Here is a 57,671-nt window from a genome sequence, read left to right on the forward strand (position 1 = left end):
TACAGATAAATAAGCTACGTAATTATATCAAACATCAATGCTCTCGGGGTGACTAAAAGCAACGCTAATTGAAATTAAGATCATTGACGCATTCTGACACCGGTGTCATAATGATGACACAATAGTTTTGTATAAAATAGTGGCAAACCTTTGAAGTTTGCACATAATTAAAATATTTTAATCTAATATAGATGTTTTAATTCAACAAAATAACGTCAACATGCTTTCACCAAGCAAACAGGAGAAATTGATGCTAAGACGCACGAAAATAGTCGCTACCCTTGGACCTGCTACCGATAGAGATAACAACTTAGAAAAAATTATTATCGCTGGGGCTAATGTAGTACGTTTAAACTTCTCACATGGTGTTGCCCAAGATCATAAAGACCGTGCGCAAGCTGTACGCGATATTGCAAAAAAATTAGGCAAGCATATTGCTATCCTCGCTGACCTTCAAGGCCCTAAAATCCGCGTTTCTACTTTTAAAGAAGGTAAAGTAACGCTTGCTGTGGGTGCAAAGTTCACTCTTGATGCAAAAATGGAAAAAGGCGAAGGCGATGTTAACTCTGTAGGTATTGATTATAAAGAACTACCTAACGATGTTAGCCCTAACGACTTACTGCTCCTAAATGACGGCCTTATTCAACTAAGTGTTGATGAAGTAGCTGGCCACTTAGTACATTGTACTGTAACTGTTGGCGGTGTTTTATCTAACAATAAAGGTATTAACCGTTTAGGTGGTGGCTTAACTGCTCCAGCATTTACTGAAAAAGATAAAGAAGATTTAATAACTGCCGCTGAAATTGACGTAGATTACATTGCCGTATCATTCCCACGTAGTGGCGACGATATGCGCTACGTACGCTCACTTGCTGAAGCTGCTGGTTCAAAAGCACAACTACTTGCAAAAATTGAACGTGCTGAAGCCGTTGAAACACAAGAAGCTGTTGATGACATCATTCTAGCGTCTGACGCTGTAATGGTTGCTCGTGGTGATTTAGGTGTTGAAATTGGTGATGCAGCTCTTATGGGCAAGCAAAAACTAATTATTCGTCGTGCTCGTTCATTAAACCGTACTGTAGTTACAGCAACACAAATGATGGAATCGATGATCGATAACCCTATGCCTACACGTGCAGAAGTTATGGATGTTGCAAATGCTGTTCTTGATGGAACAGATGCTGTAATGCTTTCAGCTGAAACAGCTGCAGGTGATTACCCTGAAGAAACTGTTGCAACTATGGCACGTGTTTGTTTAGGTGCTGAATCTCAAAAAGAAACGCATGTTTCTAAGCATCGTTTAGATAGTCGTTTTTCTAACAATGCAGAATCTATCGCACTTTCTGCTATGTATGCAGCTAATCACTTAGATTCTGTTAAAGCTATCATCACGCTTACTGAATCTGGTAGCACGGCTAAATTAATGTCACGTATCAGCTCTGGCTTACCAATCTACTCGCTTTCACGCCATGCGAGTACATTAGGTCAAACAGCACTTTATCGTGGTGTTTACCCAGTATTTTTTGATTCTACAAAAACTGAAAAAGACGGTATGGTAAAAGCGGCACTTGATACTTTAGTTTCTCAAGGTTCTTTACAGTCTGGCGATACAGTAATTATTACTCACGGTGACTCAATGGAAACTGTGGGCGCAACTAACACTATGAAAATTGTAACTGTTGCATAATTACTAAATATAAAAAATGCGAGCTTAGCTCGCATTTTTTGTGCCTGTAATAAAAGCGTTGGCTTTAACTTGCTAATGCCGCTTTAACCTTATCTCGGTAGCTACGGCTCACTTTTAATTCTTGTCCGTTTTCAAGTACTAATAAATACTCGCCACTTACTTGAGTGACCAGCTTACTAATTTGTTTTGTATTTACTATTGCACTGCGGTGTACACGCACAAATAACTGAGGGTCTAGCTCTTGCTCAAGCTCTTTCATTGTTTTACGAAGTATATGCGTTTGTCCATCTTCACAGTGTAAACACATATAGTCACCTGCAGCATCAACCCATTGGATAGTCGCTACAGGTACCCGTATAATTTCACCCTGCTCTTTTACTGCAAGCGATTCTGGGTAACGTCTATCTGTTAAGGTATCGCCAGTCGCTAATTTTTTTAATATTTCTTCGCAATTATTACCAGTAATACCGGCTACAAAACTCGCTAGTTTTTTCTTATGGGCGTTGTCTTGCTGCGTTTTTAAATAAGTATGCACTTTTTCTACCGCCTGTTTTAATCTGTTATCATCAACGGGTTTTAAAATGTAATCGAGAGCATGAATTTCAAATGCTTTTACAGCAAACTGATCAAAAGCAGTTACAAATACAATTGCAGGTAATACTTTTGTACTTTCGCTGAGCGCTCTTGCCACCTCAAAGCCATTCATACCTGGCATCTGAATATCTAAAAAAACCAAATCGATTTTCTCTCTTTGGCACATTTCAATTGCATCAGCGCCTGAACTACATAATTTAATTACTTCAATATCAGAATATTCTTCAAGTCTTACCGCTAAACCTTTTCGCGCTAACGGTTCATCATCAACAATGAGTGTTTTTATTTTAGTCATTTTTCACAGCCTTCTCAAAAGGTACTCGCAGATTAACTTTTAATCCACTTGGCGTATTATGTGATAATACAAACGAATAATTATTTTCATACAACGTTTTTAATCTATCTTTGGTGTTAGCAACACCTACACCTTGAGCGTTAACTAATTGGCCATCAAGTATTTCAGTGCCTGGACCGTTGTCACCCACTTCTAGTAATAATTCATTCGCAAATACTTGTGCTTTAATATCAATTACACCACCTTCTGTCAGATGGGCAATGGCATATTTAATCGCGTTTTCTATAATTGGTTGCAAAATTAAGCTCGGTACTAAAGCCTCTTTTGCTTGCTCGCTAATATCTACATTTACTTTCAATCGCTCATCAAAACGGACGCGCTCTATTTCTAAGTAAAGCATGAGAGCATGTAGCTCTTGCTCAAGCGGTACTTTTTTAATTGGATCGGTATTAAGTGTGTAACGTAAAAAGTCACTTAACCTTGCTACCATTAAGTTAGCATCTTTGTTTTCTTTAACCAAAATTAAAGTAGAAATAGCGTTAAGTGTATTGAATAAAAAATGGGGATTTAACTGATACCTTAGCATTTTTAGTTGCGCTTCGTGTGCCATCGTTGTGGCCTTTAACGCTTTTTGTCGCTCACTTTGTAATAACTGATAATATTTAACGCCAAAGTACAAACCACTCCAACATAAAATAATATAAACCGAATCTAAACCTTGCTGCAGGTAATAAAACCACTCCTCTGGTCTATAACCATGGCGGTATATTTCCCATAGATTGAATTTTTGAACGACAGCCCATAGAGTGCCCGTTATATAAGAGGCACCAAATACTACAATCATTAATACCCAAGGCGAGGCATTCCAAATTTTACGATAAATATACCTAAGCGGCACTGTCATCAAACAACCAGCGTAAGCATTCAATAAAATAACAAATACGTATATATCACGCATTTCAAATACTTTAGAGCCGATATAATTTACTAACGCGTAACCAATCCAGCCCGCGATTTGCAAAAGCCAAAAAAAACGTTGCCTGTTATCGACTAAAGATTGCCAATTCAAAATAGATGTTTACTCCGTATGGTTAAAACTAATTCCATAAAATAGGCGTTTGTTATTTTTATTATTTTTACCAATGTAGGGCTAATTTTCACAAAATTAGATTGCCTTATTATATAGATTTATGAGTTTGCATAGCACTACAGCTTGCCTTGCTTTTTAAGAGTCTTACCGCAAACAAATAGTCGAGACACTAAAAAAGCGAAAGGTTATCCACCTTCCGCTTTTTAAATATCAATAGCTTTGTGTAAATTAAGCTAGTTTATCTGATGCTACTTTGTAGGTTGGATCTTCAATCACATTCACTTCAACTAAATCTCGTGCTTTATGAAGCAACTGCGTACAGTCTTTACTTAAGTGACGTAAATGAAGTTGTTTACCTGCTTTTGTGTATTTGTCAGCAAGTGTATCAATTGCTTCTATTGCACTGTGGTCAGATACGCGGCTGTGTTTAAATTCAACAATCACATTTTTAGGATCATTTTTCACATCGAATAACTCAGAAAAGTTTTTAACAGAGCCAAAGAATAACGGACCATGTAGTTCGTACACCTTAGCGCCTTCCTGATCAATGTAGTTAGTTGTATATATCTGCTTCGCATGCTGCCAAGCAAATACTAGAGCCGATACAATAACACCCACACATACAGCAATCGCTAAATCAGTAATAACCGTCACGCCCGACACAAGAACAATTACAAATGCATCAGATAATGGTACGCGCTTCATCATTTTAAAGCTTGCCCATTCAAATGTACCAAGTACTACCATAAACATAACACCAACAAGTGCAGCTAATGGGATCATTTCAATTAAGCTAGAGGCAAAAATAATAAAACCAAGTAGCATAAGTGCAGCGCTTATACCTGATAAACGAGAGCGACCACCTGAATTTATATTGATCATTGATTGACCAATCATTGCACAACCACCCATTGCACCAAACATACCGCAGGTAATATTTGCAGCACCTTGACCAATACATTCTTTATTACTATGACCACGGGTTTCTGTAATCTCATCAATTAAGCTAAGCGTTAATAATGATTCAATTAAACCAATAGCCGCTAAAACAAGTGCATAAGGAAAAATAATTTGTAGCGTTTCGAAAGTAAACGGTACCATAGGAATATGAAATTCAGGTAAGCCGCCAGCGATTGTTGCTGTTTCGTCGCCTGTCATTCCTTTTAAGAAATCTAATACTGTATGCGCTTCTAAATCAAACCCAATCACTAATCCAGTTACAGTTACAATAGCAACTAGAGATGAAGGCACTGCTGTAGTCAATTTTGGCAAAAAGTGGATTATTGCCATGGTTAATGCAACTAAGCCAAGCATGATAAATAATGGATTTCCTGTCATCCATTCTTGTCCGCCCATACCGTCTGGCACTTTAAACTGCCCTAGCTGAGCTAAAAATATAACAATTGCTAACCCGTTTACAAAACCAAGCATTACCGGATGAGGAACCATACGGATAAACTTACCGAGCTTAAATACACCCGCGAGAATTTGCAGTATTCCCATCAGCAACACTGTTGCAAATAGATACTCAACACCGTGATCAAGCACTAAACTTACCATGACAACAGCTAGTGCACCGGTTGCACCTGAAATCATACCAGGGCGACCACCAAAAATAGCCGTAATTAAACCAACGATAAACGCGGCATATAGACCAACCAAAGGTTCTACATTTGCAACAAAGGCAAACGCAACTGCTTCTGGCACTAAGGCTAACGCCACAGTTAATCCAGATAGAATATCGTTTTTAGCAGAGCTAGGCGCCCTACTGAGTAAGTTAAACATTGAGGTCCTCAAATGATGTAATGGGTATCAAAAAAAGCGCTAAATTCTACCAAATTAGCGCTCAGTTAACAATTGTCATTATGTGGTTAAGCTAAACTAAAAATGGTTTAGCTTTTAAAAGAAGTGCTTTTACAAAGGAAGGGAAGTACTGCGTTTTACACATGTCATTGTTACATTAGAATGTACTTCTTGGACGTATTCTAAACTTAGTAAATTATCACGCACAAAATGCTCATACCCTTCTATGCCTTGTGAAATTATGCGTAGCATAAAGTCCATGGTACCAGCCATAGTGTAACACTCTGTTACCTCGTCGTAGCTCATGATCAGCTTTTCAAACTCAGCAAGATTCTTTTTACCGTGATTTGATAAACGCACATGTGCATATACAAGCATATCAAAGCCAAGTTTTTTCTCATCTAAAAGAGCCACTTTGCTTTTTATATAACCATCTTGCTCTAGCTTAGCGATTCGACGCCAGCATGGAGATTGAGACAAGCCTACTTTATCTGCAATTTCTGCGGTTGATAAACTAGCATCTTGTTGTAAAAGTGCCAATATTTGGCGATCTACGTGATTTAGAGACATTTTATTTCTTATTTATCAAATAAACTGGTTAAATTATACAACCATTTTAAAACTCAGTCTGCTTATTTTTAATGTTTATGCAGTTTGTAAACTTAAAATAAGCAACTTAACCAAACTTACCACTCACAAAAGGATTTGTTTTCTTTTCAAATCCCACCGTAGTGTCGCTACCATGTCCTGCCAATATTTTAGTATTATCAGGTAAGGTTAAAATATGCGCGTTAATCGACTCAATAAGTTGTTCACTGTTCCCCTTAGGGAAGTCAGTACGCCCTACTGAGCCTTTAAAAATAACGTCACCGACAATAACGCACTCATAGTCTGGTTGGTAAAACACTATATGACCGGGTGTATGCCCCGGGCAATGTTTAACTAAAAAGCTAAGTTTTCCTACGCTCACTGTGTCGTTATGGTTTAGCCAAATATCCGGATAAAACGGTTCAATGGGTTTAAATCCAAACATCTGTGCTTGCATAGGTAAGTTTTCAAACCAAAAGTACTCATCTTTTTGTGGACCAATAATTTGTACGTTAAATTGATTTCGTAAAATATCAGCCCCACCCACATGATCTAAATGCCCGTGCGTTAACCAAATAGCACTTAACGCTAGTTTATGCTCATTAAGGACCGTTATTATTTTATCAATGTCGCCACCTGGGTCGATAACCACAGCGTGTTTAGTTTCGCTACACCAAATAATACGGCTGTTTTGTGCAAAGGCAGTGACAGGTATAGTAATGATTTCCATATTAAATTTCTTTACTTTTTTGATCTGGAATAACAACTTCTTCTTCGAATGACATAAGTATTGGATACTTTAAGTACGCTTGATCATAAAATGGACTTTGCTCATATAACCAGTTTAATCGTGCTTCTGCGTCACTCGCGAATGATTTATCTTTAAGTTTTTCATCAAACTTAAGCGCAAGCTTTGGGTTATCTTTTAGCATTTGGCGTGCATACGGAATTAGCGCATAGTTTTCCATGTACTCGGTACGCTGAAAAATAGTATTAAATTCACCCCACGCAAAAAATGAATCAGGGGCTTCCGGGTGCAATAAATGAACTGCTAATTCACCTGCTTTTTGTTGAGTATTGACTTGATACCAACCATCTAAATCTACATTTATAGCAGGGACGTAATCAAAAGTTGCTGATACTCTAAAACGCCCTTCAAATGGTGCTTTATCAAACGTGTAGTCTGCCACCTTTGCAACTTTCAAAGGCTGTGTGTTTGCCCCTTCAAGTTTATTAATAGAGACACCATGTAACTTTAGTTTCTCAATAATGTTGCTATATACAGGCGGAATAAAAAAAGCTTTAGGTACTTCAACTGTATGTTGTACATCTTTTTGCCAATAAATAGGTAAGTCAGTATATGTATGTGCTTTACCCAAATACTTCACTTCATTTTGACCCGAAAGTGAATTCATGCTTGATGAATATTCAATACCTTTAAACTGCGCAATCGTATCAGCTTGCTTGGCATAGCCACGCTTTACTATTAACTGTTTAGGAACAAATTCTTGTTCTTTTTTTACTGCATTAGCTAATTCATGACTGTGCTTTGATAGCGCAGTAATAGCACCATCTAAAAATACATAAGTTCCCAATACACGTTGCTTGTAAGGCTTCAATGAATGATTTTCGACTAAAATAGTCGGCAATGACTTTAAATCCCCCCAACCATTTGAAAAACGTGGCGTAGCAACCCAGCCCGCTAACCCTTTTTTAAAGTCGCGCTTGTCCATAACAAAAACAAGTGGTCCTGGGATGTGTCCTTGCTTCGCTAGCGTATCGTCAATGAGAGGTTTAAAAAACTGGTTTAATGTATCTGATACCGCAGGCGATTCGCTCGAAAATACCGGATTGTAACCATAAGTCACATCGTATTGGTAATCTGCGCCGTCGGTAACGTGTACATCAATGTATAAATTTGGGTTGTAGTCGTTAATAACCTTTAAAACACTTCTAACTTCTGGGGTATCTAATTTAGTAAAATCACGATTTAAATTAAGGTTATTAGCATTTGTTCTAAAGCCCATTTTTGCAGGGCCCCGTTGATTAATGCGATTGAATGCACTGCTACGTTCGTGGCCATCTACATTTAAAATAGGAATAAATAATATGTTTACCTTTTTTAAAATGTCACGGCGCTTACCCGTCGCTATATCTCTGAGTAACATGAACATGGCATCTTTACCGTCTATTTCCCCAGAATGTATTCCTGCCTGGATAAAAATAGTTGGCTTAGTGCTATTAGCCATTTGCCTTGCTTCAAAAAAACCTTGCTCACTGGCAATTAGCATTTTTATTGCACGCTTACTATTACTATAGCCTATGGTTTGAGATTGAAACTGAGTAGGGTTTGCAGCAACTAACCTATCTACAAATGCCATTGTATTTGCATAATCGGGCGACGCTTCACCTGCAGATAACTCAAAGTCAGTAGTTAACGGCCCTTGTTTTTGTAAAAGCTCTACGCTTTTCCCCTGCCACTCAATGAGTGGAGGTAAGTGTGCGTCATACGCCACACTTGCAGATAAAATGAGTAAACTTGCAAACATAAAATTCTCTAACAAACGCCTTAATTATATAAATTATATCAACTAAATTTTTTATAATGAGGAAACTGCGGTGATTCAACAAAAAAATGCAGCCAAATACATTTCACTCATTAAGGCCTGTGTTTTTAGGCTTTATAACCTTATTAAGTATTATACCAATGTGCAATAATACTTAATCATTTTGCGGGGCTAAACATGTCGCTACCTGCGTTAAAAAACTCTCATTTACGACTGCATGGATGCAGAAGGTAGAGCAATGCAGGAGCAATTGCCGAGAACAACTAAATAGCGAATTTTTTGCCTAGCTATCAATACGTTTTTACGCTCTCAAAATAGATCCTTTAATTAAGCGAATTGGTATTACTCATTGGTTTAAGTTACTAAATTACAGGCACAAAAAAAGGAGCCATAGGCTCCTTTTTAATACTTATATAAAAAAGCTTAAGCGGCTAGGCCTTCTTTTGCTTTTTCTACAAGCGCTGCGAATGCAACTTGGTCGTAAACAGCGATATCTGCAAGGATCTTACGATCGATTTCTACAGAAGTCTTTTTAAGACCATTGATAAAACGGCTGTAAGACAGACCATTTTGACGTGAAGCAGCATTGATACGTGCAATCCATAATTGACGGAAAGTACGTTTCTTCGCACGACGGTCACGGTAAGCGTATTGACCCGCTTTAGTAACAGCCTGGAAAGCTACGCGGTAAACACGTGAACGTGCTCCGTAGTAACCTTTTGCTTGTTTTAAAACTTTTTTGTGACGTGCACGTGCGACAACGCCGCGTTTAACTCTTGCCATTTCTAAAAACCCCTATTAAGCGAACGGTAACATACGTGAAACTAGACCATGGTCATTTTTATGAACCATCATCTTAGGACGTAGGTGTAACTTACGCTTAGAAGTTTTCTTAGTCAGAATATGACGAAGATGCGCTTGTTTACGCTTGAAACCGCCAGAAGCAGTCTTTTTGAAACGCTTAGCAGCGCCACTGTGACTTTTTAGCTTATAAGCCATTGCAATAACTCCAATTGTATTGCTTTTAAATTAGTAAGCAGGCGTGAGATATATTTCTATAGCTCCACTTTTAGGCCTAACTTACTGCCATGTTCCGGTGAAGACCCAACATAAATGCCGCAATCTTGCTTTAAGACCGGTTAACTCAGGTGAATATTCGCATATTGCTTGCAGACCTGAGCTAATTTCGGTGCGTATTATCGCTTAAAAATTATTTTTTAGCAACAGGCGCCATCATCATAACCATTTGGCGGCCTTCAACACGATTTGGGAAAGACTCAACTACTGCAAGCTCTTCTAAATCGGCTTTGATACGGTTTAATAATTCTATACCAATTTCTTGGTGAGCCATTTCACGACCACGGAAGCGGATAGTAATCTTAGCTTTATCACCAGCTTCTAAGAACTTACGTAAGTTGCGAAGCTTAACCTGATAATCACCTTCATCCGTACCAGGACGGAATTTGATTTCTTTTATCTGGATTTGCTTTTGCTTCTTCTTCTGCTCTTTTAGTTCTTTGCTTTTTTCAAAGATGAACTTACCGTAATCCATGATTCTACAAACAGGCGGCTCAGCGTTTGGACTGATCTCAACAAGATCAACACCCGCTGCATCGGCCATAGTTTGCGCGTCTTGTAATGACTGAATTCCAGCTTGTTCGCCTTCAATGTCAATTAAACGAACTTCTTGCGCTGTAATTTCTTCGTTAATACGATTTTTTTGAGCTGTTTGTTGCCCTTTCTTGCCGCCTCTAATAGTACGTTCCTCCAAGAATATCAATAATATAAGCGTGTAAATGGCTGTTTGTTAATGCCTTACACGCTCGATTTTTACTGTCGATTTTTAATTTCTTCACTAATTTTAGCTACAAAATCATCAACATTAAATTTGCCAAGGTCTTCACCTGTGCGAGTACGCACTGCTACTTCTTGTTGTTCAACTTCTTTATCGCCAACAACAAGCAAGTATGGAATACGCTTCAGTGTATGCTCACGGATTTTAAAGCCAATCTTCTCATTTCTCAAGTCAGCAGCGGCTCTAATTCCAAGTTTATTTAATTTTTGTACAACTTCTTTAACATAAGGAGCCTGTTTATCGGTAATATTCATAATTACCACTTGCTTTGGTGCAAGCCACGTCGGGAATAAACCAGCGTACTCTTCAGTTAAAATGCCAATAAAGCGTTCAATAGAACCTAAAATAGCACGATGTATCATTACAGGTGTACGACGCTCGTTATTTTCTGCTACATAAGTAGCGCCTAAACGACCCGGTAATGCAAAGTCTAATTGCACTGTACCACACTGCCACGCTCTGTCTAAACAATCGTACAAAGTAAATTCAATCTTCGGACCGTAAAACGCGCCTTCGCCCGGAAGATAATCAAATTCAATATCATTTAGCTTAAGTGCATCAGCTAAAGCAAGCTCTGCTTTATCCCACATATGGTCTTCACCAATGCGTTGTTCTGGGCGAGTAGATAGCTTAACTACAATCTTCTCAAATCCGAATGTTTCATATGTATCATAAACCATCTTAATACACGCTGACACTTCGTCCATTATCTGCTCTTCAGTACAGAAAATGTGAGCATCATCTTGTGTAAAGCCACGTACACGCATTAAACCGTGTAGTGCACCTGATGGTTCATTACGGTGACAACAACCAAATTCAGCCATACGAAGTGGTAAATCACGGTACGATTTTAAACCTTGGTTAAAGATTTGCACGTGACCAGGGCAGTTCATTGGTTTAATTGCGTATTCACGTTTTTCAGACTCAGTGGTAAACATTGCTTCTGAATATTTTTCCCAGTGACCTGATTTTTCCCAAAGCGAGCGGTCCATCATCATTGGACCTTTTACTTCTTCGTACTCATATTCGCGTAATTTTTCACGTACAAATTCTTCAAGCTCGCGGTAAATGCTCCAACCATCGTTGTGCCAAAATACCATGCCTGGTGCTTCTTCTTGCCAATGCCATAAATCAAGCGCTTTACCAATACGACGGTGATCGCGTTTTTCAGCTTCTTCAAGGCGCTTTAAATACGCTTTAAGTTGCTTTTTATCGCCCCACGCGGTGCCGTAAATGCGTTGTAGCATTTTGTTTTCTGAATCACCACGCCAATATGCACCCGCCACTTTCATTATTTTGAAGTTTTGGCAAAATTTCATGTTAGGAACGTGAGGTCCACGACACATGTCTACATATTCTTCGTGATGATATAACCCTGGGCGGTCATCTTTAGCGATGTTTTCGTCCAAAATTTCTATTTTGTATGTTTCGCCACGCGCTTCAAATGTATCGCGTGCTTCTTGCCAGCTTACTGTTTTTTTCACTACGTCGTAGTTGGTTTTTGCAAGTTGCAGCATACGCTTTTCAATTGCTTCAAGATCATCTTGTGATAATGAGTGTTCCATATCGATATCGTAGTAAAAACCGTTATCAATGGTAGGACCAATTGCCATTTTTGCGTCTGGGAAAAGTTGCTTAACGGCATGACCAATTAAGTGAGCACAAGAGTGACGAATGATTTCAAGGCCGTCATCGTCTTTAGCGGTAATGATCTCAAGACGAGAATCTTCACAAATTTTATCACATGCATCAACACGGTCGCCATTTACACGGCCCGCAATGGTCGCTTTAGCTAAACCAGGACCAATGTCGTTTGCAACATCAAGCGTGCTTACAGGGTTTTCAAAACTACGTTGACTTCCGTCTGGAAGAGTAATAACTGGCATTATAAATCCTTGCTACAGTGGTGACACCTACAATGTATCACGTGTATTTTTAATAAATTAAATGAGAATGACTCGACAACGCTTTTACGAATAAGCATTGACTAATATATGTAGATGAGGAGTCTATTCAACTACAAAGATATATTGTCGCGTGCCGCGCATTTAATTACAAGTTTAAAGGGGTGAAATCTACCCGTTTTATCCACAAAATTTAGTTTTTAAAGCAAAAAAATCATTTTATTAAAATATAAAAGCATCAATGCATTAATTACGCGCCTACAACTATACCCACACTCGCATTTTAATGTGCGTTGCGTATAATACTGCGTAATTAAGTTATTTTAGAGAATAGACATGAGAACATGTGGTGTAGAAATTACCGGTAGTGATGTACTACTTTGTATTTTAAGTAAAGATAATGACGTATTTGATATTCGCGATGTGCGCCAAACACGCTTTACCTTAGGTAACGGTAACGACACTGAAGTAATGCGTAAATTTCAATTCGATTTTGCAAAACTAATGCAAGATTACCAAATTGATTCTGTTGCAATTCGTGAGCGTCAGCCTAAAGGTAAATTTGCTGGCAGTGCAAAAGGCTTTAAAATGGAAACTGCAATTCAATTAATCGACAACTTAGATGTACGTTTATTTACTACAACTGAAGTTAAAGAGCAGTTAAAACGCAACCCCATCCCTATTGATTTTGAAGAAACAGGCCTTAAAAAGTACCAAGAAAATGCTTTTGTAAACGCTTACGTTTACATCATGAAAAAAACATACCGCAGCGACGAAATGTAAACTCATTACTCGTTTAAAAACGCGTACTTACATTGTAAGACGCGTTTTTTTGTGTCTAAAAAGTAGTATTAGCTTTTATTAATCTAATAATACATTAGTCTAACTGCACTTCTCTTTGTCGACAATATGTGTTTATTTTAACTTTGTAGTTTACATAACTCACACACATTTTCATGGAGAGAGCAATGCACACACACACTATTGCGGTAAAAGAAGTAGAGCAAATAAATCACTTGCCGTTATCTCAAAGCTACTTTAAAGGTATACAAAGCACACCTTTAACAAATTCAACTATAGGCGAGTACTTTGACTTTATTGTCGACAAAAACCCAAAGGCGTTAGCTGTTGTAGTTCATCACCAGGGTATTCGCTTAACGTATAAAGAATTTCAAAAAGAAGTTAATCAACTTGCTATGGGGTTGCTGGCACTTGGCGTGAAACCAGGCGAGCGTGTTGGCATTTGGTCTCCTAATAATATTGAGTGGTGCTTAACCCAATTTGCAACGGCAAAAATTGGCGCAATAATGGTGTGCATCAACCCGGCCTATCGTCCTAACGAATTACAATATGCTTTAAATAGTGTTGAATGCTCTACTCTGATCACAGCATCAAATTTTAAAGGCAGTGATTACTTAGAAATGCTTAATTGTTTAGCGCCAGAACTTGCAACTTGCGATAAAGACACACTTAATTTAAAAGCACTGCCCACTCTTAAAAATATAATCCGCATTGGCGATGAAGCATCTCCTGGTATGCACTCTTTTAAAGATGTTGTTAACTTGCCAACAGCTGCTCATGAGCTTGAATTAAAAGCAATAGGTGTAAACTTAAATGCTGAGCAAGACATCAATATACAATTTACATCAGGCACAACAGGCAACCCAAAAGGCGCAACGCTCACGCATAAAAATATTTTAAATAATGCGCTATTCGTCGCCGAATCTATGCACTTTACGAGCGATGACAAGTTATGTATCCCTATCCCGTTATATCATTGCTTTGCAATGGTATTGGGTAGCTTATTGTGTGTTAGTAAAGGTGCAGCAGCCATTTACCCAAGTGATTCGTTCGATGCAAAAATCACACTAGATGTAGTTCAACAAGAAGGATGTACAGCGCTGCACGGTGTACCTACTATGTTTATTAGTGAGCTTGAGCTAAGTAATTTTAACGATTATGACTTAAGTACTTTACGCACGGGTGTAATGGCAGGCTCTACATGCCCAGAGCAAGTAATGCGCAAAGTACAAACACAAATGAACATGCATCAAGTACTGATTGCTTACGGGCAAACGGAGTGCAGCCCCATAAACAACATTACCGAAACAGACTCTTCAATAGAGCGGCAAGTAACGACAGTTGGCCGCGCCCTTGCCCATACCGAGGTTAAAATAATTGACGAGCTGGGTAACATTCAAAAAATTGGTCAACCTGGCGAAGTGTGTAGTAAAGGTGCAGGCATAATGCGCTGCTATTGGAATGACGAAGCTAAAACAAAAGCCACAATAGATGACGAAGGGTGGCTGCACTCTGGCGATTTAGGTGTCATGGATACAGAAGGGTTTGTCACGATTGTTGGGCGTATAAAAGATATGATTATTCGCGGCGGCGAAAACATTTACCCTCGAGAAATAGAGGAAGTACTTTACACCTACCCGGGCATTCAAGATGCTGCCATATTTGGTATAACCGATGAAAAGTATGGCGAAGAAGTGTGCGCTTGGATCCAACCAAAAGAAGATGCTGTACTTAATGAGCAAGCAATTCGTGACTTTTTAAAAGACAAACTAGCCTACTTTAAAATGCCACGACATATCCGTTTTGTAGAAAACTACCCAATGACAGTAACAGGTAAACTGCAAAAATTTAAAATGCGCGAGCAAATGCAAGAAGAGCTAAGCGACAACGCTTTTTCCTAGTTTCGTCTTTAAGTAACTGAGGCTCTGGATAGGGAATTTATCTCAGAGCTATGTTCAGAGCTAGCAGCGTTAAATTTACGTATGTTAGGACTAATACTAAAAAGCACAGCCAATTGGCTGTGCTTTTTATGTACTGAATTGTACTGAATTTATTATAAATTCAGCATTCTCTTTTTTAAACGTTCTAAATCAATCGCACTCGAGCGCACTGTTAATTTAATGTGGCTGTATTCATATTCTTCTTTAACAACACTCATACTCGATCGGATTTCGCCCACAATACCTTTGGCTGTGTACGGTATAACAATCTCTTCTTCAATCATGTCCTCTTGAGCAATGTCAATAATGTATTTGTGCAATTTACTAATATCATCTGGATTACGTGTAGAGGTCATCATCGCATCAGGAAATTCATCCATTAGCGACTGCTGCTGCTCAGTACTTAATTGGTCTGACTTATTCAATACTAATAGTTTTTTGCTACCTTCTACCCCAACTTCTGCCAGTACTTTATGTACTACTTCAAGTTGTGAGCGAAAAGAAGGATCTGAAGCATCTACAACATACAACAATAACGACGCATCATGTGCCTCAGCGAGCGTTGAATGAAATGAAGCAACCAAATCATGAGGTAATTTTTTAATAAAACCAACCGTATCTGAAACCAATATACGAGGCTGGGTAATCGGATACAGCGCGCGAACAGTAGTATCTAGCGTTGCAAAAAGTTTGTTTTCGCCTTCTACATCACTACCTGTAATTGCGCGCATCATTGATGACTTGCCCGCATTGGTATAACCAATTAAAGCCACTGAGAATAGCTCAGAGCGCTGAGTACGTCTGTCCATCATTACATCTTGAACACTAACAAGTTCGCGCTTTAATTCTGCTAACTGATCGCGCACCTTACGGCGATTAAGCTCAAGTGTGGTTTCACCCGCACCTTTACCCATTTGGCGTTCTTTATCACCTGTTGATGTTTCACGCAGTCGTGGCGCTACATAATTAAGGCGAGCTATTTCAACTTGTAATTTTGCAGTTTTAGTACGCGCATGACGACTAAATATTTCAATGATAATACCGGTGCGGTCAAATACTTCTACACCTAGCTGGTTCTCAACATTACGTAGTTGAGAAGGCGTTAAATCGCAGTCAAATACCACTACATCAGCACATGCAAAATCTAAATCGTTTGATGGAATTTCTGAGGATATTTCGGTTAAAGGGTCTTCATCGAGTAAATCATCTTCTTGCTCGTTTTCAACCATCCCTTTATTACCGGTAAGGTGTGCTATTTCAGCTAGTTTACCTGAGCCCAGTACATTAACTTTTTGAGTTGAGCTTTGCTTTTGCGATTGCGTACCTACTACTTTAAATCCTAACGTAGTCACCAAACGAGCAAGCTCTGCAAGCGACTCTGTTGCTTCGTCGCCTTTAAATTGTGGTGTGCTAATAGAAATAAGTAACGCATTAGGAAGTGATGGTTTTGCAGTTAGTTGCATAATTTTTATATGTTAATGCACCTAAAGTGCAAACCTAATTTTCATTCGAAAGTAACTTGATCCTACGCTGTTATGGCTCAGCTTTATAGGGTTATAGTTCACTAATGGCGTTAATATTTAAAACTAACCATAATATACTCAATTTTATGGCTAGTTTTAAAATCACATTATAGTAAAGCCTTATTGTTCAGCTTTAATATTAAACGACGCCCTGCTCAATCATTGCATCGGCGACGCGCCTAAAGCCTGCAATGTTAGCGCCTAATAAAAGATTTCCAGGCTCACCAAGTTCTGTAGCGGTATCGTTGGCGGTCACAAATATATTTTTCATAATTTGTTTTAGCTTTTCATCAACTTCTTCAAAGGTCCAACTTTGCATACTCGCATTTTGTGCCATTTCTAATTGGCTTGTCGCAACGCCGCCGGCATTGGCCGCTTTACCTGGTCCATACGCAATTTTTGCAGCAATAAAGCAATCAATAGCCTCTTTTGTTGAAGGCATGTTTGCGCCTTCACTTACTAATAAACAACCGCCGGATAATAAAGCGCTTGCATCCGCCTGTGTTAATTCATTTTGTGTGGCGCACGGAAAAGCAGCGGCAGCATTAAAGCGCCAAACAGCATGCCCATCTTTAGGGTAGTCATTTACAGGAATATAAATAGCATCGGGGTGAGTTTGTTTATATACGCTCAAGCAATCACGCGATTGCTCTTTTAAACATTTAATAAGATTTAAATCTATACCCGACTCATGATACACAGTGCCACGAGAGTCGCTGCAACTTACTGGTGTTGCCCCCATTTGATAAAGCTTTTCCATGGCATAAATAGCAACATTACCTGCGCCCGAGACCAAGCAGCGCTTACCTTGTAGGCTATCGCCGCGCGCTTGCAGCATGTAGTCAGCAAAATAAACAGCGCCGTATCCCGTGGCTTCTTTGCGTACTAGCGATCCGCCCCATAACAAGCTTTTACCTGTTAATACCCCTTCATAGCGACCAGTTAAACGTTTATATTGGCCAAACAAGTAACCTATTTCTCTTGCCCCTACTCCAATGTCTCCAGCGGGTACGTCGGTTGTAGGGCCAATATGGCGATAGAGCTCGCTCATAAATGATTGGCAGAAACGCATTATTTCAGCATCTGAGCGACCTTTTGGATCAAAGTTTGCCCCGCCTTTACCACCACCGATTGGTAAGCCTGTTAAAGCATTTTTAAATATTTGCTCAAACCCTAAAAATTTAATGATGCTGGCATTCACACTTGGGTGAAAACGTAAGCCTCCTTTATAGGGGCCAAGTGCAGAGTTAAACTCAATTCTGTAGCCTTTATTGACCTGAATATTGCCTTCATCATCAACCCAAGGAACTCTAAACATAATTTGGCGTTCAGGCTCAACTAAGCGTTGTATAATGGCATTTTTTTTGTATTGTTCTGAGTTTTCTAAGATAGGTTCGAGTGATTCAAGTACTTCTTCAACAGCTTGATAAAACTCGCATTGTGCAGGACTGCTATTTTTTAATTGTGCGATTGTGCTATGGATATAATTCATAATTATTCTTCCGTGTTAATAATAAAAGTATTTATCAGATGTTAAAGTAAACGTGATCAAGTTTATGATTCATGCTTTAAGGTCTTAATTTAATATAATTAACTATTACCTTAGCATGAAAAATTGAGATATTTAACGCGTGCTGCGTGAATTATTTTTGATTGGAAGTTTGATTTTTATTTATTAAAGATGAATTTAAATTCACAGATTTAAAATTAGAACAGTGCCAAGCGAATTTTTATATTTTCAAAGGGAGTTTTAGAAGTATTAGGTTAGGTATGGGTTTGTTTGAAAATATAACAATTAATGGGTTTTATACTGCATTGCGCTCGCAAAAAACCCACTAACTAAAAGCTAATTAGCTAAAACCAGTTACTCAGCAGACTCTTCTGGACGGTGCTGCTTTTGTACGCCAGTTAAAAACAAGCGTAATATTTGATCGTTACAAACACGGTAATGTTTGTTATCTACTTTACGAGAAAATGCGCTTAACTCATGCTTACTTAAATCAAAATCAACAAGTGCAAGTGTTGCTATAACATCTTCTGCTTTCATATTTAAAGCAATACGTAGCTTCATAAAGATAATATTGTTGTTTAGCTTTTTCTCAGGCTCTGGTTGCTCACCTTCGCGTTTGCCACGTTGGGTATTAATAAACCCATTTAAAAAGCTAGCAAACTCAGTATCACTTATTGGGGTAAAAGCCTCTTCACCTTCTTTAGTTAACCATGCAATTACTTGCTCTTTGGTGACCGTATGCTCTGCTGATGCAAAAACATTGACCATAGCAGTATCAGTTAAGTTAAAAGTGTAGCGAATGCGGCGTAAAATATCGTTATTAGTCAAAGTAAATCCCAAAGTGAGGTATAGCAACCAAGCAGTTATTGCTTAATTTTAAATAAGCACCTAGTTTAACAGGTTTACTAATACCACCCTATTAATTTTTATCTGAGCTTCTTATACCTAGTTACCAAGCACCTTGGCAGGATCTACGCGTGTTGCTTGCCATGCAGGATAAATGGTAGCAAGTATCGCAAGCACAAACGTAACAATCACTGTAATACCAATGTCTTCAAGTACTAATTTACTTGGTAAAAACTCTATAAAATAAACGCCCTCAAGTGGATTGGCTCCAAATAATTGGCTTATCCACGTAAAAAGCTCACTTATATTAAGCGCTAATACCACACCAATTAGTGTTCCTAGTGCCACGCCTACAAATGCTTGCATTAAGCCTTGCATTACAAAGGTGGCTAAAATAGTACTGTCTTTCGCGCCCATGGTTTTTAAAATCGCGATATTGCCTTGTTTTTCGCGTACTTCCATCACTAAGGACGATACAATATTAAAACTGGCTACCGCTATAATTAAAAACACCACAATATAAACAATGGTACGCACCATTTGAATATCTTGATAAAGGCTACCTTGGGTTCTAAACCAACTGGAAACATACACGTAGTCGTCAATAGTTTGCCCTACTTTTAGCGCTATTTGGTGCGCCGAAAACACATCATCAACACTTAAACGCAGCCCTGTTACTTGGGTTTCATCGTAACCCAATGTTTGCTGTGCTTTGTTAAGATGTATAAATGCAGCGGTACTATCAATCGGTCCGCCCATTTCTATAACACCTGCAAGGTTAAGTGTTACGCGTTTAGGCGCTAATAATGATTGACCTTTTTGACTAATTTGCGGAATAAGTAATGTAATGTTATCGCCTACTTTGGCGTCTAACTGTTTTACTATTTGCTTACCTAAAATTACATCGTCAAGGCCTAACTGACTCACTAATTTACCACTGGTAAACTGGTTTACCGCCGATACATTACTCTCGAGCGATGGCTCAACACCTCGAATTTCTATCGCTTTTAGCTGGCTTGTATATTGCGCCATTCCGTTAACGGCAATAAATGGCGCAGCCCCTGTTACGTGAGGTTGTGTTTGTAAATCCTCAACCTTTTGCGACCAATTTGCAATGGGTCTACTTGGTGCTACATATTCAACCTGCGGCACAACACTTAGCAATCTATGTACTAGTTGCTGCTCAAAACCATTAATTACCGACAGCGCCACAATTAAAACCGCGACACCTAATAAAATACCAATAGTCGACGCTTTAGCGATAAAACTAACAAAGCCGTTTTTTTCATCTTTGTGGCCTGAATAGGCTCTAAAACGTTTACTTAAAAATGCACTAAGCAACATGCTGCGACTCTTTAATAGCTAGTTTTCCATCGTCTAAATAAGCTATTTTGCCTAGCTTATCGGCAAGTTCTAAATCGTGTGTAACTACCACAAAACTGGTGTTTAAGCTTTGGTTAAGCTCATTAATTAAATCGTAAATTTTAATCGCATTTTGTTTATCTAAATTACCGGTTGGTTCATCAGCAAGCACAAGAGCAGGTTTTGTAACCAGTGCACGGGCAATAGCCACGCGTTGGCGCTCTCCACCAGAAAGCGCAGACGGTTTATGCGAGCTGCGATGTGCAAGGCCTACTTTTTCGAGCATATCGAGCGCTTGAGCTTTGGCTTCTTTTGCACTCAAGCCTTTAATTAATAATGGCATAGCTACGTTTTCAACTGCGCTAAACTCCATTAATAAATGATGAAATTGATAGATAAAGCCCAAGTTTTGGTTTCTAAATGCGGCTTGCTCTGTTCGCGAAAGTTTTGCAACTTCTTGGTTTCTAATTTTAGCGCTACCTGAGCTTGCGGTATCTAATGTGCCAAGTATGTGTAAAAGCGTACTTTTACCAGAGCCAGAACTCCCCACAATAGCGAGCATTTCACCTTGCTGCAGCGCTAAATCAACGCCTTTTAATACTTCAACTTGGTTGCTGCCATCTTGATAAACTTTACTTAAATTTTCACAACTAATTACTAAATCATTCATAACGTAATACCTCTGCTGGTTTTACTTTTGCGGCTTTACGCGCAGGATATAAGGTAGCTAAAAAGCTCATAGCAATACTGGCAAACGCTATTATTACTAAACTCAAAATATCAAATTTTACCGGAAGCTCTATACCCGCCAATAAGTTTAAGCCCACTAATGCAAGTAGCTCATTTATATATAAACTAAATATTACACCTAAAAATGCGCCTATTGCGGTACCAATTACGCCGTTATATAAGCCTTGCACCATAAACACTTTTTGCACTTGCGAAGGTGTTAAACCTAACGTTTGTAGTATAGCCACTTCACCTTGTTTTTCGCTTACCATCATGGTTAATGCCGATACAATATTAAATACAGCCACCAATACAATGAGGGCAAGCAACATAGACATAATGCGCTTTTCCATAGCAACGGCTGCAAATAGAGTACCTTGGGTACTGCGCCAATCACTATAATTATGATCTTGTAAAATACGCTGGCTTGCTTCAATAAACTCATCTAGTTCGAAAGGTTCGTGCAATGAAACACTTAAATTTGGGGCAGTGTTTTTATCCAGCTTTAATACCCGTTGTAGTGAAGCGCCACTTGTAAACGCAAGTGCCATATCTATCTCAGATCCTGTTTCGTATATTGCGGCCACTTTAAATAAACGCTGGCTGGGTACTCGCCCAAGAGGTGTATATGTTGAAGCATTAGGCATAATAACGCGAAGCTTATCACCCACGCTAACGCCTAATTTACGACTCAAATAACGGCTTATAGCAATGTTGTAATTTTTGTTTAATACAGTTTTCCAATCGCCTTGCACTATTTTATCGGTAATTTTATACAAAGAACCACTATCGTTATAAAGGCCTTGTAATAAAACGCCGTGCAAGTCCTTATTCGTTTGCAAAATAGCTTCGCCGTGGCGATATAAGCTTACATGATCAACATAAGGAGATTGTTCGAGGTCGGTTTTTAGGGCGTTCATTTGGGTGGCAGTGTGTTTACCTGCGCTAACTTCAACATGCGGAATAAGTCCAAGCATATTGGTTTTTAGGCTATTTTCAAACCCGTTCATTACACTGCTTACCGTAAATAATGCCATTAAACCAATAGCGATACCGGCAATAGAAAAAAACGAAATAAACGATATAAACGCATTTCCTTTAGATGAGCGACTATATCTAAGCCCTATAAATAAGCTAACCGGTTGAAACATATTATTTTTAACACTTATCGTAAAAGTATTGAGCAATAGTAGCACGAAAAAAGTGTCTTTGGGTATGGCGTAAAATGTAAGAAATAATTTAAAAATCTGATACTTGGCTATATTTACAGCAATACGTGTTTAACCATTAATTCGCGGTTAAGCTTTAAGCCCGTCGACTAAATAATCGAGCAATACCCGTACATTAGTCGCCACAAACTGCCTTGGTGGATATACGCCCCATACTCCTTCTTGCTGTGGTTGATAGGGTGTTAAAATAGGCACCAATTGCCCGGAGTTAATTTCGTTTTCAATGTAGTAGTCTGGGAGCTGTACAATACCAAGCCCCTTTTTTGCGCCATCCACCAGCGCCCAACCACTATTACACTGTAGCCGCCCCGCTATTTTAATGTGTTTATCGCGCCCATTTTCGTTTACGCGCCAGTAGCTACTATTCCCAATTAAACATTCATGGCTGTTTAGCTCGCCTAAAGTATGCGGCTCACCAAATCGCGTTAAATACTGTGGTGCCGCGCACATAATAAAACGCCGCGCACTTAACCTACGCGCTTTTAAGCTCGAATCTTTTAAATGCCCTAACCTTATGGCTAAATCAAATCCGCCCTCTAATAAATTTTCTTGTTCGTTACTTAATGTGGCAACAACTTCGACCTCGGGATGATCCTTCATAAAGTTATGCACTATAGGCATAATGAACGTTTCCCCATACATAACAGGGGCTGTGAGCTTAATTTTACCCTTTGGTGTAGTTTGGTGCGTGGCAAGACCTTGAGTTGCCTCGTCCATAGCGTGTTGTAAGTGCTTTATTTGATGTAAATACACTTCGCCTTCTTTAGTTAAAACCACTTTACGAGTAGTACGGGTTAAAAGCTGGGTATTTAAACGTTTCTCAAGCGCCGTAACATGGCGGCTAATATGCGCAACCGAAAGCCCAAGCACTTTTGCAGCCGCAGTAAAGCTACCCTCTTCACCAACCGCTATAAACTCATCAATTCCATCCCAACGTGCCATTATTACCATACTGTAAAAGTGTTTTAATAAAATTGAGATTATCATTATTTGAGAAACAAATACAATAAGCCCATCACCCAAACAAATTGGGTCTACAATTATTTTTTAATAGCCAGTTAAAGGAAATAAAACACATGTCTGAATTTATTAAATCAAAAGCTGCCATTGCTTGGGGTCCTAATCAACCACTTAGTGTTGAAGAAGTTGATGTGATGATGCCTAAAAAAGGCGAAGTTATGGTAAAGATTACCGCTACAGGTGTGTGTCATACTGATGCATTTACATTATCGGGCCAAGATCCTGAGGGTATATTTCCAGCTATTTTAGGTCACGAAGGCGCTGGTGTTGTCTATGCAGTTGGCGAAGGCGTAACGAGTGTTGAAGTGGGGGATCATGTTATTCCTTTATACACTGCAGAATGTGGCGTATGTAAAATGTGTACTTCAGGTAAAACTAACCTGTGTTCAGCCGTGCGCGAAACACAAGGTAAAGGCCTAATGCCAGACGGCACTACACGCTTTTTTAAAGACGGCCAACCAATTTATCACTACATGGGTACATCAACGTTCTCTGAGTACACTGTATTGCCAGAAATCTCACTTGCTAAAGTAAATAAAGAAGCATCACTAGAAGAGATTTGCTTACTAGGCTGTGGTGTAACAACAGGTATGGGCGCAGTTACCAACACAGCTAAAGTAAAGCCTGGCGACACTGTTGCTATATTTGGCTTAGGCGGTATTGGTTTGTCTGCGATTATTGGCGCAAAAATGGCTGGTGCAGGTCGTATTATTGGTGTTGATATAAACACCACTAAATTCGATTTAGCTACAAAACTAGGTGCTACTGATTTAATTAACCCAAAAGATTTCGACAAACCAATTCAAGAAGTTATTGTTGAAATGACAGACGGCGGCGTTGACTACTCGTTTGAATGTATCGGTAATGTTGACGTAATGCGCTCAGCGCTTGAGTGTTGCCACAAAGGTTGGGGTGAGTCGGTAATTATTGGTGTGGCAGGTGCAGGCCAAGAAATATCAACCCGTCCGTTTCAGCTGGTAACTGGGCGTGTATGGCGTGGTAGTGCATTTGGTGGCGTTAAAGGCCGTTCACAACTTCCTGAAATTGTTGAGCGTTACATGGCAGGTGAATTTGCTCTTAGCGACTTTATTACTCACACAATGAGCCTTGAAGATATTAACGAAGCGTTTGATTTAATGCACGAAGGCAAAAGTATTCGTACAGTCATTCATTACTAATAAACTGCATTCGTAAAATAGCTTATTAATAAGCCGTAATACTTTTAAGTTTACGGCTTTTAAGGATTAAGTATGTTAGAAAATATCTCAAGTGTAAAAGTGTCTGGCGGTTGGCATAAGCAATATACTCACAGCTCGCAAAGTACACATTGCACTATGCGCTTTGCCGTATTTTTACCACCTGGCGCAAGTGAAGCAAATAAAGTACCGGTACTTTATTGGTTATCGGGATTAACCTGTACCGACGAAAATTTTATGCAAAAAGCCGGTGCATTTAAAAAAGCAGCAGAGCTGGGTATTGCTATTGTAGCGCCTGACACCAGCCCGCGTGGCGAAAACGTACCCAATGAAGACAGCTACGACTTTGCACAAGGCGCAGGCTTTTACGTAAATGCCACGCAAGCTCCTTACAACACCCATTTTAATATGTACGATTATGTTGTTAGTGAATTACCAGCATTGATAGAACAACATTTTCCGGTAACAAGCACAAAAGCAATTAGCGGTCACTCTATGGGCGGGCACGGTGCATTAATGGTCGCACTTAAAAACCCGACTGCGTTTGTAAGTGCCTCGGCTTTTAGCCCTATTGTAAATCCGATTGAATGCCCTTGGGGTGTAAAAGCATTTACTGGTTATTTAGGAAATGATAAAGCGCTTTGGAAGCAATACGACAGCTGCGAGCTGATGAAAAACGCAGAGCAAGCTAATTACTTACCTATGTTAGTGAGTCAAGGTGATGCCGATGGTTTTTTACAAGAGCAACTTAAGCCAGAAAACTTAGTCGCTATTGCTGATAAAAAAAGCTACCCGCTTACACTTGAAATGCAAGCAGGCTACGATCATAGCTACTTTTTTATAAGCAGCTTTATTGACCAACACTTATTATTTCATCATCAGTTTTTAACTGCTTAGACTCATTAGTGTGTAGAGATGACTTTTCTACCTCTACACACTCTTTTAGACTTTTAGTGACCTGCCTACATACTTGCGTAGTAGTGCTTTCCCCTTTAACTAGGCTAACAAGAGCCGAATCTATCTTTAATCCCATATCAGTAAAGTTAAATCCGTTTTTATCTGTAGGTACTGGCTCTAGTGGGTTTTTATAAGGTGTTGACTGCGCCGGGCTAATACTATTTTTATCATTACGCGCCTGAGATTGTGCTTGCCCATCAATGATAGCGCCCGCAACTGTACAGCCAGAAAGGCAATAAAAAAACAAAAGTACAATAATTGTTTTCATCATTCATCCTAAACAAAATATTACCTAAATTGTATACGTTTTTTATTGTAACTCTGTAAAAAAATGTAAGTATTACTACCTAAAATCATTTATAAACTCTCTTGTAACACCCACCAGCTGCTATATAAAAAATGGCGATCCTAAATAACCTAAAGTTTTATTAATGGTAGGTTGTAAGTGTTCTGTGAGAAATTCAGGAAATAAAAAAGCAAAAACAGATAACCCAGCGCAAAATAGTAACGCTGTTTTTTAAGTTTAGTTGTTGTGATTAATGTTTTATTTAAAGGTAAAAGGTTCACATAGGTGTCTTTTAGGTAGGATAAAAGAATACGGGTCTTTAAAACTCAGATCAAATTAACTATCGCGTAAAATAGTAATAAAAACATGTAAAAGTTTCCTCAATAATTTTTATTAAACTCAGCTTCCTACAATAAACCATTGATTATTAGTTATTTATGCAATGGCCCGTTGTTTGCTTGTTATTAACAAAATTAACCCGCATAGGCTCAATAATGGAAATTGATTTACAGTGGAATGAAATCATCGATAACTTAATACATTTAGGTATTGCATACCTACTTGCGCTACCTATGGCTTACGACAGAGAGCGTAGCCATGATGGTGCAGGCCTTCGTACCTTTCCTCTTGTTGCGGTTGCATCGTGTGGGTATGCATTAATAGCTATGTCGGTTTTAGATGGCGCAGAAGCTCAATCTAAAATGTTACAAGGCATCATTACTGGCATTGGTTTTATTGGCGGTGGCGCAATTTTGAAAAATAACAAATCAACCTCCGGTACAGCAACCGCAGCCAGTATTTGGAATATGGGCTTAATTGGTATAGCTGTAGCCTATAGCCGTTACGAAATAGCCATTTTGCTCGCCATTATTAATTTTATAACGCTAAGGTATGTAAAAAAGTTTAAGTGATAATTAGCTGTATTATTACAAGTAATGCGAGCAGATATTGGTCGTATTAGGTGTATAATTACTGGCAAAATATAAATACACGATTTCAATTTGATACAATATAACATATAATAAATGCAGTTTTTAAATCACTCTATATAGCTCTCTTATGTCGCTACCTTCAACCGATAACCGCTTACATCATATTGATATATTACGGGGCATTATAATTATATTTATGGTTATTGACCATGGTATGTATTATTGCCTTAATTACTCAGTTACCGATCCGATGACCATTCCAGGGACTGATCCCGTTACCTTTTTTACGCGTTTTGTTTCTCACTTTTGCGCACCACTCTTCGTATTCTTAGCAGGTCTATCTGCGGCTATAACAGAGCATAAATATGTATCCACTAAAGCATTTTCACAAAGCTTGATTATTCGTGGTTTAGTGCTAATTTTGTTTGAATTTACTATTGTTTCGTGGTCTTGGAGCTTTAACCCATTATACCCAATGCTATACGCACAAGTTATTTGGGCTATCGGCTGGGGCTTTGTTATTTTAGGACTGCTGCGTTTCCTGGGCATTTATGCCATTTTTGTAGCAGGCTTATTACTCGTGTTTGGGCATAATTTATTTGATGGAACAAGCTTTGAGCCTAATACATTTGCACATACTGCTTGGTCTATTGCACATCAAAAAAATGTACTTGATCTCCCATTTGATTTTCAAATTAGAACAACCTACCCAGTTGCCCCCATTGTTGGCTTAATGGCATTGGCATATTGCGCTGGTGTTTATTACAAAGCGCAACAATACAGTAAAAAAGTGATGAATCACGCATTATTATTAGGCGTTACTTGCCTTGCGCTTTATGGCGTTTTACGGGGATTTAACTTATACGGTGATATGTCACAGTTTGCTATAAATACAAGCTCATTACTCACTGTTATGTCGTTTCTAAACCCAACAAAGTATCCGCTTTCGCTGCAGTTTATGCTACTTACAGTAGGCCTTGGACTTATTTCTTTAAAAGCATTAAGTGGTTTAAAAACCGATTTTTCGCATAACTTTTTACAAGTACTGGGTAAAACAAGTATGTTTTCATACCTTGTGCATTTGTATTTATTACATGCTATTGCTTGGTTACTTATACCTATTCTTGGCTTTAATTTTAGCGATATGACCTACGCAGATACTCTCGTTGGTTTGCCTGAAGGTTATGGCATGAGTTACACAGCAACACTTTTATTTATAGCCGTTGTAATAGGGCTAACAACCCTACTCGCTAAGCGATACATTGTTTGGAAGCGAAGCCACAAACATAGCTTAATTGCTAAATATATATAAGTAAAAACACAAACCCCGCATAATATTTGCGGGGTTTTATGTCATTAACCAATACGTAAAACTTATAAAAAGCTATCACCACTTTGCTTTAGCGTAACAGTTTGTGCTTGAGCGCTTTTAATTAATAACCCACAACGCACATCGTTTTGTGAAATTACAATTTTATCAATTGTGCTTGTATCGTAATTTACTACTTTGTTCTCGCAGCGTAACTGGACTTTAGTTAGCGGCATTTGCGCTTCAAGCGCTACTTCACTTTTTGACAATAAAGGTAATACCGCCTGCTTAGGCAATAGCTCTATTTGTTGTTTTATATCGCCAGAACTTTTATAAATGTCATTAACTTGAGCTAATAACTGCTCCTTATTTTGCTGTGTAAAAGTGATGGATTCAATATTGCCTAACGCATCTATTGCGTCATAGGCACTTACATAATCTTGTTTTGATATAAACCATTGTAATGCATTTTTTATCACACGCTTTTGAATTTGATCTGGTAGGTTACCTCGAAATAAAAACGCTTCGTTGATGTGCTGATCAAAGCTCTTCCAATCTTGTACAAAATAGCTGTGCTGGCTTTTAAGCCATGCAAGCAAAACAATCTCAACCGTATTTTTCGTATGTTCGTTTTCTAACTCATCAATACGGCTTTTAGCTTCATCGTATTTCTTTTCATCGATTAACTTACTAGCTTGTTCATAATCATTAAAAAAGCCGCGAGACGCTTTGTCATTTGAAAAACCAGCATGTAAATTTTGCGAACTTACAGTAATAGTTTTTGCTACAGGTATAGTCTCGCCATTTAATTTTGCACTTTTGTAGTTGAGCTTAGACACGTAGTCCATTACTTCTCTTTGATACTTTTTTTGACCAGCTGTAGCTACAATTTCGATATCGCTCACTTGGCCGTTTTCATCAACAAGATAACTACTTAAATTAATTCCTTCTAATCGAGACGCACGCGGTGAGGTATTAGTAAGTTGATCGTAATTTTTATTAATCACCTCTGCAGGGACAAAGTCGTCAGCAAACGCAGGGAGTTGAGTAAAAGCAGAAGTTAAAGAAAGCGCTAATATGAGTTTTTTCATCGATTTTATCCATCCTAGATAGTGTTTATATAATAGAAACAAACGATCGACATAAAAGCAAGTTAATCCTTAAAGACATGTGCTTTTTAATCAATTTTATTTTAGCTTTTATAATAAAAACCACAGCCACAAACAAAGGCGCTTTAATCAGCAACTCTTGAGTCAAAATTTACTAAGTAAAAATTTAAATCAGTTTTAGTCCTTCCAAAACCCGATTTACCCTAAACGGTAATGCTAATCTTGGTCTTGATTCACCCAAACTTTGACATAATCAACAAGCATTGTAGAAAAAAACTCATCATCAATATTACGTGTATTACCGTCCCATCCACCTACTTGTAATGATAAGATTATATATGATGGTAAGCTGCCAATTCGCTCGCTTTCGCTCTCCCATACTTTTTCACCATCGATATATATCCCTACATAATTAGGAGCCCAATGCATACCGAATAGATGAAAATCATCTTCTGTTTCATTAAGGTAAAGTTTATCTGACCCAACAAATGCATGCTCACTACCGTATCCATCCCAATGCAAAGCTGCGCTACTGACATCTTCGCCCCATACCCCTAAATGTTCCATGATATCGAACTCCATACCTCCCCCGAAAGTCGTAGACGTATCCCCCCACATATCTTTAATTAATAAATTGGGTTTATCACCAAAGTTTTCGCTTGAGTACTCACCGCCACGAACTGTTGCATCATCAGTTGTTCCTATATCTATACCGTTAACAGCTAGTAATGGCCTGTCAGCATAATTTTCTGCCTCATTACTAAATATCTCTAAAAGCTGGCCTTTCATGTAGTTATCGACCAAGGAAAAACTGGCATCATTTCCCGCAATTTTTTGCTTTTGAACATATTCAGTAACATCTACCTCTATAATATCCCCTGATAAGGATCCATAGCGGTGGACGAACCAAATTGGGTCAACCTTAGGCTTTGTATCCCATGTTACTGTACTCTGAGACCAATCACTTGAAAGCGTTTTATGTACCGCCACACTACTTTTATCTGTTGCTTTAGAAACCTTGAACTTTAAAAATGCTGAATCAACCGTATCTGATATACCATCTAGACTAAATTTCAATAAAGCTTGGCGCCTATATGTATCACTACCATAAATACCTTTATCAGATAGCATCCAAAAAGCAGGCCACGTACCATGAACTGAGTCATACTTAATTTTGGCTTCAAAATAACCATATTGCTGCCTAAATTTGCCAAAAGTACTGACCTCAGCCCCTTTATAATGGTTCGTTTTATTCCCTTGATTAAGTAGCTCTTTCTCTGCTGTGAACTTTAGCATTCCATTTTCAACGCTAATATTGTCACTCCCTGCATTAGCAGCAAGGCCACTCATACCTAAGTATTGCTTGCCAACTTTCCATTTATCAGGGTTTAGTGTGTTATGGTTAAAATCATCCTCAAAAGAAAGTACCCAATTCCCTGGCACTGGAGGATCAATAGTTGCAACCGGTTTATTCTCTTTAAAGTAAACTGAATCCATATAAAATACACCTATATCGAAAGGGCCTTGTATACCTACTGCTAGTACATTCTCCCCCTCATTTAGATTGAAGTGCTTAAGGTGTATTTGAATTGTATGCCAAGTGTCATCTAAAAATTCATTATGCCCTGGCTTGCCATTAATGGTCCAAAACTCGCTATTAGATTTGTCTAGGTTTATCTTTAATGAATTTTCGCCTCTACGAAACATGAGCGCCCCTTTACTGCCTGCCTTTCTGTATATTTTTGCTTCAAGGATAGTGTCTTCGTATGGCGGTACTTGCGCAATGCGCAAACCAGACTGGGTCCAATGATGGGCTGACAATACTATTGCTTTATCACCACCAGCTACTGGTTCACCTATTTGTGTTAAGTTTGATGTACTTGATGAGGTAGACCATAAAGAGGTCCCATTCTGGGGATAGTCATCAAATAAAACGGTTGAAGCAATACTAATTTGAGGTACAACCAGCAAAATATAGAACCTAAGTAAAAACTTACCTTCTATCCAACGAATTATTAAGGTTAATTTCATTGCCATTCCTAAAGTAATTAGTAATCTGAGTATGTAATTAAGCAAAAATTAATCATTATCTGTTCAAGCACATATTAGATTTACAAAGGGTTGTAAATAAAGTTCATAGCCGAATTAGTAATTATTTAGTTGTAGGAGTAGTTTTATATGGCTTATCTATTAAAAGATAGTATGGAACATCGCTAGCATTTTTCAACTACCTCAAAGGTTTTAATCAACCATAAATCATTAGAGAGATATCTTTTAAGGCTAATATCATAGAGTTAAAAATATAATTAATTTTTTATTAAGGTGTGTTTCATTACGAAAATAAACTTATTCCCTCTTGAGCTATTTAATCGTGGTTTAAGTCTTATAAACTATATAACTGTTCTTGCGCTCTTATACACAATTACATCCTAGTTGTTAGAGTATGTACAAAAACTAAACCAGCGTGACTTGCTCTTGCTTACATTATCAAATGTCAAAGGAGAACACGCTCTATATTTGTGGCATTAAAAAAGGCGCTTAAAAAGCGCCTTGCTAACAAGTATGTGTGCTTAAAACATATCTTGATAGGAGTTTGTTGTGCTAAACGTAATTGCTTTTTCAAAGCCTGGTAACTGAATACTTTGCTCGTCTATTACAATGTCGTTGTCGTCAATAAGTCCGTCGCCAAAGCGATAAATAAGCTCGTACTGGCCTAAATCGGCTTGTGTTTGATACGTTTGTTGCGCGGCTTTAATTGCCATGTTTTTCTGCGCGTAACTAGTCATAACATCATCGCCATGGCGCTTAGCAAGCATTTGTATTGTTACTTTTGGTGAAAGTACAGTCGCTGTTGCATTGTTTCCGCCAAAGCCTTTTGAATTTATAAAAGCAATATCCATATCAGCGCATTCGTAATGGCTATTACGAATATCAAGATGGTCGCTATAAACATCATCAGCCACTTTATCAATAGTGGTAATACCCGGCATAATATTATGACTAAATATGCCTAACGCAATCGCTAACTGGTCACCACTTGCAGGTGCAATAGTATGGCCAACATACGCTTTTGGCGCTGTTACTTTCCAGTTATCAATAGCAAACGTTTGCGCTACTTTATGATAAATCAAAGACTCTGTTACACGGTTTTGCGGTGTACTAGAACCATGAGCTAAAATAAAGCTACGTTCTTGCAGTGCTTCTTTACCTAATAAGCTGCTAGCAAGTGCGGCTGATTTTGCCATTGTAATATAGTTACCAGGTCCAGGTGATGTAATCGACTTTTTAACGCCATCTGCATTTACAAACACATCCGGTACGCTGCCCATAATATCAGCGCCCAACTCAAGGGCTAAAGCATCATCCATTAAAATAGCAACTTGCGCGCCTTCACCTAATGTAAAGCCACAGTTATCGCCAAATGGGCGACTGCTATTACGGTAGTCTGGTTCTTCATCATTTGATAAGTTATCTAAACGGCGCAAACCTTCAACGTTTGCAAGTGCGCTCATGTTACCAAAGCCTTCTACAACTTCTGGTGTAATAGCACACTCAACACTTGCGACAACCGCAACGCGTGTACGCCCTGCTTGTATGTCATTAACCGCTGCACGTAAATTATATAAAAACGTTGCACATGCGCCCGAGGTCGAAAACGTAGTCCCTACATTGCCCGTAACATAGGCATTAATAAAATCGGTAGACATTGTATTTAAGCCCAGTGCTAACTGCTTAGTGCTAACACGGTCGCCTTGTTGGCGCGCTTTTACTAAACCACCTAGGCCTTTGTCGTCCATTTGGCCAATTACCGATGCTGAATAGGTACCAATTTTATCTGGCTCTACGCTATTCATAATATGCTGCCAATCAAGCCCTGTTGATTTAATCGCATCTGTAGCTGCAAAAATAGTGGCTTGCAAACCACGAGGCTGATAGCGGCTGTTATACATAACTGATGGATCAAACCCAGTCGGAAATTGCCCAGCAGATTTAATTGGGTTATCGCGTGTTGAGTCGTGCTTTACGTCTAAGTCGGCTGCAATAGTTACTTTAACTTTTTTGCCTTCAAGCTCTTCAACCTGCCAGCTAGCTGGAACAGGTGCAGGTAAGTCGCGAGCACGCGTTTCAAACACAATTGCGTTATCGCTTGATGCGGTTAGTGTCATTTTTTGCTGCCACGGTGTGGCATCGGCATCAAAGTGTTCTTTTTCAATTTTACGAATAAGTGTACCAGCAATAATTTGCTCACCAAAGCGTGCTTCTATGTCGCTTTGCTCAACATTATTACCTTGTGTATCTTGTAATTGGCCGTTTACAACGCTTACTAGATTCATCAGTGTGGCGAGGCCTAAAAATGTTTCACTGCGATCTTGAGCATTTAAACTATCTAACACGATACGGCGATAACCTTGATGAAAAGAAGTACGGCCAGCGGCGTTAATGCCACCCATGCCTACTATAACGGGTAATGCTGTCATAATTTACCTTTTAGAAACGTGTTATAAGGAGAAGAGGCAGTTTAAATGGATTATGCACCACGCATTGTGCTTTAATAGCCAAATATTAAGCACAAAAGGCCAAAAGGTACTGGTCGGAGCATTTATATGACTGATAAACACACTAATCCACCTCTAAACATTGCTATAGCGGTATATCCGCATTTATTAGTGACTAGTTTAACGCTGCCTATAGAAATGCTAAGAGCCGGCGAGGCCTTTGCTAAAGGGCATCTTGATAAGCAAAGCTTTAGGCCACTTGCTATAAATTTAGTGGCTAAAAGTGCTGAATCTATACCCACCCGTGCAGGCCTTGCTATAAATCCTGATTGCATAACAACTAACGCGCCTTACAGCGATTTGATTATAGTGCCGGGTATTTGGCGGAACCCACGCCCAGTGGTGCGAACAAATCAAGAAATAGTTGATTGGCTGAGCGAAAGCTTTAGCGCAGGCAGCCATATAATTGGTGTCGGTACTGGCAACTGTTTATTAGCAGAGGCTGGCTTACTTGATGGCCACCCTGCTACCACCCATTGGCATTACGCCAAACAATTTAGCCATGACTACCCGCAGGTGCGCTTAAAGCCCGACTTTTTTATAACCCAATCAGAGCGCATGTATACCGTAGCAAGCCTTAATGCCCTTGCAGATGTGATCGTACATATTATCAGCCAGTACTACACAAAAGCCGCCGCGCAGCATGTAGAGCGTAATTTTTCGCACGAAATACGCAAACCCTATGAAGATCAACGCTACTTAGAAGGTGCAGTAGACCGCCACCCCGATGAGCTAATTGCGCAAATTCAGTTTTGGCTAAAAACAAATTTAGCCACCGAGTTAAACCTGCAAGAAGTCGCAGCTCAATTTAGCTTAAGCTATCGTACTTTTACCCGCCGTTTTAGAGCCGCCACTAATCAAAGCCCTATTGAGTATTGGCAACAATTACGCGTAGAAGGTGCGAAAGAGTTATTAGCATCATCAAATTTATCAATTCAAGAAGTGGCTTTAGAAGTTGGTTATAACGACCAAGGGCATTTAACCCGCGTGTTTAAAAAAGTATTAAGCCAAACACCCAGTGGCTACAGAAAAGTAGTTAGACGAAAGTTATTTGGCTAACCAGCGACGACACTCTAAATTGGCATTTTTTTATACATAAATTATACTCTTATCAATAATATAATTTACGCCATACCAAGGTAACTGCATGAGAGATAAACTTAGTAAGCACCTTTTTGATCCACAAAGCGATGCTTCTATTGAATCAAAGTTATTAAAGTTACTTTCACTTGTACGAAAACATTTAAGTATGGAAGTCGCGTTTATTTCAGAATTCACCAATACTGATCGCGTTTTTAAAGTGGTAGATAACCAAACTACAAATACATGCGTATCAGTAGGTAACTCAGATCCAATTTGCGAAACTTACTGTAAAAAAATATCCGATAACGAGCTAGAACAAATAATCCCTAATACTCTTGAGCACCCAATAACCCGCAACATGCCAGTCACAGAAAAGCTAAATATTGGCTCTTATATTGGTGTACCCATTATTTTATCCACCGGAAAAGTTTATGGAACTTTTTGCTGTTATAAAACCGTATTAGACAATGCCCTGAACGACAAAGATTTGTCATTTCTTAGGCTCATTTCTGAAATAGCTACTGAGTTAATCGAAAAAAAAGTTCAGTCTGACATTTTAAATAATGAGTCAAAGTCGCTTATTGAAAATATTATAAAAACAAACGATATTACGATTTATTTTCAGCCCATATTTAATTTATCAACCAACCAACTTTCGGGTTATGAATCTCTGTCACGCTTTTTTATTGAACCCTATAAAACACCTGATATTTGGTTTAAAGATGCTGAAAAACTGGGTTTAGGAGAAGCATTAGAAATACTTGCTATACAAAATACATTACATTGCTTAGATCAATTTGATGAAAAAGCTTATATCACTATAAATACTTCACCTCAGCATATTTTATCAGGCTCAATAGACAAAGTATTACAAAGCATCGATTGTAATAGAATAATTTTAGAAGTGACTGAACATTCACCTATTTTAGACTACCAAGCGATGCGAACTGCACTTCAACCATTAAGAAGCAAAGGCGTAAGATTAGCTATAGATGATGTTGGAGCTGGCTATTCGTCTTTTCAACATATTTTAGAATTAGAGGCAGATATCATTAAGTTAGATATAAGCCTCACTCAAAATATAAACACAGACCGTAGAAAGTTTTTATTAGCTAAAGCACTATGCGGATTTGCCAAAGCTATTAATTGCTCAATTGTAGCTGAGGGTATAGAAAATCAAGATGAATTAAACACACTAAGAAAACTAGGCGTTGATAACGTACAAGGCTATTTTATTGGGCGCCCAGCTCCTATTGAAGATGCCATCCAATATCAAGCAATTACGCTATAATTAATAAACGCCACTTTTAGTGGCGTTCTGATTCGTTAAATTCTTTTCGATAATAGCGCTTTTGATAGTTTTTTACTTTAGTGTGTACGCCTTTGCTTAAGCTTTTAAATTTAGCCTCAAGTACGTCTACACCATATAAAATACCGACCACCAGCACCGAGAGTTTTATTGCAGCCCCAAGGTTTTCGGTCGCTATCATCACGCCTATTGATGCAAGCACCCAAATGGTTGCAGCAGAGGTTACGCCAACTACCGCACCATCTTTTGCGAGCATAACGCCTGCCCCTAAAAAGCCAATACCTGTAATTATTTGCCCAACTACACGAGAATGATCAATTACATCCCCCTGTAAATTAAACGCAGTGGATAAAAACAAATACGTGCCCAGCGTTATTAGAGCTGATGTACGAATTCCTACAGGTTTACCACGCAATTGGCGCTCTATTCCAATAATAGCACCACAGAAAGCCGCAGTACCAATAGCTGCCCACGAATACGGGGCTACATCAATTAAATCTAAAAAAGTCACTGTTAACCTTATATTTTATTAGCTATAGCCACCGCCGTTCTTAAACGTTGGCTACCAAACGCTGACATTTTACTAAAATCACTTCGTGCAATAGGTACATATTGGCAATCTATTGCGAGCTGTTTATCGTTACCGGGCTCACAAAATGGGTCGTGAACATACACGCAGTGCTCATCAAGGTGCGTAACACACACCCAGTGTGGCGATTTTTTACCATCAAAACTGTATGTACTAATTAATAACAGCACACTAAAGCCTTTACTTAACCACTGCTCAATATGCTCAAGCTCTACATCTTTATACGTAAGCGGTATATTTGCTTGTGCAATACCATCTACAAATTGCTGATGCACTGTGGCAAGTACCACCTTTTTATTTTCGTTGCGTACGCCATCTAAAAACAAAGGCTCTGTGGTATTAACCATTACTTCGCTTATAAAACCACGCTTATTAGCCGCAAGTGCCAAACCAAACGGATGGCAACCACCATGGCCCGATGTCATAAAAATGGTGGTACCTTCACGCCAAAGTGCCAGCTCATGTGATTGAGTAAGCTCAGTTGTTGGCTCAAGTGCACCCATTGCCATTAATAGCGCAGCAGGTCCGCACGTAAACTCAGTAGTTTGCTGATACCACGGCGTTAGACGCGCCACTTTTAACTCACTCGTTTGTCGAATGTTTTTTTGCATTCGTAGTGCGTCACTGTGGTCATCGTAATAATCGCTATATTGACCAAACACTCTGTAACCTAAGCTTTTATAAAGCCCTATCGCACCTTCGTTATTTACAGCCACTTCTAAACGAAGGTAAATACGCCCTCGCTCATACGTTTCTTTTTCAAGGCTAGTAAGCAATGTCTTTGCAACGCCCTTACCTTGCATTGTGGGTTTTACAGCAAGCGAATATAAACGCGCTAAACGAGTCCCTTTATGGCACCACACTAATCCATATCCACATACTTGCTCGCCATTTTGGGCAACGAGTAAAATACCGTGTTTTGCACTAAGCCAGCGTTTTAAACTACGCGGACTTAATTTATCGTTATTAAAGCAAGCGTTTTCTACGTCGATCAGTGCATTTAAATCACTACTAAGCGCTTTTCGAATAACAAGGTTGCTCATGTTATTACCCACGGCCTCGTGCTTCTAAGCGTTGTTTAAACTCATCCATAATGATCATGTATAGCTCGTCACCTAAATAGCCGTCTTCTACCTTGTGATCAATACTTGGGTTGTCGTTTACTTCAAGTACATATGCTTTGCCTTGATGCTCTTTAACATCTACGCCATATAACCCCCTACCCACTGTTTTACATGCTTTTAATGCTGCATCTAATACCGCTTTTGGTAACTCAAAGGTTGGTAATGTTTCAAAGCCACCAGAGAAAAAACGTTTAGCATCGTGGTTATAAATTTGCCAATGGTTACGCGCCATTAAATAGCGGCATGCATAAATTGCACGGCCGTTTAACACACCTACTCGCCAATCGTATTCGGTATACATGTACTCTTGTGCAAGCACTAGTGCGCTATATTCAAACAGCTCTGTAAGCTTAGCGGCAAGCTCATCACGGTTTGAAACTTTAAACACACCTTTTGAGAACGACCCTTCAGGCATTTTTAAAACAAGTGGATATGTAAACGCTTCTTCTAATTGCTCAAGCGTTTCATTTGCTTGATCAGCCACTACAACCGTTTTTAAACTTGGCACTTTTTGATAATTAAATGCATCGTGTAAATACACCTTATTACAACAACGCAAAATAGACTCAGCATCATCAATAACCACTAAACCCAGGCTTTGCGCTTTGCTTGCAAGGCGATACGTTGGGTGGTCAATCGCTGTAGTTTGGCGAATAAATAACGCATCAAACTGGGCAATGTTATCAATTTCGTCAAAGCTTAATGCTTGTGCATAAATACCGTGTTTAGCCGCTGCTTTAATAAAACGTGCAATGGCGTCTTTGTCACTCGGTGGTACTTTTTCGTTATGATCAACAAGTATTGCCATGTCCCATCTAAAACGACGTTGCACAGAACTAATACGCCACTGCGTTTTAGTAAAGTTATCTAGCTTGGCTACAAATTCGCTGTACTGCTGCTCGCTTAAAGACGAGATCGAGCCTTGTTGCAATAATCTTTGTTCATCAACAAATAAAATAGGCGCTGGGTATTGTTTAAATACCGACTTTGCCGCTTTTGATTGTAAATCGTTTTGGGCATTACCAAAGTAAAGTGTGCCATCTATTTGGCCCACATTTAACATAGGAGCTTGGCCACTACGAAGAGCATTAATGGTTTTTACACTGGGTAAAACTTGGTGCTTGCGCGCCTCTGCAAGTAATGAGCAATAGTAACCTTTGCTCAAGTATTGGCTTGAGTCGCACAGATTAATAATGCGTGTTTTTGGTTCGTTATGTTTTGGGTAATCACGTAAGTAGGTATTAAACGTAATTACATTTTCGAACGATTGAGCAAGCGTTTGCTCGTTGTTATCAACCACAATTAAGGTTTTAAACACGACTTTTCCTAGTTAAGTCAAAATATAAAAAGCATGCTTAGTAAAATACTAAGCATTATAAATAGAAACACCCATCGTACTAAGTGGGCATTGCGCGAATCACTTAATATGATGGGTGCTTTAACAGGTACCTACTGTACGAGTTAGCGCTTAAATTGCTTAAGCGACATGTGCTTTATATGCCCTTTTTTAAAAACGCACAAACGAGATATTTTTAGCGTGAAGATGAAAAATATTGATTAACTATATTTTCCTATAAATGCAGATTAAAATACGCAAAACAATACCTTATGAGAGTTAAAAATGTCGCTACCTGCTTGCAAAAAATGCCAATGTGAATATGTTTACGAGGACCAACAACTGCTTGTTTGCCCCGAGTGCGCCCATGAGTGGAACCCAAATAATACAAGCGATGAAGACGCAATTTTAGTAAAAGATGCCAACGGCACTTTACTTAATGATGGCGATAAAGTGACCGTAGCCAAAGATTTAAAAATTAAAGGCAGCTCGCAAGTAATTAAAATTGGCACCAAAGCGGTAGTTAGAAGAGTGCTTGATAAAAAAGATCACGAACTTGATTGTAAAGTAGAAGGCATTGGCGAAATGATGGTAACAGCAAAATTTGTGAAAAAAGCTACCTAAAATTAGATATTTAAAATATAAGGATGTTAGATGAAAAATCATAAAAATAAATTCATCCAAGCCTTATGGTCTGTTATTGAAGCTTATTATTAGTGCGTGTAATAGATTTTGTTTAACTGCTATTAGTTGGTGTATATCTAAAGGTCCACCTACATTTAATAAGGTGAATTATCGCTTAGGTGTGTTTAAGCATTTAACCTCCTCACCTTAATTAGGAGGTATCTCTTGAACTGATCAGTTTACATTTCAGTTAAAGTGCTTTTTAAGCTTCGATTACCCAGTAAAGAAATCAAATACGTTACCAAGTGTTGATGATGAACCTTTATAAAATTCAGTAAAACTACATCGACTGCATGTCACAGCGGTGTACTTTTTATTTTGAACATCAAAAATTCTTGACCAAAAGCCACCCGAAACTCTTATTTCACCGGTATCAAATTCGTTATTATTACACTTAGAGCAAGACCAATTGTTATGTCTCATATTTCAACCTCCATATTATTTATATACGGTATATTAAACACTTAAGGAACGTGTGTAGCAATTTTTTTAATAAACAAACTATAATTTAGTTCTTATATTGGTTAAGTTGGAATTTTGATAGATGTTTGGATGGCTTTTTAATAATTGCTTTTTATAATAATTAGTATGGGGGTCATACTAATTTCACTCAGGGATTACCTACTTGTTAGCTGTATATTGCGTTAGCAACAAAAATTTTCGTAAGTCTCGCTCTTGTCTCATTACGTGCAAAATATATACTTTATTGTTATCTTTTTTGTAAAATATACGACAAGGATTCACGACCAGTTCAAGATAATTTAGGTTAGCTAACTCAATTGGTTTTTTACCTGATTCAGGAAAGAGTTCGAGACGTTCAACTTTTTCAAATATTTTGGAAACCAATTTTTTCGCTGACTGCAAATTGCTTAATGCGATATATTCAGCAATATCGTTAAGATCATCCAAAGCTGGATTAGTCCAAATTATTTCAGCCATTTATTCATTTTATCTTTAGCTTCGACATTCGACATGGTTTCACCACGACTTATTGCCTGCTCTCCTTTTGCAAGAGACTCAAGAATTTGCATACGCTTTTGCATAAATTCATAATCATCAACATCTACTAAGTATGCAGATGGTTGTCCATGTTCAGTTATCAACACAGGTTCTTTAGAGGAATGAAGTTCAGATAATATCTTCGTTGCTTGACGCTTCAATGTTGTTACTAGTTCTACTCTCATAATAATCCCCAAACAAATGTATCACTATAGTAGCACCGAGTAGCCAACTTGGGAAATACAACTAACGAGGCTGTATAATCAATTAAAAAGGGAGCACCTAACATCAACCCTGATCATTTTTAAACTACTAGGTACTTCTCATTATATGCCTTTATACAAATTGAAATACATACCACGTTACGCTATAAAAGCATTGCTGTAGGTTGGATAAATGGCAAAGCTATGCCATCCGACAAATTAATTTATAAAAAAGCATTTATTACTTTGGTATGGCTCTGCAAGCAAATACCTCTCTTAAAAAACGAAAGCTTTATAAAATCTCTACCACCACGTATTCGTGGGCTTTATCTGCGATTGTTAATGTAATTTCATCATCAATCTGTTTATTTAGTAACTGCTTACCCATTGGTGCGCCGGGTGTTACAACAGCAATTGCGTGCTGTTTAACGTTTACTGTTAAACCACCAGCTGCAGGGCCTAAATAAAACCATTTTTGGGCTGCGTTATCATTTTCTAAACATACCAGCGAACCGATAGCTATTTTGTCGGTTGGTTTTTCGTTGAAGGCAGGCTCAAACAATTCTATGCTTTTATAGCAATCGTTTACGCGCTGGGCTTGGCCTTGTGCTAAATAAGCGGCTTCGAGCCCTAGGGTATCGTATTTGTTTTCGGCTATGTTTTCTTCATGTGTGGCGGTGTCGTGCGCAGTTTTTGCCGCTACTTTTGCTGTTGTAAGCTGCGCTTCTAGCGCAAAACGAAGATGTTCGATAACGTGGGTTTTATTCATTGGGATTAATACAATACTGGCAGTAAAAATAAGGCAGTTAGTTTAACATTTTTGCCAGGCTTAAAACCATTGTTTTAAACCCCGCAAGTTTGGTGGGAATACTAGCGGGGTTTAAATAAGCATTAAACAAGCAAAGAGCTGTTGGTTGGTGCAGCTCTTTGCTTGTGTTTTATTAAAAACCTTATGGCATATCTAATAATGTTTGCGTGTGGGCATCTACTTTAACTTCGTAGTTTTTAGCGCTTAAACCCAATAGCTCCGGCAGGGTTGCCGCTATACAAATAGACGAGAACGTACCCACTACAATGCCGGTAAATAATGCTATAGCAAAGCCTTGCAGTGGTGCACCTGCAAGCAACCAAACGCTGGCAACCGTTGCAAGTGTGGTACCCGACGTTATTAAGGTGCGCGTTAGTGTGCTTTTAATCGCATTATTAATAATAGTCGCAGGGCTAAGTATATTGTTTGATTGAACACGTAAAAGCTCACGCACTCTATCCCCTACTATTATTGAGTCGTTAAGTGAGTAACCAATAATAGCCAGTAAACTTGCCAGTACGGTTAGGTTAAATTCAATTTGTAATAGTGAAAATAACCCAAGTACGAGTATTAAATCGTGCACTAGCGCAACCACAGACCCTACCGCTAATCGCCATTCAAAACGCACTGCAAGGTAAATCATTACTGCAATCATTGCAGCAAACATGGCTAAACAACCCTGATCAAATAACTCATCGCCCACTTGTGAGCCAATATAAGCTGACGATAATACCTGTGCGTTTATATCATCGTTTTGTGTAACAGCGCTTTGCCAATCAAGGCTATTAGCTGTTGTTGATGCACTTGGTGCTTCTCTTAATTGAAAATGACTATTACCTTGCGCGGTTAGCTCAAACTCACCGTTGTGATTTTTATCAATAAACGATTGAAGCTCTTTTAGTTCAACACTTTGGCTGGTTGTAAACTCAGTTAAATAACCGCCGGTAAAATCTAGGCCAAAATTTAAACCTTTTTGCGTAAGCGTAAATACGGATAGCAACACTAACATGGCGCTTAAAAGCATGCCTATAAAACGTAAACGTGTACCCTTTTCACCTTTCAAAAAATAATTAAGCATGTGCTTTTACTCCTGCTTTTTTACCCATTTTTAAATACAACGTTTGACTTAATATTTTTGATACGTACACACCTGTAAATACAGACGTTAAAAGCCCCAGTGCGAGTGTAATGGCAAAACCTTTAACGGGCCCATAGCCTATGCCGTATAAGATAAGTGCGGTGATCATGGTGGTTATATTGGCATCAAATATTGTATTTGCGGCTTGTTTATAACCCTCTTGAATAGCTTGATATGGTGCACGGCCTTGGCGACGTTCTTCTTTAATGCGTTCAAATATTATTACGTTAGTGTCTACCGCCATACCTATGGTTAGCACCAAGCCTGCAATACCCGGAAGCGTTAACACAACCCCTGGTAATAATGACATTAAGCCCACAAGCGACGTTAAATTTAATATAAGTGCCACGTTTGCAATAAGACCTAAACGGCGATACCAAAGCGCCATAAATGCAAGGGTAATACCCATGCCTAACATAAGCGCGGCTAAGCCATTACTAATATTTTCTTGGCCGAGGCTTGGCCCTATTGTTTGTTCGTGCACAATTGTAACGGGTGCTGTAAGCGATCCTGCACGGAGTAACAATGCCAGATCGGCTGCCGCTTGTTGGCTTTTCATATTGGTAATACTAAAACGCGAACTTAAATGCTGAGCAATATTGGCAACGTTAATAACTTCGCTTTTTTTAACTACTTCGCCTTTAGCGTTTTGAGAATACTCAGAGTAAACCGTCGCCATTGGCTTACCAATATTGGCTTTTGAAAACGCCGACATTGCATCCCCACCTTGGCCGTCTAGGCTCAGTTGCACTAGTGGTTTACCCCAATCGTCGCGGCCTATGTTTGCATTATTAATATGGTCCCCTGTAAAAATTGGCACAGGATCGAGCTTTATCGTTCCGCCCGATTGCATATTAAATGTTTGCCCGCCAATTTCTTTTAATTGATAAAAACCAAGCGATGCTGTTGCACCAATAATACGCTTAGCTTCGGTTGGATCTTGCACGCCTGGTAGCTCTATACGAATGCGATGTTTGCCTTGTTGCTGTGTTACCGCTTCGGTAATGCCTAACTCTTCAATACGCGAACGAAGGGTTGTAAGTGTTTGCCCCATAACCTCTTTATCAAAGCTGCTGCGGCCTTGCTCTGAATAATTAAATTTGGCAGCTTTAACGCTGCCGTTATTGCTTGTTACAACGGCTAAATTAACAAATCGGCTTTGTAGCTCTTCAATAACGGGGGTTAACTTGTCGGTTGCATTAGGCAGTGCGTTTATTTCAAACCCCTGCTGAGTTTGCTGCGCTTTTACGCCATGTGCTTTTTGCTTAATAATGATTGATTTAGCTTGTTGATACGCACTGACTAATTGCTCATCAACGGCTCTATCTAAATCTACGTCTAGTACAAATAGCACACCGCCATTTAAATCAAGGCCCAGCTTTATTGGTGATAAACCAAAATTTTGTAACCATGTAGGGCTGGTTGCATGCTCAACAATTTTTACTTGCGTGTTTGGGTATTGCGCTTTTATAGCCGCTTGCGCCTGTGCGCTTTTAGTTGGCTCGTTTAAAAGTACATTAATAGTTGATTGTTTATCTAAGCCTTGCTCAACCTCAAGTCCTTGGTTATTTAAAAAAGTAACTAGGGTTTTAGTGCTTGGTAAAGATTGTGTTTCGCTGTGCGGCGTATTACTTACGTGCAACCACGATTTATTTGGATATAGGTTTGGTAATGCGCTAATAGCTAATAAAACCAGTACTATTAGCATGGCTATATAGCTTAATTGGAACTTAGCCGTGGACGGCTTTTTATCTTTTTTAAAACTTAACATGTTGAATCCTTATTGCCAGCAAAGCTAGCAACGTACTTTCTAAAAGCACAATTAATCTGCAGGCTAAAACTTTAAAAGTTAAAACCTAATAAAATTAAATAAGGAAAATTAAGCGTGGTAGGTAGTTACGGCAGTGTAGAGTAAGTTAACGTCTTTCCAGCCACTTAAGCGCGACTTTTTACTATTAGTTACAAGCGTATACCAAGGTTGTATGCGGTTAACGGCTCTCGGTCGTAAAAATATATGCCTAACAAGATTTTGAGCAAAAAATTCAAAAACCACATCGTATTCAGGCTCACTTTGCACAGTATGCAAAAACAATGATGAATTATTGGCAGTTAATCTTGGTTGGTGCGCGTTAAAATCGGTTTGATGCGTTTTTTTATGTTGCGAAGTATCTACAGACTTACTAATAGGCTGTATTTTAGTTAAATCGGTAATATCAGTAGGCGAAACCTGCGTGCTAATATTTATATTTAAATTTTGTGAGGCGCCCATAGCATTGCTCTGCACACTAAAAAGTGCAGCAAGTAGCAAAAAGGCAGTTAAAAACACTCTAAATTTAAACATTCACGTTTTAAAACTAAAATAGGGGATGCGTAGTATATAAGGGCAAGCATTTAAAATACAATGCTTATTAATTAAGTATTTAGTTTTAACAGAGATCACTAATGCGCCCCAGACAAAGCACAGAAAAACGCCCCGACGCCATGAATTTACGCCAAAGTGTAAAAACACTGTGGCCCTACCTTACAAAATTTAAAGGCCGTGTTTTTATTGCACTTATGGCGCTTATAGGCGCAAAAGGTGCCACTTTGTTAATGCCTTGGGCGCTTAAAGAAATAATAGACTCGGTAGATAAGTCAATTAACCCACTGTTAGTTATCCCTGCTTTATTGTTATTGATGTACGGTGCACTGCGTTTTGCTAGCGTATTTTTAGGTGAGATAAGAGATGCTGTATTTTCTCGCGTAACCGAGCACGCTATGCGTGATATTGGTTTAAAAGTATTTAAGCATTTGCACTCACTTGAGCTGGCTTTTCATTTAGATAGGCAAACTGGCGGTATTAGCCGCGATATAGAACGCGGTACAAGTGGGTTAAGCTTTTTAATGCGTTTTTTAATGTTTAACATTGTGCCTACTTTATTTGAAATACTGACTGTTGCGATTATTTTTGGCACGTTGTTTTCTGTTTGGTTTGCGCTTATTACATTACTGGCAGTTGCTATTTATATTACCTTTACTGTGGTGGTTACTCAGTGGAGAAACCGCTTTATTCGCGAAGCAAACGCTGCTGATAATCAAAGTAATACCCGCGCAGTAGACAGCTTGCTTAATTATGAAACTGTAAAATATTTTAATAACGAACAGTTTGAAGCAAAAACGTACGACACCTTTTTAGCAAACTGGGAAAAAGCCCGTTTAAAAAATAGAATGTCGTTGCTCGCCCTCAACTCAGGCCAAGCACTTATTATCGCTTGTGCTATTACCGCTTTAATGTGGTTGGGCTCAACCGAGGTAGTTGCAGGTACGCTTTCTATTGGTGAGCTTGTGATGATTAACGCGTATATGATTCAATTGTTTTTACCGCTTAACTTTTTAGGTTTTGTGTACCGCGAAATAAGACGCGCGCTAACCGACCTTGAAAACATGCTTGGACTACTTAACAAAAAACCACAAATAAACGATGCACTTAATGCTAAAGAGCTCAATATTAGCCAAGGTGAAATAACATTTAATAATGTAAGTTTTAGTTACGATGCGCATCGCCCTATTCTTAATAATCTTAGCTTTAGTGTTAAAGCAGGCAGCAAAGTAGCCATTGTTGGTGCCAGTGGAGCTGGTAAAAGCTCATTGGCGCGACTGCTTTATCGTTTTTATGATGCAAGCGCTGGTGAAATTAGTATTGATAATCAAGCAATAAACTCAGTAACACTTAATAGTTTACGAAAAGCCATTGCAATAGTCCCGCAAGATACTGTGCTGTTTAACACCACGATTCGTGAAAATATCGCTTACGGCAGACCATCAGCAAGCGATGCTGAAATTGACGAAGCCATTGCTATGGCGCATTTAAAAGACTTTATAGGCACACTTGATAAAGGCGATAAAACACTGGTTGGCGAGCGTGGTTTAAAAGTATCCGGCGGCGAAAAACAGCGTATTGCCATTGCACGCGCTATTTTGAAAAAATCCCCTATTTTAATTTTTGATGAAGCAACATCTGCACTCGACTCTCATTCTGAGCAAGCAATTCTCGCAGCAATGCGTGAAGTTGCCAGTAACCATACGAGTATTGTTATTGCTCATCGGTTATCTACTATTACCGATGCAGACACCATTATTGTGCTCAAAGCCGGACAAATTATTGAGCAAGGTAAGCACGATGAATTACTTACACTCGCCGGAGAATACGCCCGTATGTGGGAACTACAGCATAAAAAATAAATAGTGTGTAACCCCTCTTAGCTCGGATACCTTCAAGTATTCGAGCTAAATAAAGCGTTTATAGAACCTATTAGCCCTTCTCTTTACTCCTATATTAGTTTTATCGAGCACTGTGGTGATTCACCTCAAAAGATTTGTTTGTCTGATTAATATCAATAACAATCGATAAGTTAAATATTCGTAACAATAAAAATAATTCACTGCTGCTTTAATTCAATCAGTGATACTCAGGAGTAAGTAATGAAAAAGAGTTTAATTGCCGCAGCATTAGCTGCCACATTTATTACCGGTTGTTCAGAGCCGCAAACAACAAAAACACACGAGCAACAACCTAAAGTAGTCACTGCAGCAGTGACAGAAAAAGCAGAGTTAGGTAGTTTTGGTGTTGATCTAACAGCTCGTAACGAAGCCGTTAAACCAGGCGATGACTTTTTTATGTATGCCAGCGGCACGTGGTATGACAACTACGAAATGCCTGCAGATAAAACCCGCTATGGTGCATTTTCTGGATTAGCTGAGCGAAGCGAAGACGATGTTAAAGCTATTATTGAAGAAATAGCAGCACGCAAAGACTTAAACGCAGAAGAAAAACTCGTTGCTGATTTTTACAATGCGTATATGGATACCGAAACACTTAATAAACTCGGTGTAGCGCCTATTAAGCCATTGTTAAGTGAAATTAGTGATATAGCGTCAACTGACGATTTAGCTGAGATGTTTGGTAAGTCTTGGTTAACCGGTAATAAAGCTCCTTTTGGCGGCGGCATGTGGTTTAATCGCCTAGACCCTAATAAATATGAAATGTCACTAGGTGCTGGTGGTTTAGGTCTCCCCGATCGTTCTTACTACCTTGAAGATGCTGAGCGCTTTGTTAAAACCCGTACAGCTTATGTTGCCCACATTGCTGACATGCTTGAGTTTGCAGGAGTCGAAAATAGCGCAGAGCGTGCTCAAGCAATTGTTGATCTTGAAACCAAAATTGCACAAGGTCATTGGCCCCGTGAAAAGCGCCGTAATCGCGATTTAACGCTAAACCAAATTGAACGCGCCGATTTAAGCACTGCTTATCCTGGCTTTAACTGGGATTTATACTTTGCGCAAACAGGTTATAAAGTACCTCAGTTAAATATCTCTCAGCCTGAGCCAATAAAAGCGATGATTGAACTAATCAATCAAGAAGATATTGCAGTATGGAAAGACTACCTAACGTATCATGCTATAAGCGGTAACGCAGGTTTACTATCAGAAGACGTATTTAATACTAACTTTGCTTTTTTTGGTAAAGAACTAAACGGACAACAAGAGCCTCGCCCTCGTTGGAAACGTGCAATAAGTGAAATGTCAGGCACAAGTTCGCTTGGTTTTGCTATTGGTAAAATATACGTAGCACGTTACTTTCCTGAGTCGTCAAAACAACAAATGTCAGAGCTGGTTGAAAACCTTCGTACAGCCCTTGGTGAACGTATTGATAACCTAGAGTGGATGGGCGATGAAACTAAAGTAAATGCGCGCGCTAAATTGGCTGCATTTGTACCAAAAATTGGTTACCCCGATGTATGGCAGTCTTATGAAGGTTTAAGCATTACTAAAAACGATTTGATTGGTAATGTGAAAAACATGCGTGAATTTTTTCATGCAGAAAGTGTTGAAAAAGAGCTACAAAAAACAGACCGTAACCGCTGGGGCATGACACCACAACGCGTAAACGCTTACTACAATAGCTCGTTTAATGAAATTGTATTTCCGGCTGCGATATTACAACCGCCGTTTTTCGATCCAAATGCCGATCCGGCTGTAAACTATGGCGGTATTGGCGCTGTAATTGGTCACGAAATGGGTCATGGATTTGACGATCAAGGTTCAAAATCAGACGAAAACGGTGTGCAACGTAACTGGTGGACTGATGCTGACCGCGCTGCATTTGACAAAAAAGCCGACCAACTAGCTGCCCAGTACAGTAAATACGAACCAATCGAAGGTAACTTTGTTAATGGTCGTAATAGCCTTGGCGAAAACATTGGTGATGTAGGTGGCTTATCAATGGCCTATCACGCGTACAAGCTAAGTTTAAATGGTAAAGAAGCGCCTGTTATTGACGGCGTTACAGGCGATCAGCGCTTCTTCCTGGCGTGGGCACAAGTATGGAAAGAAAAACGTACTGAGCAAAGCATGCTTAACCAACTGCGTGGTGGCACACATGCTCCAGGTCGCTTTAGAGCACAGGCGCCACGTAACCACGATGCATGGTACAAAGCGTTTGATGTAAAACCAGGCGATGAGCTATACCTTCCTGAAGATGAACGTGTACGTATTTGGTAAGTAACACTTACTTTTTATTACTTAGTAAGGCAACCTGTTATACAGGTTGCTTTTTTATTGAATTAAATTTACACATAATAGATATAATTCCAACGTCTAGAACCCTCGATGAGCCCATTAATAAAATACAGTTTACATGGCTTTTAAACGTTACCGATTTAATCTGTTTTAATACTTACTAGCCCTTGAATGCATTTACCTTTAGAATACGCATTATAATTTTATTCTATTATTTACATATATTAAGGCGAAACGCAGATGGGAAGAGCTTACCAAAACAAAAAAGATTCAATGGCTAAGACTGCGGGTGCTAAAACTAAAGTTTATTCTAAGTACGGCAAAGAAATTTATATTTGTGCTAAAAACGGCGGTGTAGATCCAGATGGTAATTTATCATTACGTCGTTTAATTGAACGCGCTAAAAAAGACCAAGTACCAGCACACGTTATTGACCGCGCAATCGACAAAGCAAAAGGCGGCGGCGGTGAAGACTACGCAGCAACACGTTACGAAGGTTACGGCCCTGGTAACTGTATGATTATTGTTGACTGTTTAACAGACAACAACAAGCGTACCTTTGCTGATGTACGTGTTTGTTTTACCAAAGCAAATGCTAAAATTGGCGCTCAAAACTCTGTTTCACATTTATTTGATCACCTTGCTATTTTTGTATTTGACGGTGATGACGACGAAGCAGTACTTGAAGCTCTTATGATGGCTGATGTTGATGTAACTGACGTAGAAGTTGATGACGGTAAAGTTACTGTTTTTGCTCCTCACACAGAGTACAACAATACACGTACAGCGCTTGAAGAAATGGGCGTGACTGAATTTGACGAAGACCTAATTAGCTTTGTGCCACAAATTGAAACGCCGATTGAAGGCGAAGACGTTGAAGTTATGGAACGCTTTTTAGCAATGTTAGAAGATTGCGACGACGTACAAAACGTTTACCATAACGCGCAATTCTAAAGAGCAATTTAGTAAGTTAGAACGACTTTAAGCCAACAGCTATGTTGGCTTTTTCATTTTTAGAACATGGTATTAATATGAACTCCCTTAAAGAGCTTAAAAGTGGCAAACTTGTTGGTGCTACTCGCCTGCAATTGGTAGAAGAGCTAACGACATTTCCTGAAGAAATCTTTAGCTTAGCTGACACGCTTGAAGTTCTCGATTTATCAAATAATAACTTATCAACACTACCTGATGAATTTGCCTGTTTAACACACCTGAAGCGTGTGTTTTTATCGTTTAATCAGTTTAAGCATATTCCTAAAGTGCTCGCTAAATGCCCTGCTTTAATTATGGTCGCGTTTAAAGGTAACCAAATTTCTGAATTTGCTTTAAACAGCCTGCCAAAAAATATTGAGTGGCTAATACTCACCGATAATACGTTAAGCGAATTACCTGAAGATTTTGGTAATTACACCCAGCTTAAAAAGCTTGCGCTTGCAGGCAATCAACTTAAGCAACTGCCAAGTAGCATGGCGCGGTGTAGAAACCTTGAGCTTGTTAGGCTCTCTGCTAATAACTTAACACACGTAGACGACTGGCTTTTTGAATTACCAAAACTTGCTTGGCTTGCGTTTGCCGGTAACGACTTTAATAAAGCTCAGTGCCTTACAAAAAGTTGCTTAGAAAATAAGCCTCTTAACGATTACACACTTAGTCATGTTATTGGCCAAGGTGCATCGGGCGTTATTCATTTAGCACAAGCTATTGAAAGTGCTGTAGCGATTAAATTATTTAAAGGCGCAATTACTAGCGACGGCTATCCGCTTGATGAAGTAAATTGCTGCTTACAAGCAGGCGATCACGCTAATTTAATTAAAGTACTTGCCTACATTGAGCAAAGTGATCAGCTAGGTTTAGTAATGGAGCTAATAGATAAAAGCTTTGCTAATTTAGGCCTGCCTCCAAGCCTTGAAACCTGTACGCGTGATACCTTTAATAATGATTGCCATTACTCAACTCACGCTATTTTAAAAATTGCACAGCAAATGGTAAGTACCTTACATCACTTGCATATTTGTAAAGTAAGTCACGGCGACGTGTATGCGCATAACACCATGATAAACAAAGATGCTGATGTATTATTTGGTGATTTTGGTGCAGCCACAAACTTAGCCATGTTAAGTGATTATCAACAAAAGCAAATCGAGTTAATTGAAGTACGTGCATTAGGGTGTTTAATTGAAGACTTATTAGGCACGGTAACTGGCGCTGATAGGCATAGTGAGCTCTTTGTTAAAATGTCCGATATGGCAAAATGTGCCATGCAACCTACACTAAATCAAAGACCTACATTTACTGAGTTTTTAGCAGAGCTAAAATAAATTTAATATTAATAATATAAGCGAGCAAAATGTAACACCTTGCTCGCTTTTATTTTATGTTTATTCGGATTTTCCGAACTTATTTAGTGCGCTTAAACGGGTAAACCTGTTGTTTAAGCATACCTACGGGCATGTAATCCCCGACTACACCATACGCTTGTGGCCACTCTTTTTGGCCTTTAACAGCAGTACCAAACACATAATCTAAAAACGAAAAATGTGCAGCGTAATTTCGGTCAATCGCGGCTTTATCTGACGCATGATGCCAATGGTGAAACTGCGGTGTAACCATAAAATATTTTAGCCAACCAAATTTCACACGTACATTTGCATGGTTAAACACAGCCTGCAAACCCACAATTATTACGTACAAACTAATTATTTGCTGTGAAAAACCAAGCACAAATATAGGCGTGAGCACTAAGCTGCGCGTTACGAGTATTTCAAGAATATGCTGGCGAGAGCCCGCTAACCAATCCATTTCTTTAGCACTGTGATGTACGCCATGAAAGCGCCATAATAAAGGGACTTCGTGATAGGCACGATGCACCCAATACTGCATTAAATCAGCCACGAGTATTATTAAAAACAACTGCACTACAAAGGGAGTTTGCTCTATATAACCTTGTACTGTAGATGATACAGCCCAGCCAAAGCCATAATGCACAAAGTGGTTTGTAACGAGTAATACAAAACCAATAATTAAATGATTTACAAAAAAGTGGTTTAAATCGCCCCGCCATTCGCTACGTAATATTTTTTGATCTTTACGATGAGGTAATAACTTTTCAATCACAATAAATATAAGTGTTGAGCCGAGTAAATCTAAAATAAACCAATCAAGCCCTATATAAGGTGTATCAGAAGCAAATTCGTTTACTTCAACGTTTGGTCCGCCAAACATAATAGCGAGTAAAATAAAAAACCACGCTGTAGCCCCTAAACGCTTATTGGTATTACGTACAAAGTTAAGTAATCCTAGACTGCCCGAGACTAATAATGATGCAAACATAAGCTGACGTAAAAAGTCGACGCTGTAGCTTTTTCTCAGCTCTGGTGTGGTTAAGTATTCAGGAAAGTGAAACGCTAATACGCCTAAGCAACTCAGTATTGCTAAAAAGCAGGCTATGTAGCCACTTATGTTGCCCTCACCTATCTGAAGATGATTTGTGCGAAATACTTTTCGCGATAGAGCTCTGATCATTTTTATTATTCCTTGCGTCGTTGAGTTGATTAAATACAACGAAATTCCATTGATTTACACACCCACATATTAACAAAATTTAGGGTATAAAAAAAACAAATAGTTCCCTTCTAATTTTGAATTGCAAATATACAGATAAACTAAACGCAAAAAAGCCACGCAATGCGTGGCTTGGTTGGATAAAGCTAAACTTTTACAAGGTCAATTATAAGTACTGACCTAATGCTTTAACTTGGTCTAACATGCGGTTTGAGAAACCCCACTCATTGTCGTACCAAGCCATTACTTTAACTAGTTTGCCATTGGCTTTAGTTTGCGTTGCATCAAAGATAGACGACGCTGGGTTATGGTTAAAGTCGATAGAAACAAGCGGAAGCTCGTTATATTCTAAAATACTCTTCATTGAACCCGTTGATGCTTCTTTCATGATTGCATTGATTTCTTCTGCAGTCGTATCACGCTTAGTGATAAACGTAAAATCAACTAAAGAAACATTGATTGTAGGTACACGTACCGACATACCATCTAATTTACCAGCAAGTTCTGGTAATACTAAACCAACAGCTGCCGCAGCACCTGTTTTAGTTGGGATCATAGATTGAGTTGCACTACGCGCACGGTATAAATCTGGGTGGTAAACGTCAGATAAGTTTTGATCGTTGGTGTAAGCGTGAATAGTCGTCATGCTACCTTGCTCAATACCTACTGTGTCGTTAATTGCTTTTGCAATTGGCGCTAAACAGTTAGTAGTACAAGAAGCGTTAGAAATGATATTGCTGTCAACATTAATTACGTCGCTGTTTACACCATGCACTACTGTTGCATCTAAACCAGTACCTGGAGCAGATACGATTACTTTTTTAGCGCCTGCAGTAATGTGCTTAGCGGCGTCATCACGTTTAGTGAAAAAACCAGTACATTCTAAAACGATATCTACGTTTAGCTCTTTCCACGGTAAGTTTGCAGGGTCACGCTCTTGCGTTAACGTAATTACGTCATCCCCAATTAGCATAGTGTTGTTTTCAAGTGTTACTTTTTTTGAAAATTGACCATGAACAGAGTCATATTGCGTTAAATGTGCATTTACGTTAGCTGGTGCTAAATCGTTAATTGCTACAATTTTAATTTCGCTGTTTTGGGCTGACTCATAAAGTGCACGTAAAACATTTCTACCGATACGGCCGTAACCGTTAATTGCTACATTAATCATTTTAGACTCCTATTTAAGTTCACTTGCTTGGCGAGCAAGCGCTTCAATTGCTTGCCAGTCTTTATTTTCAATTAGTTGTTTATCTAGCATCCACGTACCACCAACACAAATAACGTTGTTAAGCGCTAAATAATTAGGAGCAGTTGCTAGGCTAATGCCGCCAGTTGGGCAAAAAGTAATATGTGGTAATGGGCCACCGATTGATTTAAGCATAGCTGTTCCGCCTGCAGCTTCTGCTGGGAAGAATTTTAAATACTTAAAACCATGCGACGCAAGTTGCATAACTTCACTTGCAGTTGCAGCGCCTGGTAAAAATGGTATATCTGATGTTTTAGCTAAAGCAATAAGCTCATCACTAACACCTGGACTCACCATAAAATCAGCACCAGCGGCAACCGAAAGATCAAAACTTGCCTTATCTACTACCGTACCAGTACCTACATAGGCTTCAGGTACTTCTGCTTTCATTAGCTTTACAGCTTCTGCAGCAATGGGTGTACGTAGTGTTATTTCTAAGGCTTTTAAGCCACCGTTGTATAAAGCTCTTGCAAGTGGTGCTGCATCTTCTAATTTTTCGATTACAACCACTGGCACTACGGGTGCCGATGCTAAGATTTTTTCAATACTCATTACTTGTTCCTCATTACCCAGTATGGCTAATATTTATTCAAGTCCAAAAGCACTCGCGCCTAAATCGGCACTGCTTACGATATTTCTAAATCCAGTAAATAATTCACGACCTGTACCAAATGTTGCACTTGGCAGGCTAAGTTCTGCTTCACGTTTAGCAAGTTCTTCGTCGCTAACGTGTACTTTTAAAATTCCGTTTGGCGCATCAAGTGTGACTAAATCACCTTCTCGGATTTTAGCAATAATGCCGCCTTCTACTGCTTCTGGTGCTAAGTGGATAGCAGCAGGTACTTTACCTGATGCACCCGACATACGGCCGTCAGTAACAATGGCTACTTTAAAGCCTTCATCTTGAAGCGTTGCCATTACTGGCGTTAATTTATGTAGCTCTGGCATACCTTTCGCTTTAGGGCCTTGCTCTTTTAGCACGGCAATAAAGTCTTGGTTTAATTCGCCACGCGTGTATGCGTCTTGCAGAGCACCTTGCGAGCTAAATACTTTTGCAGGAGCAGTAACGGTTTGATGTTCTTCAGCAACCGCTGACACTTTGATAACAGCTTTACCTAAGTTACCCGTTAGAAGTTGCAAACCACCTTGCTTACTAAATGGGTTACTCACTGGGCGAAGTACTTCTTCATCGTGCGAGTTTGCTGGGCAATCTACCCATTTAACTTTAGTTGGGCCAGTTGAGTCGCTCATGATCAAGCTATCGTCTTTATCCAAACGAGGCTCTGTCATGTATGGCGCAAGGCCATCGCCCAACATTGTTTTAACATCTGTATGTAAGTAACCAGCGCTTGCTAGTTCTCGCATTAAGAAACCCATACCGCCAGCTGCTTGGAAATGGTTTACATCAGCTGAGCCATTAGGGTAAATACGTGTAAGTAGTGGTACAACTTCTGATAAATCAGACATATCTTTCCACGTAACCTGGATACCCGCCGCTTTTGCTATCGCAACAATATGAATGGCATGGTTAGTAGAACCACCTGTAGAAAGCAGGCCTACTAAGCCGTTTATAATCGTTTTTTCGCTGATCACATCAGCTAAACATGGGCTTTCTTTATCATCTGTAAGCTGCTTAAGCATTGTTTCTACAGCATTACCTGTAAGACCATCGCGAAGCTCTGTGTAAGGATTAATAAACGAACTACCAGGAAGGTGTAAGCCCATTATTTCCATTAACATTTGGTTTGAGTTTGCAGTACCGTAAAACGTACACGTACCTGCGCTGTGATAAGACGCGCTTTCAGCTTCGAGTAAGTCTTCGCGACTGACTAAACCTTGTGCAAATTTTTGTCGAATACGTGCTTTTTCTTTATTTGGGATACCAGATTGCATTGGACCTGCTGGTAAAAAGAATACAGGTAAATGACCAAACGACAATGCACCAATTAATAAACCCGGGACGATTTTGTCACAAACACCTAAACAGAAAACGCCATCAAACACATCGTGCGAAAGAGAAATTGCTGTAGACATAGCAATTACATCGCGAGAAAAAAGTGAAAGTTCCATGCCGTCACGCCCTTGCGTAACACCATCACACATTGCAGGAACGCCACCAGCAACTTGTGCTGTAGCATCGAATTTGGTAGCAATGTCTTTAATTAAATCTGGGTAATCTTTGTATGGCACATGAGCCGAAAGCATATCGTTATATGAGTTGATAATAGCAAGATTTGGCTGCTCATCAGCCTTTAAGCGCGCTTTGTCATCACTGCTACAAGCAGCCATAACATGGGCTATATTGCCGCAACCTAAACCGGCACGAACTCTTGTTTGTTTTTTTGCGTGCGAAATGCGTTCTAAATAATCTTGACGGGTATTTTTACTGCGTTCGATAACGCGCTGGGTAACTTCTTGAATACGAGGATGTAACATAATTTAACTCATCTCTATTAGTTAGAGGATAAAGGCTCAGTAGCAACTACAGACTCCACGTAAATAACTGTACTGAGCATCTTTGATTTACCCGTTCAAAGGTACGCTACCAGGGAGCCTCTCACAACAACCCTGACACCGGTGTCACTGTATTAACGCATAGCAATGACACCGGTGTCAACCCTAGGTAACAAAAATAGTCTAATATTTTAACATGACCGAATAATGACCTAATTTATTTTTAGGCACAAAGCATGTTTTAGCAAGTTCAGAGTAAAAAAAGCCAGAATAAGCATCACTCATATTCGGGCTACTGTGAAAGTGTTTTAAACTCACTATTTTATTGCTGAGGTTGACTCGCGTGTAATCAAGCGCGACTCAAGCGTTACCTGATACGGCTGCTCTTGTGGTTGAGCTATGTGTGAAATTAGTTGTGTTACAGCCTGTTTTGTCATTTCCTCAACGGGCTGTGCAATCGTTGTTAACCCAGGCCAAATATGACGTGCAATGGGTGCATTATCAAACCCAGCTATTGAAATGTCATCAGGCACTTTTAATTGGCGCTGAGTTGCTAATTTAAGTACGGCTGCCGCCATGTAATCGTTTGATGCAAATACAGCGGTTGGCCTAGGGGATAAATCTAATATACTGCGTCCACTATCTACACCCGAGTGATAACTAAAGTTACCCTCCTCTACTAAGCGCTCGTCAAATTCTATACCATGGCTTGCAAGTGAACGCCTGTAACCTTTAAAACGTTGTTGCGTCGCACTGTGATCTGGGTGACCTTTAATAAAGGCAATTGATTTATGACCAAGACTAATTAAATGCTCGGTAATCTCAAATGCGCCTTGCTCGTCGTTACTACGCACTGAAATTGAATCATCTTGTAGTAGAGCTGATGCA

Annotated in this window: 50 protein-coding genes (1 of these 50 running past the window's edge); 14 read left to right on the plus strand and 36 right to left on the minus strand. The window is 39.1% G+C overall.

The window, feature by feature from the left end; translation table 11 throughout:
* The first annotated feature begins 250 nt into the window (after positions 1 to 250).
* The gene (gene pyk / locus H5120_RS09295; protein WP_039489818.1) at positions 251 to 1,687 is read left to right on the plus strand and encodes a pyruvate kinase; all 1,437 of its coding nucleotides are present in this window, start codon (positions 251 to 253) and stop codon (positions 1,685 to 1,687) included.
* A 64-nt stretch (positions 1,688 to 1,751) separates the two neighbouring features.
* Here the strand turns inward: pyk and H5120_RS09300 are convergent, their stop codons facing one another.
* The 10 genes from H5120_RS09300 to thrS all read right to left on the minus strand — a co-directional run bounded on the left by H5120_RS09300 (position 1,752) and on the right by thrS (position 12,365).
* The gene (locus tag H5120_RS09300; protein ID WP_039489820.1) at positions 1,752 to 2,576 is read right to left on the minus strand and encodes a LytTR family DNA-binding domain-containing protein; all 825 of its coding nucleotides are present in this window, start codon (positions 2,574 to 2,576) and stop codon (positions 1,752 to 1,754) included.
* Positions 2,569 to 3,645: a sensor histidine kinase gene (locus tag H5120_RS09305; protein ID WP_024596641.1), complete on the minus strand. Its 1,077-nt coding sequence runs from the start codon at positions 3,643 to 3,645 to the stop codon at positions 2,569 to 2,571. Before H5120_RS09305 ends, H5120_RS09300 begins: the two co-directional genes overlap by 8 nt.
* Positions 3,646 to 3,894: 249 nt before the next feature.
* Positions 3,895 to 5,451 (minus strand): SulP family inorganic anion transporter, encoded by a 1,557-nt coding sequence (locus H5120_RS09310; RefSeq protein WP_182674171.1) that lies wholly within the window; start codon positions 5,449 to 5,451, stop codon positions 3,895 to 3,897.
* Positions 5,452 to 5,580: 129 nt separating this feature from the next.
* Positions 5,581 to 6,039 (minus strand): Lrp/AsnC family transcriptional regulator, encoded by a 459-nt coding sequence (locus H5120_RS09315; protein ID WP_002960703.1) that lies wholly within the window; start codon positions 6,037 to 6,039, stop codon positions 5,581 to 5,583.
* A gap of 106 nt (positions 6,040 to 6,145) precedes the next feature.
* Entirely contained in the window at positions 6,146 to 6,787 is a 642-nt protein-coding gene (locus H5120_RS09320; protein WP_182674172.1) for an MBL fold metallo-hydrolase, read from the minus strand.
* Between the two features lies 1 nt (position 6,788).
* A complete protein-coding gene (locus H5120_RS09325; RefSeq protein ID WP_182674173.1) occupies positions 6,789 to 8,606 on the minus strand; it encodes a M14 family metallopeptidase in 1,818 nt (605 codons plus the stop codon).
* Between the two features lie 441 nt (positions 8,607 to 9,047).
* Complete coding sequence (gene rplT, locus H5120_RS09330) at positions 9,048 to 9,407, minus strand: 50S ribosomal protein L20 (protein WP_002960711.1); 360 nt, start codon at positions 9,405 to 9,407, stop codon at positions 9,048 to 9,050.
* 15 nt (positions 9,408 to 9,422) lie between these two features.
* Positions 9,423 to 9,623, minus strand: coding sequence for a 50S ribosomal protein L35 (rpmI, locus tag H5120_RS09335; protein ID WP_002960713.1), 201 nt, complete (start codon positions 9,621 to 9,623; stop codon positions 9,423 to 9,425).
* A gap of 211 nt (positions 9,624 to 9,834) precedes the next feature.
* Positions 9,835 to 10,395 carry a translation initiation factor IF-3 gene (gene infC / locus H5120_RS09340; protein ID WP_002960714.1) on the minus strand — a complete coding sequence of 187 codons (561 nt, stop codon included), beginning with the start codon at positions 10,393 to 10,395 and terminating at the stop codon, positions 9,835 to 9,837.
* Positions 10,396 to 10,454: 59 nt separating this feature from the next.
* A complete protein-coding gene (gene thrS, locus H5120_RS09345) occupies positions 10,455 to 12,365 on the minus strand; it encodes a threonine--tRNA ligase (RefSeq protein ID WP_024606251.1) in 1,911 nt (636 codons plus the stop codon).
* Between the two features lie 354 nt (positions 12,366 to 12,719).
* Here thrS and H5120_RS09350 point away from each other — a divergent pair, with 354 nt between their 5' ends.
* Entirely contained in the window at positions 12,720 to 13,166 is a 447-nt protein-coding gene (locus tag H5120_RS09350; RefSeq protein WP_002960715.1) for a DUF3010 family protein, read from the plus strand.
* Between the two features lie 185 nt (positions 13,167 to 13,351).
* A complete protein-coding gene (locus H5120_RS09355; RefSeq protein ID WP_182674174.1) occupies positions 13,352 to 15,085 on the plus strand; it encodes an AMP-binding protein in 1,734 nt (577 codons plus the stop codon).
* Between the two features lie 152 nt (positions 15,086 to 15,237).
* Here H5120_RS09355 and hflX read toward each other — a convergent pair whose 3' ends face one another.
* The 7 genes from hflX to H5120_RS09390 form a co-directional block, all read right to left on the minus strand.
* Entirely contained in the window at positions 15,238 to 16,587 is a 1,350-nt protein-coding gene (gene hflX / locus H5120_RS09360; protein ID WP_182674175.1) for a GTPase HflX, read from the minus strand.
* 199 nt (positions 16,588 to 16,786) lie between these two features.
* Positions 16,787 to 18,139, minus strand: coding sequence for an NADP-specific glutamate dehydrogenase (gdhA, locus tag H5120_RS09365; protein ID WP_182674176.1), 1,353 nt, complete (start codon positions 18,137 to 18,139; stop codon positions 16,787 to 16,789).
* 372 nt (positions 18,140 to 18,511) lie between these two features.
* The gene (locus tag H5120_RS09370) at positions 18,512 to 18,985 is read right to left on the minus strand and encodes a DUF1456 family protein (protein ID WP_002960721.1); all 474 of its coding nucleotides are present in this window, start codon (positions 18,983 to 18,985) and stop codon (positions 18,512 to 18,514) included.
* A gap of 117 nt (positions 18,986 to 19,102) precedes the next feature.
* Positions 19,103 to 20,347: a lipoprotein-releasing ABC transporter permease subunit gene (locus H5120_RS09375; protein WP_182674177.1), complete on the minus strand. Its 1,245-nt coding sequence runs from the start codon at positions 20,345 to 20,347 to the stop codon at positions 19,103 to 19,105.
* Positions 20,337 to 21,035: a lipoprotein-releasing ABC transporter ATP-binding protein LolD gene (lolD, locus tag H5120_RS09380; protein WP_033029411.1), complete on the minus strand. Its 699-nt coding sequence runs from the start codon at positions 21,033 to 21,035 to the stop codon at positions 20,337 to 20,339. The genes H5120_RS09375 and lolD overlap by 11 nt, the downstream gene beginning before the upstream one ends.
* Positions 21,028 to 22,245, minus strand: a complete 1,218-nt coding sequence (locus H5120_RS09385) for a lipoprotein-releasing ABC transporter permease subunit (RefSeq protein WP_182674178.1) — start codon at positions 22,243 to 22,245, stop codon at positions 21,028 to 21,030. Before H5120_RS09385 ends, lolD begins: the two co-directional genes overlap by 8 nt.
* A gap of 147 nt (positions 22,246 to 22,392) precedes the next feature.
* Positions 22,393 to 23,265, minus strand: coding sequence for a LysR family transcriptional regulator (locus H5120_RS09390; RefSeq protein WP_182674179.1), 873 nt, complete (start codon positions 23,263 to 23,265; stop codon positions 22,393 to 22,395).
* Positions 23,266 to 23,399: 134 nt separating this feature from the next.
* Between H5120_RS09390 and H5120_RS09395 the strand changes: the two genes are divergently transcribed.
* Entirely contained in the window at positions 23,400 to 24,521 is a 1,122-nt protein-coding gene (locus H5120_RS09395) for an S-(hydroxymethyl)glutathione dehydrogenase/class III alcohol dehydrogenase (RefSeq protein ID WP_002960732.1), read from the plus strand.
* A 72-nt stretch (positions 24,522 to 24,593) separates the two neighbouring features.
* On the plus strand, positions 24,594 to 25,436 hold the full coding sequence (gene fghA, locus H5120_RS09400) for an S-formylglutathione hydrolase (protein ID WP_182674180.1): 843 nt from the start codon (positions 24,594 to 24,596) through the stop codon (positions 25,434 to 25,436).
* On the opposite strand, the gene H5120_RS09405 is transcribed toward fghA, so the two are convergent.
* Positions 25,390 to 25,764: a hypothetical protein gene (locus tag H5120_RS09405; RefSeq protein WP_008134020.1), complete on the minus strand. Its 375-nt coding sequence runs from the start codon at positions 25,762 to 25,764 to the stop codon at positions 25,390 to 25,392. The genes fghA and H5120_RS09405 overlap by 47 nt on opposite strands.
* 512 nt (positions 25,765 to 26,276) lie before the next feature.
* Between H5120_RS09405 and H5120_RS09410 the strand changes: the two genes are divergently transcribed.
* Together H5120_RS09410 and H5120_RS09415 are read left to right on the plus strand one after the other, a co-directional pair.
* Positions 26,277 to 26,693: an MgtC/SapB family protein gene (locus H5120_RS09410; protein WP_002960738.1), complete on the plus strand. Its 417-nt coding sequence runs from the start codon at positions 26,277 to 26,279 to the stop codon at positions 26,691 to 26,693.
* Between the two features lie 148 nt (positions 26,694 to 26,841).
* Entirely contained in the window at positions 26,842 to 28,026 is a 1,185-nt protein-coding gene (locus H5120_RS09415) for a DUF1624 domain-containing protein (protein ID WP_182674181.1), read from the plus strand.
* 62 nt (positions 28,027 to 28,088) lie between these two features.
* Here the strand turns inward: H5120_RS09415 and H5120_RS09420 are convergent, their stop codons facing one another.
* The 3 genes from H5120_RS09420 to H5120_RS09430 form a co-directional block, all read right to left on the minus strand.
* Positions 28,089 to 29,114 (minus strand): energy transducer TonB, encoded by a 1,026-nt coding sequence (locus H5120_RS09420; protein ID WP_182674182.1) that lies wholly within the window; start codon positions 29,112 to 29,114, stop codon positions 28,089 to 28,091.
* A gap of 234 nt (positions 29,115 to 29,348) precedes the next feature.
* Entirely contained in the window at positions 29,349 to 31,163 is a 1,815-nt protein-coding gene (locus tag H5120_RS09425; protein ID WP_182674183.1) for a DNRLRE domain-containing protein, read from the minus strand.
* Between the two features lie 539 nt (positions 31,164 to 31,702).
* Entirely contained in the window at positions 31,703 to 33,610 is a 1,908-nt protein-coding gene (locus H5120_RS09430; RefSeq protein ID WP_182674184.1) for a beta-ketoacyl synthase, read from the minus strand.
* A gap of 126 nt (positions 33,611 to 33,736) precedes the next feature.
* Here H5120_RS09430 and H5120_RS09435 point away from each other — a divergent pair, with 126 nt between their 5' ends.
* Positions 33,737 to 34,747 (plus strand): GlxA family transcriptional regulator, encoded by a 1,011-nt coding sequence (locus tag H5120_RS09435; RefSeq protein ID WP_138488986.1) that lies wholly within the window; start codon positions 33,737 to 33,739, stop codon positions 34,745 to 34,747.
* A gap of 88 nt (positions 34,748 to 34,835) precedes the next feature.
* Complete coding sequence (locus H5120_RS09440; protein ID WP_182674185.1) at positions 34,836 to 36,062, plus strand: EAL domain-containing protein; 1,227 nt, start codon at positions 34,836 to 34,838, stop codon at positions 36,060 to 36,062.
* Between the two features lie 16 nt (positions 36,063 to 36,078).
* On the opposite strand, the gene H5120_RS09445 is transcribed toward H5120_RS09440, so the two are convergent.
* Genes H5120_RS09445 through H5120_RS09455 form a run of 3 tightly spaced genes read right to left on the minus strand, consistent with a single transcriptional unit; the run spans position 36,079 to position 39,111 of the window.
* Complete coding sequence (locus H5120_RS09445) at positions 36,079 to 36,591, minus strand: MgtC/SapB family protein (RefSeq protein ID WP_002960746.1); 513 nt, start codon at positions 36,589 to 36,591, stop codon at positions 36,079 to 36,081.
* A gap of 8 nt (positions 36,592 to 36,599) precedes the next feature.
* A complete protein-coding gene (locus H5120_RS09450) occupies positions 36,600 to 37,712 on the minus strand; it encodes a GNAT family N-acetyltransferase/peptidase C39 family protein (protein ID WP_182674186.1) in 1,113 nt (370 codons plus the stop codon).
* A 4-nt stretch (positions 37,713 to 37,716) separates the two neighbouring features.
* Complete coding sequence (locus tag H5120_RS09455) at positions 37,717 to 39,111, minus strand: RimK family protein (RefSeq protein ID WP_182674187.1); 1,395 nt, start codon at positions 39,109 to 39,111, stop codon at positions 37,717 to 37,719.
* Between the two features lie 303 nt (positions 39,112 to 39,414).
* On the opposite strand from H5120_RS09455, the gene H5120_RS09460 reads away from it, so the two are divergent.
* Positions 39,415 to 39,753 (plus strand): zinc ribbon domain-containing protein YjdM, encoded by a 339-nt coding sequence (locus H5120_RS09460; protein ID WP_182674188.1) that lies wholly within the window; start codon positions 39,415 to 39,417, stop codon positions 39,751 to 39,753.
* Positions 39,754 to 40,026: 273 nt separating this feature from the next.
* On the opposite strand, the gene H5120_RS09465 is transcribed toward H5120_RS09460, so the two are convergent.
* From H5120_RS09465 to H5120_RS09495, 7 genes are all read right to left on the minus strand, one after another.
* Positions 40,027 to 40,236, minus strand: a complete 210-nt coding sequence (locus tag H5120_RS09465; RefSeq protein WP_007582647.1) for a zinc ribbon domain-containing protein — start codon at positions 40,234 to 40,236, stop codon at positions 40,027 to 40,029.
* Between the two features lie 198 nt (positions 40,237 to 40,434).
* Positions 40,435 to 40,752 (minus strand): type II toxin-antitoxin system RelE/ParE family toxin, encoded by a 318-nt coding sequence (locus H5120_RS09470; protein ID WP_182674189.1) that lies wholly within the window; start codon positions 40,750 to 40,752, stop codon positions 40,435 to 40,437.
* Positions 40,740 to 40,997, minus strand: a complete 258-nt coding sequence (locus tag H5120_RS09475) for a type II toxin-antitoxin system Phd/YefM family antitoxin (RefSeq protein ID WP_010555056.1) — start codon at positions 40,995 to 40,997, stop codon at positions 40,740 to 40,742. The genes H5120_RS09470 and H5120_RS09475 overlap by 13 nt, the downstream gene beginning before the upstream one ends.
* Before the next feature lie 310 nt (positions 40,998 to 41,307).
* The gene (locus tag H5120_RS09480) at positions 41,308 to 41,784 is read right to left on the minus strand and encodes a GreA/GreB family elongation factor (protein ID WP_182674190.1); all 477 of its coding nucleotides are present in this window, start codon (positions 41,782 to 41,784) and stop codon (positions 41,308 to 41,310) included.
* 181 nt (positions 41,785 to 41,965) lie between these two features.
* The gene (gene secF / locus H5120_RS09485) at positions 41,966 to 42,901 is read right to left on the minus strand and encodes a protein translocase subunit SecF (protein ID WP_182674191.1); all 936 of its coding nucleotides are present in this window, start codon (positions 42,899 to 42,901) and stop codon (positions 41,966 to 41,968) included.
* Positions 42,894 to 44,732 (minus strand): protein translocase subunit SecD, encoded by a 1,839-nt coding sequence (secD, locus tag H5120_RS09490; RefSeq protein ID WP_182674192.1) that lies wholly within the window; start codon positions 44,730 to 44,732, stop codon positions 42,894 to 42,896. Before secD ends, secF begins: the two co-directional genes overlap by 8 nt.
* 108 nt (positions 44,733 to 44,840) lie before the next feature.
* The gene (locus H5120_RS09495; protein WP_182674193.1) at positions 44,841 to 45,302 is read right to left on the minus strand and encodes a hypothetical protein; all 462 of its coding nucleotides are present in this window, start codon (positions 45,300 to 45,302) and stop codon (positions 44,841 to 44,843) included.
* Between the two features lie 101 nt (positions 45,303 to 45,403).
* On the opposite strand from H5120_RS09495, the gene H5120_RS09500 reads away from it, so the two are divergent.
* The 4 genes from H5120_RS09500 to H5120_RS09515 all read left to right on the plus strand — a co-directional run bounded on the left by H5120_RS09500 (position 45,404) and on the right by H5120_RS09515 (position 51,837).
* Positions 45,404 to 47,182, plus strand: a complete 1,779-nt coding sequence (locus tag H5120_RS09500; protein ID WP_182674194.1) for an ABC transporter ATP-binding protein/permease — start codon at positions 45,404 to 45,406, stop codon at positions 47,180 to 47,182.
* Between the two features lie 240 nt (positions 47,183 to 47,422).
* Entirely contained in the window at positions 47,423 to 49,501 is a 2,079-nt protein-coding gene (locus tag H5120_RS09505) for a M13 family metallopeptidase (RefSeq protein WP_182674195.1), read from the plus strand.
* Between the two features lie 258 nt (positions 49,502 to 49,759).
* On the plus strand, positions 49,760 to 50,473 hold the full coding sequence (locus H5120_RS09510; protein WP_002959761.1) for a YebC/PmpR family DNA-binding transcriptional regulator: 714 nt from the start codon (positions 49,760 to 49,762) through the stop codon (positions 50,471 to 50,473).
* A 41-nt stretch (positions 50,474 to 50,514) separates the two neighbouring features.
* Positions 50,515 to 51,837 carry a leucine-rich repeat-containing protein kinase family protein gene (locus H5120_RS09515; protein WP_182674196.1) on the plus strand — a complete coding sequence of 441 codons (1,323 nt, stop codon included), beginning with the start codon at positions 50,515 to 50,517 and terminating at the stop codon, positions 51,835 to 51,837.
* 79 nt (positions 51,838 to 51,916) lie between these two features.
* Here H5120_RS09515 and H5120_RS09520 read toward each other — a convergent pair whose 3' ends face one another.
* The 5 genes from H5120_RS09520 to H5120_RS09540 form a co-directional block, all read right to left on the minus strand.
* The gene (locus tag H5120_RS09520) at positions 51,917 to 53,041 is read right to left on the minus strand and encodes a sterol desaturase family protein (RefSeq protein ID WP_182674197.1); all 1,125 of its coding nucleotides are present in this window, start codon (positions 53,039 to 53,041) and stop codon (positions 51,917 to 51,919) included.
* Positions 53,042 to 53,246: 205 nt separating this feature from the next.
* On the minus strand, positions 53,247 to 54,251 hold the full coding sequence (gene gap / locus H5120_RS09525; protein WP_182674198.1) for a type I glyceraldehyde-3-phosphate dehydrogenase: 1,005 nt from the start codon (positions 54,249 to 54,251) through the stop codon (positions 53,247 to 53,249).
* Positions 54,252 to 54,260: 9 nt separating this feature from the next.
* Positions 54,261 to 54,881, minus strand: a complete 621-nt coding sequence (gene eda, locus H5120_RS09530; RefSeq protein WP_002959756.1) for a bifunctional 4-hydroxy-2-oxoglutarate aldolase/2-dehydro-3-deoxy-phosphogluconate aldolase — start codon at positions 54,879 to 54,881, stop codon at positions 54,261 to 54,263.
* 33 nt (positions 54,882 to 54,914) lie between these two features.
* Positions 54,915 to 56,765, minus strand: coding sequence for a phosphogluconate dehydratase (gene edd / locus H5120_RS09535; protein ID WP_182674199.1), 1,851 nt, complete (start codon positions 56,763 to 56,765; stop codon positions 54,915 to 54,917).
* 335 nt (positions 56,766 to 57,100) lie between these two features.
* A protein-coding gene (locus tag H5120_RS09540) for a LacI family DNA-binding transcriptional regulator (protein WP_182674200.1) crosses the window boundary here: on the minus strand, positions 57,101 to 57,671 show its 3' portion. Its footprint extends 443 nt past the window's final position; only the last 571 of its 1,014 coding nucleotides appear in the window; its start codon lies off the right edge, out of view; its stop codon occupies positions 57,101 to 57,103.

The organism is Pseudoalteromonas sp. SR43-2 (assembly GCF_014163885.1).
Classification (GTDB): Bacteria; Pseudomonadota; Gammaproteobacteria; order Enterobacterales; family Alteromonadaceae; genus Pseudoalteromonas; species Pseudoalteromonas distincta.

Coding starts and splice junctions, on each gene's coding strand:
- gdhA (WP_182674176.1), bottom strand. CDS start 18,139: ATGAATTATATCCATAGCACAATCGCACAATTAAAAAATAGCAGTCCT.
- H5120_RS09505 (WP_182674195.1), top strand. CDS start 47,423: ATGAAAAAGAGTTTAATTGCCGCAGCATTAGCTGCCACATTTATTACC.
- lolD (WP_033029411.1), bottom strand. CDS start 21,035: ATGAATGATTTAGTAATTAGTTGTGAAAATTTAAGTAAAGTTTATCAA.
- H5120_RS09450 (WP_182674186.1), bottom strand. CDS start 37,712: ATGAGCAACCTTGTTATTCGAAAAGCGCTTAGTAGTGATTTAAATGCA.
- H5120_RS09475 (WP_010555056.1), bottom strand. CDS start 40,997: ATGAGAGTAGAACTAGTAACAACATTGAAGCGTCAAGCAACGAAGATA.
- H5120_RS09520 (WP_182674197.1), bottom strand. CDS start 53,041: ATGATCAGAGCTCTATCGCGAAAAGTATTTCGCACAAATCATCTTCAG.
- H5120_RS09495 (WP_182674193.1), bottom strand. CDS start 45,302: ATGTTTAAATTTAGAGTGTTTTTAACTGCCTTTTTGCTACTTGCTGCA.
- H5120_RS09420 (WP_182674182.1), bottom strand. CDS start 29,114: ATGAAAAAACTCATATTAGCGCTTTCTTTAACTTCTGCTTTTACTCAA.
- H5120_RS09375 (WP_182674177.1), bottom strand. CDS start 20,347: ATGTTGCTTAGTGCATTTTTAAGTAAACGTTTTAGAGCCTATTCAGGC.
- H5120_RS09430 (WP_182674184.1), bottom strand. CDS start 33,610: ATGACAGCATTACCCGTTATAGTAGGCATGGGTGGCATTAACGCCGCT.
- gap (WP_182674198.1), bottom strand. CDS start 54,251: ATGATTAATGTAGCAATTAACGGTTACGGCCGTATCGGTAGAAATGTT.
- H5120_RS09325 (WP_182674173.1), bottom strand. CDS start 8,606: ATGTTTGCAAGTTTACTCATTTTATCTGCAAGTGTGGCGTATGACGCA.
- H5120_RS09465 (WP_007582647.1), bottom strand. CDS start 40,236: ATGAGACATAACAATTGGTCTTGCTCTAAGTGTAATAATAACGAATTT.
- H5120_RS09355 (WP_182674174.1), top strand. CDS start 13,352: ATGCACACACACACTATTGCGGTAAAAGAAGTAGAGCAAATAAATCAC.
- hflX (WP_182674175.1), bottom strand. CDS start 16,587: ATGCAACTAACTGCAAAACCATCACTTCCTAATGCGTTACTTATTTCT.
- secF (WP_182674191.1), bottom strand. CDS start 42,901: ATGCTTAATTATTTTTTGAAAGGTGAAAAGGGTACACGTTTACGTTTT.
- H5120_RS09390 (WP_182674179.1), bottom strand. CDS start 23,265: ATGGCACGTTGGGATGGAATTGATGAGTTTATAGCGGTTGGTGAAGAG.
- H5120_RS09310 (WP_182674171.1), bottom strand. CDS start 5,451: ATGTTTAACTTACTCAGTAGGGCGCCTAGCTCTGCTAAAAACGATATT.
- H5120_RS09415 (WP_182674181.1), top strand. CDS start 26,842: ATGTCGCTACCTTCAACCGATAACCGCTTACATCATATTGATATATTA.
- pyk (WP_039489818.1), top strand. CDS start 251: ATGCTAAGACGCACGAAAATAGTCGCTACCCTTGGACCTGCTACCGAT.
- thrS (WP_024606251.1), bottom strand. CDS start 12,365: ATGCCAGTTATTACTCTTCCAGACGGAAGTCAACGTAGTTTTGAAAAC.
- fghA (WP_182674180.1), top strand. CDS start 24,594: ATGTTAGAAAATATCTCAAGTGTAAAAGTGTCTGGCGGTTGGCATAAG.
- H5120_RS09315 (WP_002960703.1), bottom strand. CDS start 6,039: ATGTCTCTAAATCACGTAGATCGCCAAATATTGGCACTTTTACAACAA.
- H5120_RS09395 (WP_002960732.1), top strand. CDS start 23,400: ATGTCTGAATTTATTAAATCAAAAGCTGCCATTGCTTGGGGTCCTAAT.
- H5120_RS09460 (WP_182674188.1), top strand. CDS start 39,415: ATGTCGCTACCTGCTTGCAAAAAATGCCAATGTGAATATGTTTACGAG.
- H5120_RS09515 (WP_182674196.1), top strand. CDS start 50,515: ATGTTGGCTTTTTCATTTTTAGAACATGGTATTAATATGAACTCCCTT.
- H5120_RS09410 (WP_002960738.1), top strand. CDS start 26,277: ATGGAAATTGATTTACAGTGGAATGAAATCATCGATAACTTAATACAT.
- H5120_RS09440 (WP_182674185.1), top strand. CDS start 34,836: ATGAGAGATAAACTTAGTAAGCACCTTTTTGATCCACAAAGCGATGCT.
- H5120_RS09500 (WP_182674194.1), top strand. CDS start 45,404: ATGCGCCCCAGACAAAGCACAGAAAAACGCCCCGACGCCATGAATTTA.
- H5120_RS09425 (WP_182674183.1), bottom strand. CDS start 31,163: ATGAAATTAACCTTAATAATTCGTTGGATAGAAGGTAAGTTTTTACTT.
- H5120_RS09470 (WP_182674189.1), bottom strand. CDS start 40,752: ATGGCTGAAATAATTTGGACTAATCCAGCTTTGGATGATCTTAACGAT.
- H5120_RS09320 (WP_182674172.1), bottom strand. CDS start 6,787: ATGGAAATCATTACTATACCTGTCACTGCCTTTGCACAAAACAGCCGT.
- H5120_RS09405 (WP_008134020.1), bottom strand. CDS start 25,764: ATGAAAACAATTATTGTACTTTTGTTTTTTTATTGCCTTTCTGGCTGT.
- rplT (WP_002960711.1), bottom strand. CDS start 9,407: ATGGCAAGAGTTAAACGCGGCGTTGTCGCACGTGCACGTCACAAAAAA.
- rpmI (WP_002960713.1), bottom strand. CDS start 9,623: ATGGCTTATAAGCTAAAAAGTCACAGTGGCGCTGCTAAGCGTTTCAAA.
- H5120_RS09510 (WP_002959761.1), top strand. CDS start 49,760: ATGGGAAGAGCTTACCAAAACAAAAAAGATTCAATGGCTAAGACTGCG.
- H5120_RS09300 (WP_039489820.1), bottom strand. CDS start 2,576: ATGACTAAAATAAAAACACTCATTGTTGATGATGAACCGTTAGCGCGA.
- H5120_RS09480 (WP_182674190.1), bottom strand. CDS start 41,784: ATGAATAAAACCCACGTTATCGAACATCTTCGTTTTGCGCTAGAAGCG.
- edd (WP_182674199.1), bottom strand. CDS start 56,765: ATGTTACATCCTCGTATTCAAGAAGTTACCCAGCGCGTTATCGAACGC.
- secD (WP_182674192.1), bottom strand. CDS start 44,732: ATGTTAAGTTTTAAAAAAGATAAAAAGCCGTCCACGGCTAAGTTCCAA.
- H5120_RS09350 (WP_002960715.1), top strand. CDS start 12,720: ATGAGAACATGTGGTGTAGAAATTACCGGTAGTGATGTACTACTTTGT.
- H5120_RS09385 (WP_182674178.1), bottom strand. CDS start 22,245: ATGTTTCAACCGGTTAGCTTATTTATAGGGCTTAGATATAGTCGCTCA.
- eda (WP_002959756.1), bottom strand. CDS start 54,881: ATGAGTATTGAAAAAATCTTAGCATCGGCACCCGTAGTGCCAGTGGTT.
- H5120_RS09435 (WP_138488986.1), top strand. CDS start 33,737: ATGACTGATAAACACACTAATCCACCTCTAAACATTGCTATAGCGGTA.